The following is a 53,830-nucleotide window of genomic DNA, read 5'->3' as shown; positions in this document are numbered from 1 at the left end:
TGCCGGTAAGTGAGAGCGCGGCAGTGAGACTGTGGGGGATAAGCTCCATGGTCGAGAGGGAAACAGCCCAGAGCATCGACTAAGGCCCCTAAGCGTACGCTAAGTGGGAAAGGATGTGGAGTCGCAGAGACAACCAGGAGGTTGGCTTAGAAGCAGCCACCCTTGAAAGAGTGCGTAATAGCTCACTGGTCAAGTGATTCCGCGCCGACAATGTAGCGGGGCTCAAGCGTACCGCCGAAGTCGTGTCATTCCAGCATGAGGGCCAACGCCCGCTGGGATGGGTAGGGGAGCGTCGTGTGCCGGGTGAAGCCGCCGCGTAAGCGAGTGGTGGACGGTACACGAGTGAGAATGCAGGCATGAGTAGCGATACACACGTGAGAAACGTGTGCGCCGATTGACTAAGGGTTCCTGGGTCAAGCTGATCTGCCCAGGGTAAGTCGGGACCTAAGGCGAGGCCGACAGGCGTAGTCGATGGACAACCGGTTGATATTCCGGTACCCGCTTTGAAACGCCCAGTATCGAGCCCATTAATGCTAAGGCCGTGAAGCCGCCCTGGATCCTTCGGGTGAAGGGGAGTGGTGGAGCCGCCGGCCCAAGGTGGTAGTAGGTAAGCGATGGGGTGACGCAGGAAGGTAGTCCAGCCCGGGCGGTGGTTGTCCCGGGGTAAGGGTGTAGGCCGTGTGATAGGCAAATCCGTCACACATCAAGGCTGAGACCTGATGCCGAGCCGATTGTGGTGAAGTGGATGATCCTATGCTGTCGAGAAAAGCCTCTAGCGAGTTTCATGGCGGCCCGTACCCTAAACCGACTCAGGTGGTCAGGTAGAGGATACCGAGGCGTTCGGGTGAACTATGGTTAAGGAACTCGGCAAAATGCCCCCGTAACTTCGGGAGAAGGGGGGCCATCACCGGTGATGAGTCTTGCACTCTGAGCTGGGGGTGGCCGCAGAGACCAGCGAGAAGCGACTGTTTACTAAAAACACAGGTCCGTGCGAAGCCGTAAGGCGATGTATACGGACTGACGCCTGCCCGGTGCTGGAACGTTAAGGGGACCGGTTAGTCACATTTCGGTGTGGCGAAGCTGAGAACTTAAGCGCCAGTAAACGGCGGTGGTAACTATAACCATCCTAAGGTAGCGAAATTCCTTGTCGGGTAAGTTCCGACCTGCACGAATGGCGTAACGACTTCTCGACTGTCTCAACCATAGGCCCGGTGAAATTGCACTACGAGTAAAGATGCTCGTTTCGCGCAGCAGGACGGAAAGACCCCGGGACCTTTACTACAGTTTGATATTGGTGTTCGGTTCGGCTTGTGTAGGATAGGTGGGAGACTGTGAACTCTGGACGCCAGTTCAGGGGGAGTCGTCGTTGAAATACCACTCTGGTCGTGCTGGATGTCTAACCTGGGTCCGTGATCCGGATCAGGGACAGTGTCTGATGGGTAGTTTAACTGGGGCGGTTGCCTCCCAAAGGGTAACGGAGGCGCCCAAAGGTTCCCTCAGCCTGGTTGGCAATCAGGTGTTGAGTGTAAGTGCACAAGGGAGCTTGACTGTGAGACCGACGGGTCGAGCAGGGACGAAAGTCGGGACTAGTGATCCGGCGGTGGCTTGTGGAAGCGCCGTCGCTCAACGGATAAAAGGTACCCCGGGGATAACAGGCTGATCTTCCCCAAGAGTCCATATCGACGGGATGGTTTGGCACCTCGATGTCGGCTCGTCGCATCCTGGGGCTGGAGTCGGTCCCAAGGGTTGGGCTGTTCGCCCATTAAAGCGGTACGCGAGCTGGGTTTAGAACGTCGTGAGACAGTTCGGTCCCTATCCGCTGCGCGCGCAGGAGTCTTGAGAAGGGCTGTCCCTAGTACGAGAGGACCGGGACGGACGAACCTCTGGTGTGCCAGTTGTCCTGCCAAGGGCATGGCTGGTTGGCTACGTTCGGAAAGGATAACCGCTGAAAGCATCTAAGCGGGAAGCCTGCTTCGAGATGAGGACTCCCACCTCCTTGAGAGGGTAAGGCTCCCAGTAGACGACTGGGTTGATAGGCCAGATGTGGAAGCCGGGCAACCGGTGAAGCTGACTGGTACTAATAGGCCGAGGGCTTGTCCTCAGTTGCTCGCGTCCACTGTGTCAGTTCTGAAGTAACGAACTGTCGAGCCCCCATGGCCGGGGCTCCGGATCGATATCTTCATAGAGTTTCGGTGGTCATTGCGTTAGGGAAACGCCCGGTTACATTCCGAACCCGGAAGCTAAGCCTTTCAGCGCCGATGGTACTGCAGGGGGGACCCTGTGGGAGAGTAGGACGCCGCCGAACAATTTTTAGCCTCAGTCCCCGGACCTTGTCCGGGGACTGAGGCATTTTCGCGTTCAGGACGATTTCCTGGGATGCGCCTTGAAGAACTCCCAGATGAGGTCCGTGGCATTGACGCCGGTCACCGGATCGCCCATTCCTGGGTCGTTGCTGCCGGGCCAGTTGTGGCCCATGTCCGGGAGGCGGTACGTCAGGAACTCCGACTGGTCCCGGCACTTCGCGGGTGTGCGGGTGTTGTTGTCCTTGACCTTCACTGCTGGGCCGGCCTTGCAGGCAAGGCGTTCGTGCCAGGTGATGATGCCGATCTCCATGATGTTGTGGTTCTGGTCGAGGCCGCCGACGAAGGTGACCACGGAGACCGGGGACTTCGGCATGTAAGCGGCGTCGTTCGCGGATGGGCCGATGTAGCCGCCGCTCACCGGGGCTATCGCCGCCAGGGTTCCAGGAAGCTCGACCGCGAGCTTGAACGCCATGTCGGCGCCGTTGGAGATGCCCGTTGCATAGACGCGGTCCGGATCGGCCTGCCAGGTGGTGAGGAGGCGCTTCGTCATGGTGGAGATGAAGCCGACGTCGTCCTCGCTGCCGCAGCAGATCAGTGCGTTGTAGGCCTGATTGAGGCCGTCGGGGTAAGCGACGAGGAAGCCTTCTTGTCGGCCTTGGCATTGAAGCCGGTCAGCTTGGCGGCATAGACGCCGTCGCTCGGGTACGGATGCATCGCGATGACCAAGGGCAGCTTCTTGGCCGGGGTGTAAGCAGGCGGAGCGTGGACCGCGTACACACGCTTCTGGCCCTTCCAGGTGATTGTCACGCGCTGGTCGCCGGGGCGTGGGGACTCCTTGGCCGCAGGGGAGGCTTTGGGCTTCTTCTTCGTGTCATCGTCGTCGTCCGAGCCGCAGCCGGCCAGGAGGAAGGCCACGGCGACGGCGACGGCGACCTTGGGCGTTCTCGGGCCTGTCAGCATTGGCGCATGGTGGCAGGACGAGATCGGGCGGTCCAGAGGAATGGCTGGTTCGAAGCAGCCGTGTGTTCGGGGTATGATCTATCCCGTTGCCGCAGCGCAGCAGGCCCCAATAGCTCAGTCGGTAGAGCGTCTCCATGGTAAGGAGAAGGTCTACGGTTCGATTCCGTATTGGGGCTCAATAGCGAAGAAGGCCCCCGCCAACTGGCGGGGGCCTTCTTCGTGTTCAGGGCTTGCGGGGCTCCGGGACGCGCATCGCGAGAATCGCCATGTCGTCGGAGGCCGGTTCGGCGGCGAAGCGTTCGACAGCGCGCAGGACGCGGGAGGCGACCGCGCCGGCCGTGAGGCCCGTGCACGTGGTGAGAACGTCGACGAGTCCGTCGTCGCCCAGCATGCGTGTTCCCTCGCGGCGTTCGGTGACGCCGTCCGTGACGCAGAGCAGAACGTCGCCCGGGTCGAGAGTCACCATCTGCTCGTACAGCTCCAGGTCGTCCATGACGCCGAGGAGCGGCTGCGGTTCGGCCGCGGGTTCCACGCTGCCGTCCTGGCGCAGGCGGAGTGGGAGCGGGTGGCCGGCGCAGACGACCTTGAGGACCGCGCTGCCGTCCTCCTGTGGCCACAACTCGCCATAAAGGAGCGTCAGGAAGCGGCTGCGGGCGCCTTCGTCGAGGATCGCGGCGTTCAGGCGCTCCAGGACGGCGGGGCCGCCGAAGCCCTCGCGGGCGAGCAGGCGCAGGGCGTGGCGGGCCAGACCGGTGACGGCCGCGGCTTCCGGGCCCGTACCGCAGACGTCGCCGATGGCGAAGCCGTACGCGCCGTCGCGGATCGGGAAGAGGTCGTAGAAGTCGCCGCCGACTTCGTTGCCTTCGCCGGCCGCGCGGTAGATGACCTCGACCTCGACGCCCTGGATCTGGGGGAGTTCCGGCGGCAGCAGGCTGCGCTGGAGGGACTGGCTGATGGCCATGCGCTCGGAGTACAGGCGGGCGTTGTCGAGGGCGAGGGCCGCCCGGCGGGATAGGTCCTCCGCGAGTTCCAGGATCTCCTGGCGGAAGTGGTCGTCGGACGGCTTGCCGAGGGTCAGCATGCCGATGACGCGGTTGCGGGCGACGAGGGGCAGAACGACCGTCTCGCCGCCGACCGCGGCGGCCGTGGCGAGGGTGGTGCCGATACCGGAGGAGACCGGTGGTGTGGAGCCGAGACCGAGTTCGCGCTTGGAGGTGCGCAGTGCGGCTGCCTGGCCGGCCTCGGCGGGGGCGGTCCAGACGCGGGCGCCGGGCGTGGGCACCGGGTCGGGCGGGTCGATCTTGGACAGTAGGGCCTTGAGGCCGTCGATCCGCTCCTCGTCCTCGTGGAGTACGTAGCTGAGGTACGGCTCGGATGCCTGGTCGGCGATGGTGTAGACGGCGCACCAGGTGGCGAGGGTAGGGACCGTCATCTGGGCCATCAGCGCCAGGGTTTGGTCCCGGTCGAGGGTTCCGGCGAGCAGGTCGGAGGCCTCGACGAGGAAGGAGAGTGAGCCGCGGCGCAGTCGTTCCAGTTCGCCCAGGCGGGCCGATTCGACGGCCAGGGCGATGCGGTCGGCGGCGAACTGGAGGCGCAGGGCCTCCTCGTTGGAGTAGCGGCCCGAGGATTCGGCCGCGACTCCGAGGGAGCCGGTGAGGCGGCCCTCGACCTTGAGCGGGACGGTGACGACCGAGCGCATGCCGGTGGAGTTGAGGAGCGGGACAGCACCCGGGACGGCTGTGAGGTCCTCGTGGACGGCGGGCATCCGGGCGGAGCCGTAGCGGCCGGTGCCGGCCTCGACCGGGACGCGGGCGAAGCGCTGACGGGCCGAGGGAAGGCCGGTGGTGGCCCGTACTTCGAGTTCTGTCTCGTCGTCGGTGGCCAGCAGCAGGAAGGCCGCGTCCCCGTCGAGCATGTCGCGGGCGCGCTCGACGGTGCGCTGGAGAAGGCCGTCGAGGTCCTCGGGCGCCGGGGAGCCGATGAAGACCTCGAAGGGGTCGGTGGCGTGGCTCTCGGCGCCCGTCTCGGTCACGGGAGCGCGCTGCGGGGTCTGCAGCACGGCGCGTTCGTCGTCGCGTACGAGAAGGCAGACGGTGGATGGCTCGCCACCGGTGTCGCGGACCCGGAGGTGCGATGCGTAGACGGGGACGACGCGGCCGTCGGTGCCCCGGATGCCGTAACTGCCCTCCCAGCGGGAGAGTTGGAGCGCCTCCGCGATGCCGGTGCCGATGCCGGGAGTTTGCGGCCAGGCGGCGAAGTCCGTCAGGGGTTTGCCCATGACCTGTTCGGCGGCGTATCCGAAGAGGTGTTCCGCGTCTTCGTTCCAGACGGAGATCGAACCGCTGCGGTCGATCTGGGTGACGGCGACGCGTACGCGTTCGTCGGCGACCGGTAGGAGCGGGATCGGCAGGACCGGGCCGGCGGAGCGGGTGCCCACCGGGCGCTGGGGGAGGTCGAGTTGGAACCACACCTGTTTGAAGGTGGGGGAGTACTCGACGCCCCAGCGGGAGGCGAGGGCGGCGCACAGGAGCAGTCCGCGCCCGTTCTCGCGGTCGAGGCTGCCGAGCGACCGGCCGGTGCCCTGTATCGGGATCTCGCGCTCGGGGTAGCGGTCGGCGACTTCGACCCGTACACCTTCGTCTGTACGCAGACAGAGCACATCGGCGGCGGTGCCCGCGTGTACGACGGCGTTGGTGACGAGCTCGCTGGTCAGGACGACCGCGTCGTCCACTACGTCGGAGTACCCCCACCCCTGGAGGGTGTCGCGGACGAAGGCGCGGGCGGTCGCGACGGACCGCCCGACAGGGTCGAAGCTGGCAGCCGCCCGCGCGGTGATCACTGAACTCCTCGTACGCGTCTCGACGCCCGGCTCTGCCATGATCGGCCCTGCCCCTCCCGGTGCCCGGTGGTAGTACTTGCGCCACGCCGCCCCCGCCGGGCGGACCGGGGCGGTTGGACAGCCGGATGCCAGGTTACTTACCTTCGCTGTCCGAGCGGATGCCGGTCGCCGCTGTTTCCGCCCACTGGGGGCGGGGACGCTATGCGAAGCTGCCGAACTGTTATGGCCTGGTTCGGCCATGGTGAAACACTGGGCAGGCTGTCCTTGGACAGTCTGGGCAGAACGGTCAACCCCTGCGGGAGGGACACGGTGGAGTCTGGCGTGGCGGCGCGTGGCAAGAATACGCGCGCGAAAGGCGGACGGTCCCGGAGCAATGGGACAACCGAAGTGGATACGGCGGCTCTGAACAGGCTGCTTGCGGCTCTGGTGTCGATGCGGGACGGCAATTTCCGCCGGCGTCTGACCGTGTCGGGCGACGGCGTGATGGCGGAGATCGCGGCCGTCTTCAACGAGGTTGCGGACCGTAATCTCCACCTTACGGGTGAGCTCGCGCGCGTACGCAGGATGGTCGGGCGCGAGGGGAAGCTGACCGAGCGGCTGGAGACAGGGGCCTGCGAGGGCTCCTGGGCGGCCGCCATCGACGCTTCGAACGCTCTGGTGGACGATCTGGCGCGGCCGGTGTCCGAGGTGGGACGGGTGCTCTCTGCCGTCGCAGAGGGCGACCTGGAGCAGCGCATGGAGCTGCGCTCGCACTCCGTGGAGGGGGCGGATGCGGCGGTACGGCCGCTGCGCGGCGAATTCCTGAAGGTCGCGCGTACGGTCAACAGCCTGGTCGACCAGCTGTCGGCGTTCACCGACGAGGTGACCCGGGTGGCGCTGGAGGTCGGTACCGAGGGCAAACTCGGCGGCCAGGCGCAGGTGCGCGGTATGTCCGGTTCGTGGAAGGATCTCACGGATTCGGTCAACACGATGGCGTACCGATTGACCGCTCAGGTACGTGACATTGCTCTCGTCACCACGGCGGTCGCCAAGGGCGATCTGTCACGCAAGGTCACCGTCCATGTGGCCGGTGAGATGCTTCAGCTGAAGAACACCGTCAACACGATGGTGGACCAGCTGTCCTCCTTCTCCTCCGAGGTGACCCGGGTCGCCCGGGAGGTCGGCACGGAGGGCGAGCTGGGCGGGCAGGCGGCGGTGCCCGGTGTGGCCGGTGTGTGGAAGGACCTCACCGATTCGGTGAACACCATGGCCGGCAATCTGACCTCGCAGGTGCGCGGTATCGCCGAGGTGACGACCGCGGTCGCCAACGGTGATCTGTCGCAGAAGGTCACGGTGAGCGCGCGCGGTGAGGTGGCCCAACTCGCCGAGACCATCAATCAGATGACCGAGACGCTGCGTACGTTCGCGGACGAGGTCACCCGTGTGGCGAGCGAGGTCGGGGCCGAGGGTCTGCTCGGCGGCCAGGCGCAGGTGCCGGGAGCCGCCGGGACCTGGAAGGACCTCACCGATTCGGTGAACACCGTCTTCCGCAACCTGACCACCCAGGTGCGGGACATCGCGCAGGTGACGACGGCGGTCGCCAATGGCGATCTGTCGCAGAAGGTCACGGTCGATGTCGCGGGCGAGATGCTGGAGTTGAAGAACACCGTCAACACGATGGTGGACCAGCTGCAGTCTTTCGGTTCCGAGGTGACGCGGGTGGCCCGTGAGGTCGGCGTCGAGGGCCGGCTCGGCGGGCAGGCGGAGGTGCCGGGCGCGGCGGGGACCTGGAAGGACCTGACGGACTCGGTGAACACCGCGTTCCGTAACCTCACCGGCCAGGTGCGGGACATCGCGCAGGTGACGACGGCGGTCGCCAATGGCGATCTGTCGCAGAAGGTCACGGTCGATGTCGCGGGCGAGATGCTGGAGTTGAAGAACACCGTCAACACGATGGTGGCGCAGCTCTCCTCGTTCGCCGATCAGGTCACGCGGATGGCGCGGGACGTGGGCACGGAGGGCCGCCTGGGCGGCCAGGCGCGTGTCGACGGCGTCAGCGGTACGTGGAAGGAACTGACCGACTCCGTCAACTTCATGGCGGGGAACCTGACTTCGCAGGTGCGGCAGATCGCGCAGGTGACGACTGCGGTGGCCCGTGGTGACCTGTCGCAGAAGATCGACGTGGATGCGCGCGGCGAGATCCTGGAGCTGAAGAACACCATCAACACGATGGTCGACCAGCTTTCCGCCTTCGCCGAGCAGGTGACGCGGGTCGCGCGTGAGGTGGGTACGGACGGCCGGCTTGGCGGGCAGGCGCAGGTGCCCGGCGTCGCCGGTGTGTGGCGCGATCTGACCGATTCCGTGAACGGCATGGCGGAGAACCTCACCGGCCAGGTCCGTAACATCGCGCAGGTCGCCACCGCGGTGGCCCGTGGTGACCTGTCGCAGAAGATCGACGTGGATGCGCGCGGCGAGATCCTGGAGCTGAAGAACACCCTCAACACGATGGTGGACCAGCTCTCGAACTTCGCCGAGCAGGTGACCAGGGTGGCGCGCGAGGTGGGCACCGAGGGCATCCTGGGCGGCCAGGCCGAGGTCCAGGGCGTCTCCGGAACCTGGAAGGACCTCACACAGTCCGTCAACTTCATGGCCAACAACCTGACGTCGCAGGTCCGCAATATCGCCGAGGTGACGACGGCGGTCGCCAAGGGCGACCTGTCGAAGAAGATCACCGTTGACGCCAAGGGCGAGATCCTCGAACTGGTGACGACGGTCAACACGATGGTGGACCAGCTGCTGGACTTCGCCGACGAGGTGACCAGGGTCGCCCGTGAGGTGGGTACGGAAGGTGTACTGGGCGGTCAGGCACGGGTGCGTGGTGTCACCGGCATCTGGAAGGACCTCAGCGACAACGTCAACCTGATGGCCAACAACCTGACCAATCAGGTGCGCAACATCGCGCGGGTCTCCGCGGCGGTCGCCAACGGCGATCTGACGAAGAAGGTGACGGTCGAGGCGCGCGGCGAGGTCGCGGAGCTGGCCGAGACCGTCAACACGATGGTGACGACGCTGTCGTCGTTCGCCGACGAGGTGACCCGTGTGGCCCGCGAGGTGGGCACCGAGGGCGAGCTGGGCGGCCAGGCGCATGTGCCGGGGGTTTCCGGTACGTGGAAGGACCTCACCGAGTCCGTGAACTCGATGGCGTCCAATCTGACCGGCCAGGTGCGGCAGATTGCCACGGTCACCACCGCCATCGCCAAGGGCGATCTCACCAGGAAGATCGACATCGATGCGCGGGGCGAGATCCTCGAGCTGAAGACCACCATCAACACGATGGTGGACCAGCTGTCGTCGTTCGCCGAGGAGGTCACCCGGGTCGCCCGCGAGGTGGGCACGGACGGGCAGTTGGGCGGTCAGGCCCGGGTGCGGGACGTCGACGGAACCTGGCGCGACCTCACCGAGTCGGTGAACGAGATGGCCGGGAACCTCACCCGTCAGGTGCGCGCGATCGCGGCCGTCGCGACCGCGGTGACCCGCGGCGATCTGAACCTCAAGATCGATGTGGACGCGGCCGGCGAGATCCAGGTGCTGCAGGACAACATCAACACGATGATCGCGAACCTCCGCGACACCACCCTCGCCAACGAGGAGCAGGACTGGCTCAAGGGCAACCTGGCCCGTATCTCCGGTCTGATGCAGGGCCGGCGCGACCTGGACGACGTGGCCTCGCTGATCATGAGCGAGCTCACTCCGGTCGTCTCGGCGCAGCACGGCGCGTTCTTCCTGGCGATGCCGACGGGCGGCGGCTCGGACGTTTCGCCGGGCGGGGAGATGTCGTACGAGCTGTGCATGCGCGGCAGTTACGGCTACTCCGCCGGTCTGATGCCGACATCCTTCCGGCCCGGCGAGACGCTGATCGGCACCGCGGCCGAGGAGAAGCGGACCATCCAGGTCAATGTGCCGCCGGGCTATCTGCGGATCTCCTCCGGTCTCGGCGAGGCATCGCCCGCGTATGTGATCGTGCTGCCGGTGCTCTTCGAGGGGAAGGTCCTCGGTGTGATCGAGCTGGCGTCTTTCCAGCCGTTCACGCAGATCCAGCGGGACTTCCTCAACCAGATCGCCGAGATGATCGCGACGAGCGTCAACACCATCAGCGTCAACACGAAGACCGAGGTGCTGCTCAAGCAGTCGCAGGAGCTGACGGAGCAGCTGCGTGAGCGCTCGGCCGAGCTGGAGAACCGGCAGAAGGCGCTGCAGGCCTCCAACGCCGAACTGGAGGAGAAGGCGGAGCTGCTGGCGCAGCAGAACCGCGACATCGAGGTGAAGAACACTGAGATCGAAGAGGCGAGGCAGGTGCTCGAGGAGCGTGCCGAGCAGCTCGCGGTCTCGATGCGCTACAAGTCGGAGTTCCTGGCGAACATGTCGCACGAGCTGCGTACGCCGCTCAACTCCCTGCTGATCCTTGCCAAGCTGCTCGCGGACAACGCGGAGGGGAACCTCTCGCCGAAGCAGGTGGAGTTCGCCGAAACGATTCACGGGGCTGGCTCCGACCTGCTCCAGCTGATCAACGACATCCTCGACCTGTCGAAGGTCGAGGCGGGCAAGATGGACGTCAGTCCGACCCGTATCGCGCTGGTTCAGCTCGTCGACTATGTGGAGGCGACCTTCCGGCCGCTGACCGCGGAGAAGGGTCTCGACTTCTCCGTACGGGTGTCGCCGGAGCTGCCCGCGACGCTGCACACCGACGAGCAGCGGCTGCTGCAGGTGTTGCGCAACCTCCTGTCCAACGCGGTGAAGTTCACCGACAGCGGCGCGGTGGAGCTGGTGATCCGGCCCGCGAGCGCCGATGTGCCTCAGTCGATCCGCGAGCAGCTGCTGGAGGCGGGCTCGCTGCGGGACGCGGACGGAGATCTGATCGCCTTCTCGGTCACGGACACCGGGATCGGGATCGCGGCCGGCAAGATGCGCGTCATCTTCGAAGCGTTCAAGCAGGCCGATGGCACGACCAGCCGGAAGTACGGCGGTACGGGCCTCGGACTGTCCATCAGCCGCGAGATCGCCCGGCTGCTGGGCGGCGAGATCCATGCGGCGAGCGAACCGGGCCGCGGCTCGACGTTCACCCTTTACTTGCCCCTTCACCCCAGCGAACTGCCGCCGCAGGGTTACCCGCAGCTCGCCCCCGGCGCCTCCGGCCAGCAGGCCGACATCGCCGAGGACGCATCTCAGAACGGGCTCCCGCAGGCGCGGCACGATGCGCCCGCGCCTGCGGACGCCCACGCCGGCCCGGCCGCGCTGTTCCGGCGGCGGCGCAAGGCGCTGGGCTCGATGGACCAGCGGCGCGCGCTGCCCGGCCAGGTGGGCGGTGCGTCGGTGGGCGCGGAGCAGTGGGCCGGGGCGAACGCCGGCCAGGAGGCGCCGGAGGAGCGGCGCACCTTCGCATTCGACGGCGAGAAGGTACTGATCGTCGACGACGACATCCGCAATGTCTTCGCGCTCACCAGCGTGCTGGAGCAGCACGGGCTCTCGGTGCTGTACGCGGAGAATGGCCGTGAGGGCATCGAAGTCCTGGAGCAGCACGACGATGTGACGGTCGTGCTGATGGACATCATGATGCCGGAAATGGACGGGTACGCGACGACGACCGCGATCCGCAGGATGCCGCAGTTCGCCGGTCTGCCGATCATCGCGCTGACCGCCAAGGCGATGAAGGGCGACCGGGAGAAGGCCATTGAGTCGGGCGCTTCCGACTATGTCACCAAGCCGGTGGATCCCGACCATTTGCTCTCGGTGATGGAGCAATGGATGCGCGGGGAGTGAGCGACGCCTGCCCGGTTCTGTGCGAGTTGCTGACTGACTGTGGCCGAAGGCGTGTGAGACGGCGGTATTCGGGGAACCTTCTGGTCTCCCGCTACGTTTCTGCTACGTGCACAGTGACATCACGGTGACAGGGTGTGGCGACAGGCAGGGTGCGGCTACCATGACCGGCACAAGGACGGGCGACGCAAGAGAGTCGTCCCCTGGGGCGGCGCCCGGTGCACATCCGGGGCGAGGAGGGCGGGCCATGGTGCAGAAGGCCAAGATCCTCCTGGTCGATGACCGGCCGGAGAATCTGCTGGCGCTGGAGGCCATCCTCTCTGCGCTCGATCAGACACTGGTGCGGGCATCGTCCGGGGAGGAAGCGCTCAAAGCGCTGCTGACGGACGACTTCGCGGTCATTCTGCTGGATGTCCAGATGCCCGGTATGGACGGATTCGAGACGGCCGCGCACATCAAGCGACGGGAACGGACCCGGGACATCCCGATCATCTTCCTCACCGCGATCAACCACGGCCCGCACCACACCTTCCGGGGTTACGCCGCGGGCGCGGTCGACTACATCTCCAAGCCGTTCGACCCCTGGGTGCTGCGCGCCAAGGTCTCGGTCTTCGTCGAGCTGTACATGAAGAACTGTCAACTGCGTGAGCAGGCCGCGCTCCTGCGGCTCCAGCTGGAGGGCGGCGGCGGGCATGCGAGCGCGGGCGACAGCAAGGAGCCCGCGGGGCTGCTCGCCGAGCTTTCCGCGCGGCTCGCGGCAGTTGAGGAGCAGGCGGAAGCGCTGTCCAAACAGCTTGACGACGACTCGGCGGACGCCGCCGCAGTCGCCACCGCGGCCCATCTCGAGCGCAAACTCACCGGTTTGCGCCGGGCGCTCGACGCGCTGGAGCCGGGTACCGGCGGCGGTACGCCGTCGCTGCCTTCGCAGAGCTGAACGGCCGCCCGGGGCTTGATGGAGCGTCAGCTTCCCGCCACCAGGGCGTCAGCTTTCCGCACCTACTGGCACGACACGAACGAGTGAAGCAGTGGGCACACGTGTCCGCTGCCGTCGACACCGGTAACCTCACCACCATGGCCTCACGCACGTCCGGCAAGGGTTCCCAGGGCGCGGCGGGCACCGCGAAGCCGCGCGCCGGCCGTACGACCGGCGCCGCGAAGAAGGCGGCGCCCGCCAAGAAAGCTGCCGCCAAGAAGACCGCACCCGCGAAAAAAGCGCCCGCCAGGAAGGCGGCGGCGAAGAAGGCTGCGCCCAAGCCCGCGCCGTCCCCCACGGGGGGCGTGTACCGCCTCGCGCGCGCCCTCTGGCTCGGTCTGGCACACACTGTGGGCGCTCTGTTCCGTGGCATAGGACGGGGAGCGAAGGGGCTCGACCCGGCCCACCGCAAGGACGGCCTTGCGCTGCTGCTCCTCGGCGTGGCGCTGGTCGTCGCCGCCGGTACCTGGTCCAATCTGCGCGGCCCGGTCGGCGATCTCGTCGAGATGCTGGTGACCGGCGCGTTCGGCCGGCTCGATCTGCTCGCGCCGCTACTGCTGGGCGTGATCGCCGTACGTCTGATCCTCTATCCCGAGAAGCCAGAGGCCAACGGCCGGATCGTGATCGGTCTGTCCGCGCTCGTCGTCGGCGTGCTCGGGCAGGTCCACATCGCCTGCGGCTCTCCCGGCCGCGGGGAGGGCACCGAGGCGATGCAGGACGCGGGCGGGCTGATCGGCTGGGCCGCGTCCAAGCCGCTGATCTTCACCATGGGCGAGGTCCTCGCAGTACCGCTGCTCGTGCTGCTCACGCTCTTCGGCCTGCTCGTGGTCACCGCGACGCCCGTCAACGCCATTCCGCAGCGGCTGCGGCTGCTCGGCTCCAAGCTGGGCATCGTCGAGCCGGCGTACGAGCCGGGGGCGGACCGCGAGGCCGGCGAGGACGACGAGCGGTACGAGGACCAGTGGCGCGATGCCGTCCCCGGGCGGGCGCGCCGCTCGTCCGCGCGCCGGGGCGAAGCGCCCGCGGACTTCGACCCGGACCCTGCCGAGGAGGCAGCGCTCTCCAAGCGCAGGCGGCCGCGCAGGGCCTCCGTGCAGCCAGCCATGGACCGTCCGATGGACGCGGTGGATGTGGCAGCGGCGGCGGCCGCGGCGCTCGACGGAGCCGTACTGAACGGCATGCCGCCGTCGCCGCTCGTCGCCGACCTCACCCGGGACGTCACCGCCGAACGGCAGCGGGCCGCCAGCCCCGTGCCGAGCGCGCGAGAGCCCGAGGAGCCCGGGACGAAGGAGAGCGGATCGAAGGCGTCCGTACCGGATCTGACCAAGTCCGCGCCGGTACCCGACGAGTCCCAGCCCCTGCCGCCGCGCGCCGAGCAGCTCCAGCTCTCCGGCGACATCACCTACGCCCTGCCCTCGCTGGACCTGCTGGAGCGCGGCGGCCCCGGCAAGACGCGCAGCGCCGCCAATGACGCGGTCGTCGCCTCGCTCAGCAATGTCTTCATGGAGTTCAAGGTCGACGCGGCCGTCACCGGCTTCACCCGCGGCCCGACGGTCACCCGGTACGAGGTGGAGCTGGGCCCGGCCGTGAAGGTCGAGCGGATCACTGCCCTCACCAAGAACATCGCGTACGCCGTCGCCAGCCCCGACGTACGGATCATCTCCCCGATCCCCGGCAAGTCCGCGGTCGGCATCGAGATCCCGAACTCCGACCGCGAGATGGTCAACCTCGGCGATGTACTGCGCCTCGCTGACGCGGCGGGGGACGAGCACCCGATGCTGGTCGCGCTCGGCAAGGACGTCGAGGGCGGCTACGTGATGGCCAACCTGGCGAAGATGCCGCATGTCCTGGTCGCGGGCGCGACCGGCTCCGGCAAGTCCTCCTGTATCAACTGCCTGATCACCTCGGTGATGGTGCGGGCGACGCCGGAGGACGTACGGATGGTGCTCGTCGACCCCAAGCGGGTCGAGCTCACCGCTTACGAAGGCATTCCGCACCTGATCACCCCGATCATCACCAACCCCAAGCGGGCCGCCGAGGCGCTGCAGTGGGTCGTGCGGGAGATGGATCTGCGCTACGACGACCTCGCGGCGTACGGCTACCGGCACATCGACGACTTCAACCAGGCCATCCGGAACGGCAAGGTCAAGCCGCCGGAGGGGAGCGAGCGCGAGCTCACCCCCTACCCGTATCTGCTGGTCATCGTGGACGAGCTCGCCGACCTGATGATGGTGGCGCCGCGCGACGTCGAGGACGCCATCGTCCGGATCACCCAGCTGGCGCGCGCCGCCGGCATCCATCTGGTACTGGCGACCCAGCGGCCATCGGTCGACGTCGTCACCGGTCTGATCAAGGCGAATGTGCCCTCGCGGCTCGCCTTCGCGACCTCCTCGCTCGCCGACAGCCGGGTCATCCTCGACCAGCCGGGTGCGGAGAAGCTGATCGGCAAGGGCGACGGCCTGTTCCTCCCGATGGGTGCGAACAAGCCGACCCGTATGCAGGGCGCCTTCGTCACCGAGGACGAGGTCGCGGTAGTCGTCCAGCACTGCAAGGATCAGATGGCCCCGGTCTTCCGGGAGGACGTCGTGGTCGGCACGAAGCAGAAGAAGGAGATCGACGAGGACATCGGCGACGACCTCGATCTGCTCTGTCAGGCCGCTGAGCTGGTGGTATCCACCCAGTTCGGGTCGACGTCGATGCTCCAGCGCAAGCTGCGCGTGGGCTTCGCGAAGGCGGGTCGGCTGATGGATCTGATGGAGTCACGGAACATCGTCGGGCCGAGCGAGGGCTCCAAGGCGCGCGATGTCCTGGTGAAACCGGATGAACTCGATGGAGTGCTTGCCGTGATCCGCGGGGAGTCTCATTCGTAAGGGTTTGGAGAGCAACCGTTTCCCTCAGTCGTACGTCAAGTTGGAGGGAGGGACAGTCAGATGTCCCACCATCAGGATGACCGGCCATTCTGTTGGCGTACAAAGTCCCTCGCCCGGTTGCCCCACCCTTTCGTTCCACCCATAGACTGAACCTCCAGCAGGTGGCTACACGCTCGAAAGGCGCCCCCGTGTCCATCGGCAACTCCCCCGAAGACGACCGGCCTTCAATCGACGACGACCAGCCTTCGCTTGAAGACGACCGGTCTTCGAACGAAGATGACCGGCCTTCGATCGGTCATGCGCTCCAGCAAGCCCGCATCGCCGCAGGTCTGACCGTTGACGAAGTCAGTTCCTCCACCCGGGTGCGCATCCCGATCGTGCAAGCGATCGAGCAGGACGACTTCTCCCGCTGTGGCGGCGATGTCTACGCGCGCGGTCATATCCGCACGGTTGCGCGTGCCGTCGGCCTCGATCCCGATCCGCTCGTCGCGCAGTACGACGCGGAGCACGGCGGACGTCCTTCGCCGACACCTGCCGCGCCGCTCTTCGAGGCCGAGCGCATCCGTCCCGATGCGCGCCGCCCCAACTGGACGGCCGCCATGGTCGCCGCGATCGTCGCCGTGATCGGCTTCGTCGGCTTCACGCTCTTCAGCGGCGAGGACGGCGGCAAGGGCAGCAACGTGGCCGAGGGGTCGGCGTCCGAGCAGAAGCCGAGCCCGGCTGATCCGTCCACGAGCAAGCCCGCCCCACCGAAGCCCGACCCGTCGGACAGCGCCATCGCGGCGGTGCCGAAGGACAAGGTGACGGTGAAGCTCTCCGCCCTGGACGACAAGAGCTGGATCTCGGCCAAGTCGCACAACGGCAAGCTGCTCTTCGACGGGCTGCTGCTCAAGGGCGAGTCCAAGACCTTCCAGGACGACGAGCGGGTTGATCTGATCCTCGGGAACGCCGGGGCGATCGAGCTGTTCGTGAACGGCAAGAAGGTCGAGGACCAGTTCGAGGCGGGCCAGGTCGAGCGGCTGTCGTACACGAAGGGCGACCCCGAGGTCGGCTAGCCCAGATGGGCTGCGGGGCCCCGGGAACCCTCGGGGCCAGGGCGTGGGTCAGGACAAAGTAGTCTTGAGCCCATGCCCGAACGCCGTACCGTCGCCCTTGTCACTCTTGGCTGCGCCCGTAACGAGGTGGACTCGGAGGAGCTCGCAGGCCGCTTGGCAGCGGACGGCTGGGAGCTCGTCGAGGAAGCCGCCGATGCGGATGTCGCAGTCGTCAACACCTGCGGGTTCGTCGAGGCCGCCAAGAAGGACTCCGTCGACGCCCTGCTCGAAGCCAACGATCTCAAGGACCACGGCAAGACCCAGGCCGTGGTCGCGGTCGGCTGCATGGCCGAGCGGTACGGCAAGGAGCTGGCCGAAGCGCTGCCCGAGGCGGACGGCGTGCTCGGCTTCGACGACTACGCCGACATCTCCGACCGCCTTCAGACCATCCTGAACGGCGGCATCCACGCCTCGCACACTCCGCGCGACCGCCGCAAGCTGCTGCCGCTGAGCCCGGTCGAACGGCAGGAGGCGTCCGATGTGGCGCTGCCCGGCCACGGTGACATCGCGCCCGCCCCCGAGGATCTGCCGGAGGGGGTCGCACCGGTGTCCGGGCCGCGGGCGCCCCTGCGCCGCCGCCTCGGCACCAGCCCCGTCGCCTCCGTGAAGCTCGCATCCGGCTGCGACCGGCGCTGCTCCTTCTGCGCCATTCCGTCCTTCCGCGGCTCGTTCATCTCGCGGCGGCCCAGCGATGTGCTCGGCGAGACGCGCTGGCTGGCCGAGCAGGGCGTGAAGGAGGTCATGCTGGTCTCCGAGAACAACACCTCGTACGGCAAGGACCTCGGCGACATCCGTCTCCTGGAGACCCTGCTGCCGGAGCTGGCCGAGATCGACGGCATCGAGCGGGTGCGGGTCAGCTATCTGCAGCCCGCCGAGATGCGGCCCGGGCTGATCGACGTCCTCACCTCGACGCCGAAGATCGCTCCGTACTTCGACCTGTCCTTCCAGCACTCCGCGCCGGGTGTGCTGCGCGCGATGCGGCGCTTCGGCGACACCGAGCGGTTCTTGGAGCTGCTGGCGACCATCCGCGGCAAGGCCCCGCAGGCGGGTGTGCGGTCCAACTTCATCGTCGGCTTCCCCGGCGAGACCGAGGCGGACTTCGCCGAGCTGGAAAGCTTCCTCACCGATGCGCGCCTGGATGCCATCGGCGTCTTCGGCTACTCCGACGAGGACGGCACGGAGGCCGTCTCGTACGACAACAAGCTGGACGCCGACGTGATCGCCGAGCGTCTTGAGTATCTGTCGCGGCTCGCGGAGGAGCTGACCGCGCAGCGCGCCGAGGAGCGGCTCGGCGAGGCCCTTGAGGTGCTGGTCGAGTCCGTGGACGGCGAGGACGGTGCGGTGGGCCGTGCGGCGCACCAGGCGCCGGAGACGGACGGGCAGGTGGTCTTCACTTCGAGCGAGGGGCTCGTGCCCGGTCGTATCGTCGTGGCAAAGGCCGTGGGTACGGAAGGCGTCGACCTGGTGGCCGAATGTCTTGAGGAGGTTGGCACATGACCGGAGTGCCGGCATCCGCGGGGGGCGGCACCGGCAGGCCCGCGCCCGGCGGCAAGCTGGGCGCTGCGGCCGTCAATCAGGCCAGCCTCTGGAACATCGCCAACATCCTGACCATGATCCGCCTGGTGCTCGTGCCCGGCTTCGTCATGCTGATGCTGCAGGACGGCGGATACGACCCGGCCTGGCGGGCCTGGGCGTGGGCGGCGTTCGCAGTCGCCATGATCACCGACATCTTCGACGGCCATCTGGCGCGTACGTACAACCTGGTCACCGACTTCGGGAAGATCGCCGACCCGATCGCCGACAAGGCGATCATGGCTGCCGGGCTGATCTGTCTGTCGGCGCTCGGGGATCTGCCGTGGTGGGTGACCGGGGTCATTCTCTTCCGTGAGCTCGGGATCACGCTGATGCGGTTCTGGGTGATCCGGCACGGGGTCATTCCGGCCAGTCGCGGCGGCAAGATGAAGACCCTCGCGCAGGGCACGGCGGTCGGGATGTACGTCCTGGCGCTGACCGGTCCGCTGGCCACCCTGCGCTTCTGGGTGATGGCGCTGGCCGTCGTGCTGACGGTGGTCACCGGTCTGGACTATGTGCGACAGGCGATCGTGCTGAGGCGCAGGGGACTGGCCGCCCAGCGGGCGGCGGCGGCCGACGAGGCGGGGAGCAACGCCGGGAGTGCTGGAAACGCAGGAGAAAAGCGGTGAAGACCGCGGCTCGGGTGCTGGCGTTGCTTGCGGAACGTGGCGAGACGCTGGCCGTCGCCGAGTCGCTGACCGGCGGCCTGGTGGCCGCCGAGCTCACTTCCGTACCAGGTGCCTCGAAGTCCTTCCGCGGGTCCGTCACGGCGTACGCAACCACTCTCAAGAGGGATGTTCTCGGCGTCGACGGGACCCTCCTGGCGGAGCGCGGCGCGGTGGATCCCGAGGTCGCACGGCAGATGGCGGCCGGGGTACGGCAGGCGCTGGGCGCCGGCTGGGGCATCGCGACCACGGGTGTGGCCGGGCCGGAACCACAGGACGGGCAGCCCGTCGGGACGGTCTATCTGGCCGTCGCGGGGCCGGGCGGCGCCGGGAAAGTGGCCGAGTTGCGGTTGAACGGTGGCCGGGCGGAAATCCGTAGAGAGAGTGTACGGAGCGTGCTCGAGTTGCTCTCCGGCGAACTGCACGAAAATGCGCGGACACAGGATACGGAACAGAACGGGGGGACTTGATGTTTGCAGCCCTGAGTGAACACGACATCGCTCCCCGCACGGCCGCGGCACGAGGCGGTACGGTGGGGCGTGAAGGATGCGGCTACGCGGACCGAGGAGGGAGCCACCGATGATTCTGCTCCGTCGCCTGCTTGGTGACGTGCTGCGTCGGCAGCGCCAGCGCCAGGGCCGTACTCTGCGCGAAGTCTCCTCGTCCGCCCGAGTATCGCTCGGCTATCTCTCCGAGGTGGAGCGGGGGCAGAAGGAGGCTTCCTCCGAGCTGCTCTCCGCGATCTGCGACGCGCTTGACGTACGGATGTCCGAGCTCATGCGTGAAGTCAGCGACGAGCTGTCGTTGGCCGAGCTGGCCGAGTCGGCAGCGGCGAGTGAGCCAGTGCCTGCGCCAGTACGCCCGATGCTCAATTCCGTCTCCGTGACGTCGGTGGCGGGTGTGCCGACGGAGCGGGTGACGATCAAGGCGCCTGCGGAGGCGGTGGACGTCGTCGCCGCCTGATCCGTACGGCTCTGCACGGCTTGTTTGCAGCTGAGCCCCGGTCTACTGCCCCTGCGGGGCGGAGGGCCGGGGCTTTTGCTTTATCGACGAATGCCCGGTTTGCGGTACTTGTGCCATGGTGGACGGGTATCTGCGAACCGAGTGGAGGACATCGATGTCTGTCGTGAAGAGCCCTCTGAACGAGTCGGACCTCAAGACGGTCGGCGATGCGCTGAGGGGCGCTCTCGTCGATCTGGTGGATCTCTCACTGGTGGCGAAGCAGGTCCACTGGAATGTCGTCGGGCCCCGCTTCCGGTCCGTGCATCTCCAGCTCGACGAGGTCGTGGACTCGGCGCGGATGCACTCCGACACGGTGGCCGAGCGTGCGTCGGCGCTCGGGGTGACGCCGGACGGCCGGGCTGCGACGGTGGCGGCGCAGAGCGTGATCGGCGCGGTGCCGGAGGGCTTGATCAAGGACGTGGACGCCGTGCAGACCCTCGTGGACGCGCTCGGCGCGGTGATCGGGCGCATGCGGGAGCGGATCGCCGCGACCGGGGATCCGGATCCGGTGACTCAGGATGTGCTGATAGGGCTCACGGCGGACCTCGAGAAGCACGCGTGGATGTTCCAGGCGGAGAGCCCCTAGGCGTTTGCGCTGCGGCCCCGGCACGTGGTCGGGGGTCGCGGGCTGTTTGGAGTGAGGTGACCGGTGCCCCGCGCGCCGGGGTGTGCATCCGGTGCGCCCTCCCGGTGAGTGATCGCGCCGGTCTAGCGTGGGCCGGAGGAGGCAGCCATGGCAGTACGCGGAGTCGTCCTCGTGCCGGTGGTCGCCCTCGGGTTCGTGGCCGGCGGGCTGTGGTGGTGGGCCGTGCTGCGGCTGGTGCTCGTGCCGCAGCAGGCGGGGCTGGTCGAAGGAGCGGTGGCGGCAGGCGGGTGGGGGCTCAGCCTGCTGCCGGTGCATGTCACGGCGTCCCGTGGGGGCACGCGCGGTGGGATCACCAGGGCATCGCGACGCCGCCGTTCGGGCGGAGGATCTGGCCCGTCGTGAAGGCGGACGCGTCGGACGCCAGGTGAAGGACCGTATGGGCGATGTCCTCGGGCTCGCCGACGCGGCGGAGCGGGGAGAGCCGGACCATCGCCGCCTCGGCCTTGTGCTGGAGCGTGGCGTCGTGGCGGTCGGTCATGGGGGTGCGGATCCAGCCGGGGGCGACGGCGTTGACGCGGATGGAGTGCGGGCCGAGTTCGGTCGCGAGGGTCTTGGTGAGCTGGACGACTGCAGCTTTGGCCGCGCTGTAGCAGAGCAGACCGGCGTTCGCGGCGTCCACGGCGCCGGAGGCCATGGTGACGATGGAGCCGGGGGTGCCCGTGGCGATCATGGCGCGGGCCGACTCCTGGCAGGCGTACAAGATCCCTTTGAAGTTGACCGCGAGGACGCGGTCGAGGTCCTCGTCCCTTGTCTCAAGGACGGGGCTGCTGTGCATGATTCCGGCGATGGCGGCCAGGATGTCGAGCCGGCCGGTGCTCTCGATGTGCTCGATCGCGGCCTTGAGCTGGGCGCGGTCGGTGACGTCGAGGGGGTGGGTGTGCGCCGTGCCGCCCGCGTCGGCGATCTGGGTGCGTGTCTCCTGGAGGCCCTTCTCGTCGATGTCGGCGCAGTGGACGGTGGCTCCCGCCTCGGCGAGGAGGGCGGCCGAGGCGCGGCCTATGCCGCCGGCCGCGCCGGTGACGAATGCGGTGCGGCCGGTGAGGTCGTACGCCTTGAGGGGCATGCGGGGACGGTACGACGGGATCTGACGGGTCGTCAACTAGTGGGCCCGGATTGGCAGTGCGGGCACCAGTAGGTGGGGCGTTCGCGGCTGCCGTCGCCCTGGTCGGCCTTACGGATCGGGGTCCCGCAGCGCAGACATGGCCGGCCTTCGCGACCGTAGACATGAAGCCGGGGACCGGGGCGGCGGCCAGCCGTGGCGCTTCGGCGGTCCCCGGCCGTGGTGGTGCGGTCGAAGCTGTGCTTGTTCGCTTCGAGGAGTCGGTGGGCGGTGACGACGAGCCGCTGAGGGGTGTCGGCGGGCAGCTCGCCGACGGGCAGCCAGGGCGTCACACGGGCCAGGAAGGCCAGCTCCGACTTGTAGACATTGCCGATGCCGGCGAGGTTGCGCTGGTCGAGCAGGGCCTCGCCCAGGGGGCGGGCCGGATCGGCGAGGAGGTTCGCGACGGCGGTGTCCGCGTCCCAGTCGGGGCCCAGCAGATCTGGGCCGAGATGGCCCACTGCCTTGGCCTCGTCGGCGGTGCGCAGCAGCTCCAGGACGGGGAGGCGGTAGCCGACGGCGGTGTGGCCGGCGTTGCCGAGGATCGCGCGGATCTGGTGCGCGGGGCCGCGCCAGCGCTCGCCGGAGCCGTACACCTGCCAGGAACCGTCCATACGGAGGTGGGAGTGGAGGGTGAGGCCGCCCTCGATGCGGGTGAGCAGGTGCTTGCCGCGCGGCGTGACGTCCAGGACGCTCCGGCCGGTGAGATCGGCGGTCGCGAAGCGTGGGACGCGGAGGTCGGACCGGGTGAGGACCTGCCCGGCGAGGGCAGTGTGCAGGCGCTTGGCGGTCAGCCAGACGGTGTCTCCTTCGGGCATGGCATCCATGATGGGGGTGGCGGGGGCCGCTGCGCCTTCAGCCCGTGGGGACCCCCCGGACGAAGTCTGGGGAGATTGAGGACATGCGGCCGAAGGTCGCATACCGGGGTCTGGGCGGAGCCCCCACGCGGCGGAGCCGCAAATCGATACGGCGGGAAGGGGCGGGGAGGGGCAAAGGCCCGCCGCAGGCGCCCGTCAGGGGCGCAGCCGTAGGCCTCTGGGGGTGGCGTGGAAGCCCGCCGTCTCCAGGGCGGGGGCCAGCGGCGAGGTGAGCGCCGGTATGCCGTTGGCGCGCTCGACGGTGACCGTGCCGAGTGCGCCCGCCCGGGCCGCGTGTGCCAGCGCCTCGGCCGCCGCGTGGAGCGCGGCGGAGTCCGGGTCGGTCGCCCAGGCCAGCAGAGTCTTGCCGCCGCGCTCCATGTACATCGTGAGCTCGCCGTCGACCAAGACGACCAGGGAGCCCGCCTTCCGGCCGGGCTTGTGGCCGGCGCCGGTCGGCGGCTCGGGCCAGGGCAGCGCCGCGCCGTACGCATTGGCGGGGTCGGCGGCGGCCAGCACCACGGCGTGCGGCGCCGTCTGCCCGTCGGCCCGGTCTCTCGCCGTGGCCGCCGCACGGAGACGGTCGACCGCGCCGTCCATCGCGAACTGGGCCGCGCCTAGCCCCTCCACCACATAGCCGCGCCGCGCCTGTCCGCTGTCCTCGAAGGCGGAGAGGATGCGGTACGTGGCCGAGAAGCCGCCCTCCACGCCCTCGGCCGCCACCGCGCCCCGGGTCACCACGCCATGGCGGTCCAGCAGGGTGCGGGCGAGGGCGTGCGCGCGGTGGGTCGGGTCGGGCTCGGCGGTCGGCAGCAGTGACCAGCGCCCGCTCACCGTCGGCGGGCCGGTACGGGAAGCGGGACGGGCGGCCGCCGTGAGGCTGCCGTACCGCCCGCGCGGCACCGTCCGTTTGGCTCGATGGGCCGTCGACCCTGCGGTCCGGCCCGAGCCCAGCAGCGAACGCAGCGGCGCCAGGGTGTCGTTGGTGAGCCGGCCGGACCAGGCCAGGTCCCAGACGGCGTCGGCCAGTTGGGGATCGGTGGCGTCGGGATGGGTGGTGGCCCTGACCTGGTCGGCGATCTGACGGAAGAACAGGCCGTAGCCGGGGGACAGGGCGCTGAGCACGGACTCATGGAGCGCGGTGAGCTCCAGCGGATGGGGCTGCGGCAGGAGCAGGGGTGCGGCGTCGGCGAGGTAGAGGGAGATCCAGCCGTCCTTGCCGGGCAGCGAGCCCGCTCCTGCCCAGACGACCTCGCCGGTCGTGGTCAGTTCGTCCAGGAGACCGGGGGCGTACCCAAGGACGCGGGACGGGAGGATCAGCTTCTCGAGGGCGGAGGCCGGGACCGCGGCCCCCTGGAGCTGCTCGACCGCGCGGGCAAGGCCGTCGATGCCGCGCAGGCTGTTGCTGCCCATGTGCTGCCACTTCGGGAGGAACGTCGCGAGCGCGGCGGGCGGGACCGGCTCCAGCTCATGGCGCAGCGCGGCCAGCGAGCGGCGGCGCAGCCGGCGCAGCACGGTCGCGTCGCACCACTCCTGGCCGATGCCGGAGGGGTGGAACTCGCCCTGGACGACCCGTCCGCTCGCCGCGAGCCGTTGCAGCGCGCCCTCTGTGACGGCCACGCCGAGGCCGAAGCGTGCCGCCGCCTGGGTCGAGGTGAACGGCCCGTTCGTACGCGCGAACCGGGCTAGGAGGTCGCCGAGCGGGTCCTTGACCGGCTCGGTGAACGCTTCCGGCACGCCCACCGGGAGCGCGGTGCCCAGCGCGTCGCGAAGCCGGCCCGCGTCCTCGACCGCAGCCCAGTGGTCGGCGCCCGCGATCCTGACCCGGATGGCGCGGCGCGATGCGGCGAGGTCCCGCGGCCACTCCGGGTCGCCGCCGCGCTCGGCCAACTCGGCGTCGGTCAGCGGGCCGAGGATCCGCAGCAGGTCGGCAACGCCCTCCTCGTCCTTGATCCGGCGGTCCTCGGTGAGCCATTGCAGCTCCCGCTCCAGCTCGGTCAGCACCTCGGGGTCGAGCAGTTCGCGCAGCTCTGCCTGGCCGAGCAGCTCGGCGAGCAGCCGGGAGTCGAGGGAGAGGGCCGCGGCGCGCCGCTCGGCAAGGGGCGAGTCCCCCTCGTACAGGAACTGCGCGACATAGCCGAAGAGCAGCGAGCGGGCGAAGGGCGAGGGCTCGGGCGTGGTGACCTCGACCAGCCTGACCCGGCGGGACTCGATGTCACCCATCAGCTCCGTGAGCCCCGGGACGTCGAACACGTCCTGGAGGCACTCGCGGACCGCTTCGAGGACGATCGGGAAGGACCCGAACTCGCTCGCCACCTGGAGCAGTTGGGCCGCGCGCTGGCGCTGCTGCCACAGCGGGGTGCGCTTGCCGGGATTGCGCCGGGGCAGCAGCAGCGCACGCGCGGCGCACTCCCGGAACCGGGAGGCGAACAGCGCGGAGCCGCCCACCTGGTCGGTGACGATCTGATTGATCTCGCCCTTGTCGAAGACGGCGTCCGCCGCGCCGACCGGGGCCTGCTCGCTGTCGAACGTCGTGTCGAGGTGGACCGGGTCCTGGTCGAGCAGGTCCAGGCCCATCAGATCGGCGTCGGGCAGCCGCAGCACGATGCCGTCGTCGGCGTGCATGACCTGCGCGTCCATGCCGTACCGCTCGCCGAGCCGGGCGCCGAGCGCCAGCGCCCACGGGGCGTGCACCTGGGCGCCGAACGGGGAGTGGATGACGACCCGCCAGTCACCCAGCTCGTCCCGGAAGCGCTCGACGAGGATCGTCCGGTCGTCGGGGACATGGCCGCACGCACGGCGCTGCTCGTCCAGATAGCCGAGGACATTGTCGGCAGCCCAGGCGTCGAGGCCGGCAGCCAGCAGGCGCAGCCGGGCGTCCTCGGTGCTCAGGCCGCCGACCTCCCGCAGGAACGCGCCCACCGCGCGGCCCAGTTCGAGCGGGCGGCCCAGCTGGTCGCCCTTCCAGAACGGGAGCCTGCCCGGCACCCCGGGGGCGGGCGAGACCAGCACCCGGTCGCGGGTGATGTCCTCGATACGCCAGGAGGTGGTGCCGAGGGTGAAGACATCGCCCACCCGGGACTCGTACACCATCTCCTCGTCCAGCTCGCCGACCCGGCCGCCGCCCTTCTTGGGATCCGCCCCCGCGAGGAACACCCCGAACAGCCCGCGGTCGGGGATGGTGCCGCCGGAGGTGACCGCGAGGCGCTGCGCCCCCGGCCGGCCCGTGACCGTACCGGCGACACGGTCCCACACCACGCGCGGGCGCAACTCGGCGAAGGCATCGGAGGGATAGCGCCCGGCGAGCATGTCGAGGACGGCGGTGAAGGCCGACTCGGGGAGCGAGGCGAAGGGCGCGGCCCGGCGCGCCAGCGCCAGCAGATCGTCGACCTGCCAGGTGTCCAGGGCGACCATGGCGACCAGCTGCTGGGCCAGCACGTCCAGGGGGTTGGACGGGACGCGCAGCGCTTCGATCGAGCCGCTGCGCATCCGCTCGGTGACCACTGCCGCCTGCACGAGATCGCCGCGGTACTTGGGGAAGACTACGCCCGTGGAGACCGCGCCCACCTGGTGTCCCGCGCGGCCGACCCGCTGCAGGCCGGAGGCGACCGACGGCGGTGACTCGACCTGGACGACCAGATCCACCGCGCCCATGTCGATGCCCAGCTCCAGGCTGGAGGTGGCGACGACGGCGGGCAGCCGGCCCGCCTTGAGGTCTTCTTCGACCAGGGCGCGCTGTTCCTTGGAGACCGAGCCGTGGTGCGCGCGGGCGAGGAGGGCCGGTGCGCCCTGCGCGGCCCCCGACTGCGCCATGATCTCGGCCGGTGGCGCCCCTTCGGGCATAGCCTGGCCCGTGGCACGCTCGTACGCGATCTCGTTGAGGCGGTTGCACAGCCGCTCGGCGAGCCGGCGGGAGTTGGCGAAGACGATCGTCGAGCGGTGCGCCTGAACGAGGTCGGCGATCTTCTCCTCGACATGCGGCCAGATCGACGGCTTCTCTCCGCCGTCCGATTCGGAGGCGGGGGAGCCGCCCAATTCGCCCAGATCCTCGACCGGTACGACCACTGACAGGTCGAACTCCTTGCCCGAGGGCGGCTGGACGATCTCCACCTTGCGCTGCGGCGAGAGATAGCGAGCCACCTCGTCCACCGGCCGCACCGTCGCCGACAGGCCGATCCGCCGGGCAGGCCGCGGCAGCAGCTCGTCGAGGCGCTCGAGCGATACGGCGAGATGCGCGCCCCGCTTCGTCCCCGCGACGGCGTGCACCTCGTCCAGGATCACCGTCTCGATGCCCGCCAGCGCGTCGCGGGTCGAGGAGGTGAGCATCAGGAACAGCGACTCGGGTGTCGTGATCAGGATGTCCGGCGGCTTGGTGGCCAGGGAGCGCCGCTCGGCGGCCGGGGTGTCGCCCGAGCGGATGCCGACCCGCACCTCCGGCTCAGGCAGCCCGAGCCGCACCGACTCCTGCCGGATTCCGGTGAGCGGACTGCGGAGGTTGCGCTCCACATCGACCGCGAGGGCCTTGAGCGGAGACACATACAGCACGCGGCAGCGCATCTTCGGGTCCGCGGGCGGTGGGGCGGATGCCAGCCGGTCCAGCGCGGCGAGGAACGCGGCCAGGGTCTTGCCGGAGCCCGTCGGAGCCACGACCAGCACGTCCGAGCCCTCCCCGATGGCCTGCCAGGCCCCCTCCTGCGCGGCGGTGGGCGCGCTGAAGGCTCCCGTGAACCAGCTCCGGGTCGCGGGAGAGAAGGAGTCGAGCGCAGTCCTGGCCATGCCCCCCATCGTGCACCGCACCACTGACAATCAGCTGTCCAGGTCATGGACGCGCAGGTCAGCGGCGAGGCCACCGGGGGACAATGGCCGGATGGGACGGCTGACGGAGCGCGAGTGGGCGAGGCACTGGCAGTACGAGGAGCTGCCGGGCCTCGATCTGCTGCGCGCCCGCTATGTCCGGCACACCTTCCCCCGCCACAGCCACGAGGGCTTCACCTTCGGCGCGGTCACCGGCGGGATCGAGGACGTGAGCCTGCCGGAGGGCCTTGTCCGGGCGGGCCCCGGCACGGTTGTCATGATCAACCCGGAGGTGCCGCACTCCGCCCGGGCCGGCGTTCCTGAAGGCTGGACGTACTCGACGCTCTACCCCTCCGTGGAGCTCGTCTCGGAGATCGGGGGAGCGGTCACCAGCCTGCGCGGCACCCCGGGATTCGCCGAGACGATCGTCGAGGACCCGCAGACCGCCCTGCTGATACGCGGCGTGCACCGGGCCGCGGAGGAAGGCAACGCGCTCGCCGCCGACAGCCTGCTGCGGATCGCCGTCGCCCGGATGCTGGGCCGTTACGGCAGCGCCCTCCCCTCGCGTACGCCCCAGGCCTCAGGCGCCCGCACGGCCGCCCTCGCCAAGCAGCTCCTCGAGGAGCGGATGGCCGAGCCGCCCTCCCTGGAGGGGCTTGCGCAGGAGCTCGGCACGAGCCCCTTCGCGCTGCTGCGCGCCTTCAAAGCGGTGTACGGGATGCCGCCGCACACCTGGCTCACCGATGCGCGCGTGCGGCGGGCGCGCCACCTTCTGGACGCCGGGACCGCGCCCGCCGATGCGGCCGTCGCCGTCGGTTTCACGGACCAGCCGCATCTGAACCGGCACTTCACGCGGATCGTCGGCGTCCCGCCCGGCGCGTACCGCAGGGAGCGCGCAAGAACGTACAAGACCGCCGGTGAGCGCCCCGCGTAGCGTCGAAGGCGTGGCAGAACAGACAGCTCATCCAGAGTCTCGCCCGAAGACTCCCGCAGGGACGTCCGCAGGGACAGGCACAGCCGCCGCTGAGCGGGTGCCCAAGCCGGATTCAGCGGTCGTGCGCGACGCTCTCGGCGTCGGCATCGCCGTCGGCCTGTCCGGATTCGCCTTCGGCGTGACGTCCGCCGGCGCAGGCCTCAGCCTCCTGCAGACCTGCGCGCTCAGCCTGCTGGTCTTCACCGGTGCCTCGCAGTTCGCGCTGGTCGGCGCGCTCGCGGCCGGCGGCAACCCGCTCGCCGCCGCGGCCGGCGCCTTCTTCCTCGGCGTACGCAACGCCTTCTACGGTCTGCGGCTGTCGCAGCTTCTCGCCCTGCCGCGCTTCGTACGCCCCCTCGCCGCGCACTGGGTCATCGACGAGACCACGGCCGTCGCCCTCGCCCAGCCCACGCGGCGCGCCGCGCGCCTCGGCTTCACCGTCACCGGGCTGACGCTCTACGTCCTGTGGAACCTGACCACGCTCGGCGGGGTGCTGGGCGCCGAGGCCCTCGGCGACACCGACGCGTGGGGTCTGGACGCCGCGGGCCCGGCCGTCTTCCTCGCGCTCCTCGCGCCGATGCTGCGTACGACGACCGAGCGAGCAGTCGCCGGGCTCGCCGTGGTGCTGGGTCTCGCGTTCCTGCCGGTGCTGCCCGCCGGGGTGCCGGTGCTGGTGGCCGCGCTCGCCGCGCCCGCCGTCCTGTGGTTCAAGGGACGCTCGATAGCCCGCTGCAGCAATGCAGACCGTACGAAGGCAGACCGTACGAAGGCCAACCGTACGAAGGGTGAGGACCGTTGAGCATCTGGATCGCGATCGCAGCGACCGCCGTCGGCTGCTACCTCGTCAAGCTGGCCGGCCTGCTGGTACCGGCCGACGCCCTTGAACGCCCCCTCGTCCAGCGGCTCGCCGCGCTCCTTCCCGTCGCCCTGCTGGCCGCGCTCACCGCGCAACAGACGTTCAGCACCGACAGCTCCCTCGTCCTCGACGCACGGGCGGCAGGACTTGCGGCCGCGGCGCTCGCGCTGGTGCTGCGCGCCCCCTTCCTGGTGGTCGTCGGGGCCGCGGTGGCAGTCACCGCGGGCGTGCGCGCGCTCGGCGGCTGAGCCGGGGGACAGACCGGGCGGGTCAGGCGATCGCGCGGCCGTGTGCTCGTAGCGTCCGCAGCGCCTCGATGGTCACGATCGGCCGCGCCTCCAGGGCCGTGCCGGGTGCCCACTGCCGCCAGTTGACCGGCCAGCCGCCGTCCTCGCGCTGCTCGCTCGCGAGATGCTCCAGCGAGCGCGCCATCTCCTCGTCGGTGAACCAGCGGCGGGCGAGCGACTGGGGCGTACGGGCGTAGTCGTACGGGAAGTGGCGCTCGCCCGCCGCATAGCCGGGGGCGAGCGGGTACTCCTCGAGCCGGTCCGGGTCGAGGACCGCCATGCCCTGCTCGCGCACCAGCCGGCCGAGCCGGTCCGCAGCGGCCTCGGCGCGCGAGCGGTCCGGAGCCCCGTCCAGGAAGGCGACCGCGGCCTCGATCTCGTACGGATGGGACTTCTCAAGCCCTGCGACGGCAGCCCAGCAGAAGTCCGTGGCCCTGAACAGCCAGGCGTGCCACACCTGATTACGGTGCAGCAGCCCGACCACCGGGCCCGTCGCGAGCAGCTCGCTGGGAGGGTCGTCGACGATCGGGATGAACGGCGCGGCCGGATAGCCGCGCTGGGAGGGGTGGATCGCGGGCAGCGCTCCGTCGTGCGTCGACACCTCGGTGAGGTAGCGGCACATCCGCTCCACGCGCAGGCCGCCGCAGCGGCCGATGGAGTCGAGGATGCGCAGGGCGTGCGCGGTGTGCAGCGGCTGGCTGACCGGGCCTCGCAGATCGGGTTCGAGGGCGTGGCCGTAGCCGCCGTCCTCATTGAGGTACGCGGCCAGGGCGGTCTCGACGGTTTCCGAGCCGCCGCCCAGGAAGTGGTACTCGAACCGCCGCTGCTCCAGAACCCGGGCAGTCAGCCAGATGAACTGCTCGGCGCGGGCGAGGGGTGACGCGAGCGAGGGCGAGGGGGTTGCTCCAGTTCCAGCCATGTTCCGACCGTAGGGCGGAAAGGGCTTTCGGCAAGCCGGAGGGACAGGCTGCACCCCCAGGGGCGGGATACTGACGTCATGCGGTTGACGATTTTCTGGGAGCGGATGGCGGACCACTTCGGTCAGGCCTACGCCGATTCCTTCGCGCGCGACCATGTGATGGCCGAGCTCGGGGGCCGTACGGTGCATGAGGCGCTGGCCGCCGGCTGGGAGGCGAAGGACGTATGGCGCGGGGTCTGCGCCGCGGTGGGCGTCCCGGCCGACAAGCAGTGAGACCGGTGGGTGACACTGGATCTCGTGGCCGAGACTGACAAGACCGAGCGGGACACGCCCGCTCAGGACGTGACCCCGCCGAACGCGCCGCCTCCCGCACCGGCGGGCGGATCCCACAGTCCGGCCCGCATGCCTCGCTGGTTGCCGCGCGCCATGGTGCTCGGGCTGGCCCTGTACGCCTGCTTCCAGCTCGGCAGCTGGGCCTTCCACCAGCTCATCGGCCTGCTGATCAATATCCTGATCGCCTTCTTCCTGGCGCTGGCGATCGAGCCTGCGGTGGGCAGGATGGCGGCCCGTGGCATGCGCCGCGGCCTTGCCACCTTCATCGTCTTCTTCGCCGTGATCGCCGTTGGCGTCGGCTTCGTCGTCCTACTCGGCTCGATGCTGGCGGGCCAGATCGTCGACATGGTCGAGGACTTCCCCAAGTACCTCGACTCGGTGATCCGCTGGATCAACAGCACCTTCCACACCGACCTCTCACGGGTCGAGGTCCAGGACAGCGTGCTGCGCTCGGACTGGCTGCGGAAGTACGTCCAGAACAGCGCGAGCGGCGTCCTGGACATCTCCGCAACCGTGCTCGGCGGACTGTTCAAGCTGCTGACGATCTTCCTGTTCTCGTTCTACTTCGCCGCCGACGGGCCCCGGCTGCGCCGCGCGCTCTGCTCCGTACTGCCGCCGGCCAAGCAGGCCGAGGTGCTGCGTGCCTGGGAGATCGCCGTCGACAAGACGGGCGGCTATCTCTACTCGCGCGGCCTGATGGCGCTGATCTCCGGCGGCGCGCACTACATCCTGCTGGAGATCCTGGGCGTGCCGTACGCTCCGGCGCTCGCTGTCTGGGTCGGTCTGGTCTCGCAGTTCATCCCGACCATCGGCACGTATCTGGCGGGCGCGCTGCCGATGTTGATCGCCTTCACCGTCAATCCCTGGTACGCGCTGTGGGTGCTCGGATTCGTCGTGGTCTACCAGCAGTTCGAGAACTATGTGCTGCAGCCCAAGCTCACGTCCAAGACGGTCCACATTCACCCCGCGGTGGCCTTCGGCTCGGTCGTCGCGGGCACGGCGCTGCTGGGGCCGGTCGGTGCGCTGATCGCGATCCCGGCGATCGCCACGCTCCAGGCGTTCCTCGGCGCGTATGTGAAGCGGTACGCCGTGACCGACGACCCGCGCGTCCACGGCCACCGGCTGCGCCACGGGGGCAAGGCCCTCGCGCGGCTGCGCGGTGTGCTCCGTGCGAAGCGGGACCAGGCGCCGCCCCCGGGGGACGGCGCCTGAGCTGGCGGGGTGGAGTTCCGGCACCCGGTTGTGACGGAGCGCTGTAGTTGACGGGCTTCGCCAACTACAGCGCTCAGAACTCGGCTTGCTCGTCGGTCGTCGAGGGAGCGGTTCCCGTCGGCCGACGCACGAGCGTCAGTGGGCCGGAACCAGCTTGGGGTTCGGGCCGTGGCTGTTCTCGTGCGGCTTGCCGTCACTGGCCAGGAACACCAGCAGGATGATCGCGCCCACGAGCGGGACCAGCGCGATGAGCAGCCACCAGCCCGACCGGTCGGTGTCGTGCAGCCGACGAACGGCGACACCGAGGCTGGGCAGGAGCACGACGAGGCTGTAGATCGCCCCAAGGATGGGGCTCGTGCCGGCAACATTGTCGATGATCGACAGCACGATGCTGATGATCACGCTGAACAGGACGAACATCCAGTACTCCTGGCGGCGTGCCCGCCCGCTGAATACCGCATATTTCTTGAGTACGTCCACATACCAGTGCACTGCGTCCCCCCAAAGGATCGCGATTTGGGCCCGTCCTCATGGACCAGGCCGAGCAGAACCTATGTGGCTTGAAGTGTGCGGGTCAAACCGTGACCTAGGGACGGCCGGGGCCGGGCTGCGCGGTGCGCTTGACACTAAAATCGAACATCCATTCTCATGGGATTCCGGCCTCGGTTTCCGGGAGTTATCCACAGGCTGGATGGACGTCGGGGCCCATTGTCAGTGGCAGGGGTTAGCGTCTTTGACGTGAAGCGATCGACACAAGCAAATCGGGTGGAACCCATGGCAGGAACCGACCGCGAGAAGGCGCTCGACGCCGCGCTCGCACAGATTGAACGGCAATTTGGCAAGGGCGCGGTGATGCGCCTGGGCGAGCGGCCGAACGAGCCCATCGAGGTCATCCCCACCGGGTCGACCGCGCTCGACGTCGCGCTCGGCGTCGGCGGCCTTCCGCGCCGGCCGTGTGGTGGAGGTGTACGGCCCGGAGTCCTCCGGTAAGACGACCCTCACACTGCACGCCGTGGCCAACGCCCAGAAGCTCGGCGGCTCGGTGGCCTTCATCGACGCCGAACACGCCCTTGACCCCGAGTACGCGAAGAAGCTCGGCGTCGACATCGACAACCTGATCCTTTCCCAGCCGGACAACGGCGAGCAGGCACTCGAGATCGTCGACATGCTCGTCCGCTCCGGCGCGCTCGACCTGATCGTCATCGACTCCGTCGCGGCCCTCGTGCCGCGCGCGGAGATCGAGGGCGAGATGGGCGACTCGCACGTCGGTCTGCAGGCGCGGCTGATGAGCCAGGCGCTCCGGAAGATCACCAGTGCGCTGAACCAGTCGAAGACCACCGCGATCTTCATCAACCAGCTCCGAGAGAAGATCGGCGTGATGTTCGGCTCGCCGGAGACGACGACCGGTGGCCGCGCGCTGAAGTTCTACGCCTCTGTGCGGCTCGACATCCGCCGCATCGAGACCCTCAAGGACGGCACCGACGCGGTCGGCAACCGCACCCGTGTCAAGGTCGTGAAGAACAAGGTCGCGCCGCCCTTCAAGCAGGCCGAGTTCGACATCCTCTACGGCCAGGGCATCAGCCGCGAGGGCGGTCTGATCGATATGGGCGTGGAGCACGGCTTCGTCCGCAAGGCGGGCGCCTGGTACACGTACGAGGGCGACCAGCTGGGCCAGGGCAAGGAGAACGCCCGCAACTTCCTGAAGGACAACCCCGATCTCGCCAATGAGATCGAGAAGAAGATCCTGGAGAAGCTGGGCGTCGGCGTGAGGCCGGAGGCCCTGGCGGCCGAGCCGGGCGCGGATGCCGCCGGCGCCGGTGCGGCGGCTCCGGCCGAGGACGCGGCGAAGTCAGCGCCCCCGTCCAAGGCCAAGGCGGCCAAGACGGCGGCGGCCAAGGGCTAGCAAATGGCCCGGCGAACCGAATGGCCGGGCGACAGCGCCGACTCGTCGAGGGCCGAGAAGGAGCTGTCGCCCCAGGATCCGGCCGAGCGGGCGCGGGCGATCTGCCTGCGGCTGCTCACCGGGACCCCGCGCACCCGCAAGCAGCTCGCGGACGCGCTGCATAAGCGTGAGATCCCCTCGGAGGTGGCCGAGGAGGTCCTCTCCCGCTTCGAGGACGTGGGGCTGATCAACGACGCGGCCTTCGCGGACGCTTGGGTGGAGTCCCGGCACCACGGCCGGGGCCTCGCCCGGCGGGCGCTCGCGCGGGAACTGCGTACGAAGGGCGTGGACTCCGCGCTGATCGACGAGGCGGTCGGACAGCTCGACTCCGAGCAGGAGGAGGAGACCGCCCGCGAGCTGGTCGCACGCAAACTCCGCTCGACCCGCGGCCTGGACCGCGACCGGCGTCTGCGTCGTCTGGCGGGCATGCTCGCCAGGAAGGGCTACCCCGAGGGCCTGGCCCTCAGGGTGGTCAAGCGCGCGCTCGAGGAAGAGGGCGAGGACACGGAGGACTTGGACGAGGGCGGTGGCTTCTAGCCCGGGCCAGGGCCTGCGGTTAGCCCGCGCCCGAGCCCGTGGTGCGGGGTCGCCCGGCTGCTGGACACAGCCGCCGCCCGGCCCAGGCCGCCCGCGCCGCGCACCGCTCAAGGACCGCGCCGCGGACTACCGTTCCACCGGCAGTCCCGCCGCCTTCCAGGCCTGGAAGCCCCCCACGAGGTCCGTCGCGCGGTGCAGGCCCAACTGCCGTAGGGACACTGCCGCCAGCGACGACGCGTAGCCCTCGTTGCAGATCACCACGACCCGCAGATCGTGGCTGACCGCCTCCGGTGCGCGGTGGCTTCCCCGGGGGTCCAGCCGCCACTCCAGCTCGTTGCGTTCCACGACCAGCGCACCCGGAATCAGACCGTCCCGCTCGCGCAGCGCCGCGTACCGGATGTCCACCAGCAGCGCGCCGGCCCCGGCCGCCTCGAAGGCCTCCTTCGGCTCGACCCGGTCCAGGTCCTCCCGTACCCGCTCCAGGAGCTCGTCGATCCCCACCTGTCCCCCGCTCACTGCCAGTCCTCCGGACGCTCGACCTGCTCAAGACGGAGCACCGCGCCCGACCGGCTGAAGCGCCGGATCAGCGGCAGCGGCGGGTAGTACGCATGGACCGAGACGGCATGCCCGGTGGCCGACTCGTTCAACACCTCGTGCACATGGTGCTTCCCGAAGGCCCGGCCCTGGCCGGCCCCCAACTCCCGCTCGCGGTCGACCCCTTCGCTCAGCTCCAGGGTCTTCCAGCCGCTCGCGGGGAGCCGCACGGCGAGGGAGTACTCCTTCAACTCGCCCGCGGCCGTGGCGAACGCGCCGAACGACTCGGCGTGGTCGTGCCAGCCGGTGCCCGTGCCCGGCGGCCAGGCGATCAGCCAAGCCTCACTGCCGCCGGGCCCTTCGAGCCGTACCCACGTACGGCCCTCGGGATCGAGCGGGATCGAGCCGATGAGGTCCTTGTCGGCGGCGGAGCGCCGCACGAAGTCGAGCAGCTCGGCGGCGGTCGGCGCCGACGCTTCCGTACGCGCCGACACTTCAGTACGCGCAGAGGCAGCAGTGACCGAGGTGGAGACAGGCTGGGACACGGAAACCGTCCTGGAAGTTCGCTGGGGGCGCGCGGGCCCATCAGGCCACAGCGCGAGGAGAAGGCGAATTCAGCAGGACGGGCGACACACGCAGCCCGCGTAGCGGACGAGGTCCATATGGACCCTCCGCCACAGGCGCACATCGGTGTCGGTCACGCTCCGGAGTACACCATGTGGGCCCTCGAGGGTCAATTGATGTCCGCAGTACGGTCACTGCGCGCCGCTGACGGGGCACCGCCGCGCGCCGCGTCCGCCGCCGAGTACAGCTCCGCAGGTCGCACCCCTGCGAACGAGGCGACCAGGTGCCCGTCCGGCCGCACCAGCAGCACTGTGTGCGCCGAAGCGCCCGGGTAGCTCTCCGTCACCAGCAGCTCCGCCCGCACCGGCAGCGCGGAGACCGCCGCGGCCAGCCGCGGCATCACGCCCGCGCTCACCCAGTGCCGCCGGTCCCACACCCCCGTACCCGGCGCGACCAGCATCACCAGCAGCCGCCCCCGCCCCAGCCGGTCCCGAAGCCGCGCGCTGGTGCCGTCCGGCGCGGTCACCCGTACATCCGCGACCGGAGCGCCCGCCTCCGTGCCCACGAAGGTCTGCGAAGGGGCGTATTCGGGTGCGAGGGGGGAGTGCGTATAAACGGGGGGCGCGCCCAGTGGGCCGTGCCCCAGATGGCCGTCGGTCAGCAGAGTGTCGTGCCCGCGCGCGGCACCCGGAAGATACGTACGCAGCCCGCTGCCGCCACGCAGTATCGGCAGCGACTGGTCGGCGGCGCGCAGCCGCGAGGCGACGGCCGCCCGCCGCTCCGCCTGATAGCTGTCGAGCAGCGGCTCGGACACGCCGTGGTGCCAGCTGTGCGCCAGCTTCCACGCGAGGTTGTCGGCGTCCCGCAGCCCTTCGTCGAGCCCCTGCGTGCCGAGCGCCCCGAGCAGATGCGCGGCGTCGCCCGCGAGGAAGGCCCGGTCCACACGCCAGCGCCGCGCGAGCCGGTGGTGCAGTGTGTAAACGCCGGTGTCGAGGAGCTCATACGGAGGCGTCTGGCCGCACCAGCCGGCCAGGGTGTCCCGTACGCGCGCCACCAGGGCGTCGGGGGTGACCAGTTCGCCGCGGGAGGGCAGCAGCCAGTCGAGCCGCCAGACGTCGTCCGGCAGCGGCCGGGCGGTGACCTCGTCGCCGCCTGTGCGCCAGGGCGGCTGGCGGTGCAGCAACGCCTCGTCGGGCCAGGGGAGTTCGGTGCGCAGGGCCGCGACGGCATGCTGCTCCACCGCCGTACGGCCCGGGAAGCGAATGCCGAGGAGCTTGCGGACCGTCGACCTGGCCCCGTCGCAGCCGACCAGATGACTGCCGCGCCACCAGGTCGCTCCGGGCCCCCGGGCGTGCACGCTGATCCCGGTCGCGTCCTGCTCCAGCGAGTCGACGCGACTCTCGGTGACGATCCGGACCAGCTGCTGCGCGGCGACGGCGTCCCGCAGTCCGCGCGCGAGGGCGTGCTGGGGGATGTGCAGCGGCGCGGGTGCGCGGTCGTCGCCGAGGACGAGCTGCCGGACGTCCTGCCGGCGCCGCATCGAGCGCCAGCCGGTCCAGCGGGAACCTTCGTCACGGCCAGTTGCGCAGCCGAGCCGTTCCACCATGGCTGCGGTGTCGGGCCGCAGCACGACCGTACGGGCGGGCCGCTGCTCGTCGTTGCCCGCGCCTTCGTCGAGCACGACCGAGGGGACGCCTTGTTGCGCAAGGGCCAGCGAGAGCGCGAGCCCGACAGGCCCCGCGCCCACGATGATCACCGGGTCCACGGCGTGACTCCTGGGGCCCGAAGGGTCATGCGGAAACGTGTGGTTGGAGCCCGGTGCGCGATCACAGAACGTATGCAACCCACTGCGGGTGCTGGCGTCAAGTGACGGAGGAATGCGGCGAGGGGCGGCCGCATTGCTGCGGCCGCCCCTCCAGTACTACCTGCCGGTGTTACACGCCTCCGCCGTCAAGTCTGGCTTCGACGTCTTCCCCGTGCAGCACGGCTCCGGTGCCCTTCTTCGTCCGGCGCGCCCGGCCCTCCAGCCAGCTCGCGGCGCTGGTGAGCAGGAAGTTGAGCGCGATGTAGATCAGCGCGATCACAGTGAGGGTGGCGATGGTGTTCGCGCCGTAGTTCGCCGGGATCGTGCGGCTCTGCGACATCAGGTCGACGAGGCCGAGCAGGGCGCCGCCGAGCGCGGTGTCCTTGACGATCACCACGATCTGGCTGACGAGAGCCGGCAGCATCGCCGTGACCGCCTGCGGCAGCAGCACGTACGACATGGTCTGGCCCTTGCGCATGCCGATCGCCTTGGCGGCGTCCGTCTGGCCGGACGGCAGCGAGAGGATGCCGGCCCGCACGATCTCGGCGATGACCGAGGCGTTGTAGAGCACCAGGCCGGTCACCACCGCGTACATCGGCCGGATCTCCGACTCGATGTCCGCGAACTGCACGAACATCGCGTTGGCGAAGAACATCAGGATCAGCACCGGGATGGCGCGGAAGAACTCGACCACGGCACCCACCGGAACACGGATCCACCGGTGGTCCGAAAGCCGGCCGATGCCGAGGATCGCACCGAGCGGCAGCGCGATCACGATGGCGAACGCCGCCGCCTTCACGGTCACCCAGAGACCGGGCAGCAGATAAGTCGACCACATCTCGGAGTTCGTGACGAAAGGATCCCACTTGTCCGCCGCCAGTTGGCCCTTGTCGGCCATGACCGACAGCGCCCACCAGATGGCGAGCCCGAGAACGGCCAGGAACACGATCGTGAAGAGGACGTTCCGCCGCTTGGCGTGGGGGCCGGGTGCGTCGTAGAGAACGGAGGTCATCGTTTCACCGCCACACGCTTGGCCACCCAGCCCAGGATCAGGCCGGTCGGGAGGGTAAGAACGATGAATCCGAAGGCGATGACCGCGAAGACGGCGAAGAGCGCGTCGGCCTCGTTCTCGAGCATTTCCTTCATCAGCAGCGCAGCCTCGGCGACACCGATCGATGCGGCCACCGTGGTGTTCTTCGTGAGCGCGATCAGTACGTTCGCCAGCGGTGCGACGACCGAGCGGAACGCCTGCGGGAGCACGATGAGGGTCAGCACCTGGAAGAAGCTCAGCCCCAGTGCGCGGGCCGCCTCCGCCTGGCCGACGGGCACGGTGTTGATCCCGGACCGGATGGCCTCGCAGACGAACGTGCCGGTGTAGGCGATGAAACCGAGGACGGCCAGCCGGAAGCCGATGTCCTTGAAGTTGTCGCCGCCGAGTGCGAAGCCCAGTGTCTGGTTCAGGACCAGCGAGCAGGAGACGATGATCACGGTCAGCGGTGTGTTACGGACGCAGTTGATGTATACGGTGCCGAAGGCCCGCATCAGCGGAACCGGGCTGACCCGCATACCGGCCAGGATCGTGCCCCAGATCAGGGAACCCACGGCCGAGTAGAGGGTGAGCTGAACTGTCACCCAGAAGGCGCCGAGCAGGTCGTACTGCCCGGACTCAAGAAAATCGAACACGTTGCCCCGCGCTCTCCCCAGGTTGGCTGGTGGGGCGCGCCGCCGGCGTCGGCCGACAGCGCGCCACCGCTGACTCAGCTGCCTTCAGTGATCTTCGGGGCAGGCTCGTTCTTGTAGTTCGCCGGGCCGAAGTTCGCCTTCACGAACTTGTCCCAGGACCCGTCGTCGACCATCTTCTTGAGCGCCGCGTTGATCTTCGTCTGAAGATCCTTGTCGCCCTTCTTCAGGCCGATGCCGTAGTTCTCGTCGCTCAGGCTGAGGCCCACCAGCTTGAACTTGCCCTGGTGCTCCTTCTGCGCCGCGTAGCCGGCCAGGATGGAGTTATCAGTGGTGAGCGCGTCGACGGACTTGTTCTCCAGGCCGGTCAGGCACTCCGAGTAGCCGCCCTGCTGCAGCAGGTCGGCCTTGGGCGCAAGCTTCTCCTTGACGTTCTGTGCCGAGGTGGAGCCGGTGACCGAGCACAGCTTCTTGGAGTTGAGGTCGGTGGCCTTGGTGATGGAGTTGTCGTCCGCGCGGACCAGCAGGTCCTGGTGGGCCAGGAAGTACGGTCCGGCGAAGTCGACCTCCGCCTTGCGCTTGTCGTTGATCGAGTAGCTGGCGACGACGAACTTGACGTCACCGTTCTTGATCAGGTTCTCGCGCTCGGCGCTGGGCGCCTGCTTGAAGGTGATGTCCTTGGCGTCGTAGCCGAGCTCCTTCGCCACGTACGTGGCGACGTCGACGTCGAAGCCCGTGAACTTGCCGTCCGGGGTCTTCAGGCCGAGGCCGGGCTGGTCGTACTTGATGCCGACGGTGATCTTCTTGCCGCCGTCGCCGTCGCCGCCGCCCGAGTCGCTGTCGCCACCACAAGCGGTCGCGGTCAGGGAGAGGACGAGGGCCGCGGCGGCCGCGGCGCTTGCCTTGTGCAGCTTCATGATGAACATCCCTTGTGTCGTAACTCGCCGGTCGTCAGTGGTGGGGATCGCCGGTCGTCAGTGGTGCAGGATCTTCGAAAGGAAGTCCTTAGCACGATCGCTGCGCGGATTGCTGAAGAACTCGTCCGGCGTGGCCTCCTCGACGATCTTGCCGTCCGCCATGAAGACGACGCGGTTCGCGGCGGAGCGGGCAAAGCCCATCTCGTGGGTGACTACAACCATCGTCATCCCGTCGCGCGCCAACTGCTGCATGACCTCGAGAACCTCGTTGATCATCTCGGGGTCGAGCGCCGATGTGGGCTCGTCGAAGAGCATGACCTTGGGGTCCATCGCCAACGCTCGCGCGATCGCGACGCGCTGCTGCTGGCCGCCGGAGAGCTGCGCCGGGTACTTCTCGGCCTGCGAGCCGACGCCGACCCGGTCGAGCAGCGTGCGCGCCTTCTGCTCGGCGGCCTTCTTGTCGGCCTTGCGGACCTTGACCTGGCCCAGCATCACGTTCTCCAGCACAGTCTTATGTGCGAAGAGGTTGAAGGACTGGAAGACCATGCCCACGTCGGCGCGCAGCCGGGCCAGCTCCCTGCCCTCCTGGGGCAGCGCCTTCCCGTCGATCGAGATCGCGCCGGAGTCGATCGTCTCCAGGCGGTTGATGGTGCGGCACAGCGTGGACTTTCCGGACCCGGAGGGCCCGATGACGACCACGACCTCGCCACGGGCGATGGTCAGGTCGATGTCCTGGAGCACATGCAGCGCGCCGAAGTGCTTGTTGACGTTGCTCAGCACGACCAGGTCGCCCCCGGTGGGCACAGCGTCCTCGGCGCCCTTGGTCACTGAAACTCCGCTCATCGGCTTCTTGCTCCGTCCTCCTCGGTTGGGAGGACCTTAGTCACGCGCTGCGACCAGCGTCATTACATCTGAGGGGAAATTGAGCATAACGATCCGGCCGCAACCGGACACTATGCGTGAACAGGGTGGTGATCGGCGTACCGGGTGGGTAACGGAAACAGGCATGTAACGGGTAGGCACTTGACTGTCGGGGCGGGGATCCGCCTTGATGCCCTGGTACATCGCACGAGGTATGCCATACGACCGCACGACCGAAGGGGGGCTATGAGACTGCTGCTCGTCGAGGACGACAACCATGTCGCCGCCGCCCTGTCCGCGGTGCTCGCCAAGCACGGCTTCGAGGTGGTGCACGCCCGCAACGGCGAAGAGGCGCTGAAGGCAGTGCTGCCCGCCACGCATCCCGAGAAGCCGCCCTTCGGGGTCGTACTTCTCGATCTGGGGCTGCCCGACCAGGACGGCTACCAGGTGTGCGGCAAGATCCGGAAGCTCACAACGACACCCGTGATCATGGTGACCGCGCGGGCCGACGTACGCTCCCGGATACACGGGCTCAACCTCGGGGCCGACGACTATGTCGTCAAGCCGTACGACACCGGGGAGTTGCTGGCCCGCATCCACGCCGTGAGCCGGCGCAACGCCGGTGCTGACGACGCCGCCGGGCCCGCGTCCGAGCACGCGCTGCGGCTCGGCAAGGTCATCATCGAGCTGCCCACCCGGCGCGTCAGCGTCGACGGTGCCGCGGTCCAGCTGACCCGCAAGGAATTCGACCTGCTGGCGCTGCTCGCGCAGCGGCCGGGAGTCGTCTTCCGCCGGGAGCAGATCATCAGCGAGGTGTGGCGCACCAGTTGGGAAGGGACCGGCCGCACCCTCGAGGTGCATGTGGCGTCGCTGCGCTCCAAGCTGCGGATGCCCGCCCTGATCGAGACCGTGCGCGGCGTCGGCTACCGGCTCGTCGCTCCCGCCGACGCGTAAGGCCCGTAGACCCCGGTGCGTACCCGACTTCTCCCGCTGCTCATCGTCCTCATGGCGGGCGTGCTGCTCGCGCTCGGCTTCCCCCTGGCCGTGAGCGTCGCCGCCGCGCAGCAGCAGCAGGTCGTCGTCGACCGGATCGACGACACGGTGCGCTTCGCGGCGCTCGCGCAGTTCGTCACCGAGCGCTCGGGCTTGAGCCTCGACAAGCGGCGCTCCATGCTTCAGGAGCAGCTCGACCGCTACCACGACACTTACGGCATCAGGGCCGGCGTCTTCTACCGCGACGGTGACGCCATGGCGCGCGCCCCCGAGAGCTGGACGGTGCCGCAGAGCGGCGAGGGCCGCGAGGCGTTCAAGGAGGCGCTGACCGGGCGGCGCAGCCAGGACCCGCCGCAGGTCTGGCCGTGGCAGCACGGCGGCCGGCTGGTCGTCGCCTCACCCGTCGTACGGGACGGGGACGTCGTCGCCGTCGTGTTCACCGACTCGCCCACCAGCCAGCTGCGCTCACGCGTACTGCGGAACTGGCTGCTGATAGCGGCAGGCGAGTGCGCGGCGATGCTGGTGGCCGTCGGCGCCGCCTTCCGCCTCACGGGCTGGGTGCTGCGGCCCGTACGGATTCTGGACGCGGCCACCCATGACATCGCCACCGGGCAGATGAACTCGCGCGTCGCGGCGGCCGGCGGCCCGCCGGAACTCAGACGCCTGGCTCGCTCGTTCAACGAGATGGCGGACAACGTCGAAGAAGTACTGGAACAGCAGCGGGCGTTCGTCGCCGACGCCTCCCACCAGCTGCGCAACCCGCTCGCGGCACTGCTGCTGCGTATCGAGCTCCTCGCACTCGAACTCCCCGAGGGGAACGAGGAGATCGCCTCGGTCCGCACCGAGGGCAAGCGCCTCGCCCAGGTCCTCGACGACCTGCTGGACCTGGCTCTGGCCGAGCATGCCGCCGCCGACCTCCAGCTCACCGACATCGGCGCACTGGCGGCCGAGCGCGTCGCCGCCTGGCGTCCACTCGCGGATGACAAGGGCGTCCGGCTGACCGAGCACAGGGCCGCGGTCACCGCGTGGGCCGACCCGGTCGCGCTCTCCAGCGCCCTCGACGCGGTGATCGACAACGCCCTGAAGTTCACACCCCGGGGCGAGGAGGTCACCGTCTCGGTCGCCTCGAACGGCGAGAGCTCCACCATCGTGATCACCGACGGCGGCCCGGGCCTGACCGATGAGGAACTGGCTCGTATCGGCGACCGCTTCTGGCGCAGCGGCCGCCACCAGAACGTCAAGGGCTCGGGCCTCGGCCTGTCCATCTCGCGCGCCCTGCTGGCGGCGGGCGGTGGCTCGATCGCATACGCCCACCAAAAACCGAAGGGTCTGCGGGTGACCGTCACCGTCCCGCGTACGTCCCCTACGGCTTGACCGAGCGGTAGTAGCGCCTTGCCCCTTCGTGCAGCGGCAGCGGGTCCGTGTAGACAGCGGTGCGCAGATCCACCAGCTGCGCCGGGTGCACCGTGTTGCCGATCCGGTCCCTGCTCTTGATCACCGTGCGGGTGAAGCCCTCGGTCATCGCCGGGTCCATCCGGTCGGTCGTGACCAGCAGATTCGCCACCGCCACCGTCGGCACGGGCTCCCCGTTCTGCGCCTCCCGGTAGGCGTCGGCGGGCATCACGGCGGAGCGGTAGTAGCTGGTCGCCTCGCCGGGGGCGTGCAGCTTGTCGATGAGGTCGGCCTCCAGCGGCACCAGCCGGATCTGGAAGCGCTCGGACAGCTCCTCGACGGCCGAAGTGGGCAGGCCGCCCGACCAGAAGAACGCGTCCAGCTCGCGTGCCTCCAGCCGCCCCGGCACAGTGTCGATCCCGGCGGCGAGCGGTTTGATGTCCCGCTTCGGGTCGAGCCCCGCGGCCTTCAGCAGCCGGTCGGCAGTCAGCCGTACACCGGAACCCTCCTGCCCGATGCCCACCCGCTTGCCTCGCAGATCACGCACCGACAGCACCGGGGAACCCCTGGGGACGACCAGCTGGACATAGTCGTCATACAGCCGTGCGCAACCGCGCAGCCGGTCGGCTCCGGGCTTTTTTTCCCGTATGTACTTGGCGACCGCGTCGGCCGTGGCGATGGTGAAGTCTGCCTCGCCGGCCGCCACCCGCGCGAGATTCTGCTGCGAGCCCTCGCTGGTCTTCAGGTCGATCGTCACATCCGGCAGATCGCGGGCGAGCGCCCCCTTCAGCAGCACGCCGTACCGCTGATAGACGCCGTTCTGTGATCCCGTGCTGAAGGTCAGGGCGCCGCTCGGCGAGGAATTCCCGATCGGCAGCAGCCACCACATCAGCAGCCCGAACAGCGCCAGTGCGACCGCCGAGCCCTGGAGGGCGCGGCGGCGGCTGATGCGGGACAGGGCCGAGGGCATGGCGCGATCCTGCCAGCTCACCGGCCGTAATGGCCAGGCCCTGCCGCGTGGAAGGGGCGCAGACGCTTCTGGGTGGCGTCGTTGGTTCCCGGCCGCGTGGTGCGGCCGGGAACCACGGTCGACGGTGAGGCGTTACCACATGTTTTGGGTGTTCTATCCTCGTTGGCCCGGGATCGTCCCCCGGAAGCCGCTTGAGCCCAGCTGCTCGAACCGCTCCTGGACATTGGCCGCGAATACCCGCTGCTCATTGCCGGGATAAAACTGCTGACTGGCGTTCATGGCCACCGTCAGAACTCCGCTGACCGGTGCGTTGGGTGACGTCCGCACCGGAGTGCAGAGGAAGCTGAAGTCCTGGGGTGAGGGGGAGTCGTACGTGCTGATCGACGCCCGGGGAAGCGTGGTGGTCTGACCGGTGTGGAAGGCCTCGTCCATCGCGTTGAAGACACCGATGGCTTCGAGCCCGGTCAGGACCTGCCGCCCGGGGCTGAACTGCGGGACCATGCCGAAGGCCGCGCCCTGCTTGCCGTTGGCGTAGCGCAGCAGGTGGTTCGGTCCCTCGGTGAGCATGATGGGGAAGGGGGCGCCGTCGAAGACGGCGAACAGCTCCTGCTGCTGGGCGAGCAGGCTGTCACGCAACTTGAAGTCCGACAGCAGGGTCTCGGTGAGTTCTTGCATGCCCTCCTTGAGCTTGCGATCCCAGGTACGGGCCACCATGTCGGCCACGCACACGGTGCCGAGGATCATGCCGGTGTTGTCCCGGAGCGGGGTACCGAGGTAGGAGCGCACGCCCATGTCGTTGACCAATGGGTTGCCTCTGAACCGCGGGTAGTCGAAGACATCGTCCAGGGCCAGCTGGGACCCCTGGGCCACCACATGGGGGCAGAAGCCGTAGTCACTTGGCGCCTCGCGGGCGATGTCGCTGAGGTCGAAGACGATGCCGCGGCCATCGGTGTTCGCCTTGTCGTCGGGCGAGGTGGGCGGGACGTACATGCCGCGGAACATCTGTCGCTCGTCGTTGATGAAGTTGACCATGGCCAGGGGTGCCTGAGTGAAGCTGGCCGCAAGCCGCGCGACACGGTCGAACGTGGCTTCGGCCTCAACGCTGTTGAGGCCGAGAACCTGCAGTCGAAGCCTCCGCTGCTCGCCCGCGAGCCGGGTCTGATCAGATGTCAGGGGATCCATGTTTCCAGATGAAAGCAGATCCGGGAGCCGAGGATTGCCGCACTGGGATCATTTCTGTATCACTTGTCACACCGACATCGCCTCGGCGCCCGCGTGGCCGCCCCCGGTCCTGGCGGGTGCCTGCAGATGCCCAACCCTGAATCCTGTCCAGACTGGGCAAGGTTTCAACCTCAGGCGATCACTTCCCGCCAATCCTTGATGCCGGCACGAGCAGAAACGGTTGTGCATATGACAATCGTGCGGTGGGCAGGCTTGTTTGCGGCGATGGAGTGTGCGCTCTTACGCGGTACCGGACTGCGAACCCAGGTTCGGGGGTCCGGCGCAGGAGTGCAGGTGGTGGGCGCTCTCCCGTCGAGGCCCGTGGATGGAATGGAGTTGTGCCGAGTGACTTCGGGGAGGGGTACAGCGCCGTGGGTCAAGTGCAGTTCGGGCTGTGGGCATACTGCCGCAGGCGTCGACAGCAGAGCCCTGTCGGCCATGGTGCTCTGCACGATGTCACGCCAAGATCCGCCATTGCGGGGTTGAGGCCGCGATCCGGAGCCGGCGCCCTCGCGGTCGCGCCGCATGCCATTTGCACCTCGGCGCTGCCCGCAGGAGCACGGTGCCGCATCCGCCGCCACCACCCATCGACTGAGTTATGGACGGCGCCTCAAGTTCCGTGCTGCTGGGCGCGGACTTCGCCGCCCGCGGGCGGCGCCTGTGCCAGTCGGTGAGGCACCACGACAGGCGACGTGCCCACTCAAGTAACGAGCCCTGCACGACGACGTCAGGGTTCGTATCACCCAGCGACCCGTTCTCATCCGCCCCGATCCCCGGAGCTTTCAGCGGTATGGCGTGTGGCAGACAGCTCAGAGAGGCCCGCGGCCGACGCTCTCGGGAGAGCCATGGAGCATGGAGCAACGTGAACTGCACCATCGCACACGGACATCGGGAAAGCATCGAAGGAGTGTTCTGATGAACAGGTCGGACGTGGACGCACGGTCGGTGGCAGTGATCGGCATGGCCTGCCGGCTCCCCGGCGCATCAGGGACCGATGAGCTGTGGGAATTGCTCCGAGACGGTGTGGACGTCACAAGCGAGACACCGCCTGAACGCTACGACGTGGACGCCCTGTACTCCCCACAGCCGGGACCAGGGACGATCGGCAGCCGTCGCGCGGGTTACGTGGACGGAGTGGCGGAGTTCGACGCGGAGTTCTTCGATATGTCCTCCACGGAGGCGGTGGAACTCGATCCGCAGCAACGGCTGCTGCTGATGACGGCCTGGGAAGCCCTGGAAGACGCGGGCCAGCGACCCGACGAGCTGGCCGGCAGCCGGACCGGGGTCTTCGTCGGCAACGCCCGCTCGGACTACCTGGAGATCCAGTTCCGCGAGGGCCTGGAAGCAGTGACGCCCTCGCAGTTCAACAACTTCCGCTCGCTGCTGCCGGCCCGCCTGTCCTACGTCTTCGACTTCCGCGGCCCCAGCGTTGTGGTTGACACGGCCTGCTCGTCCTCGCTGGTGGCCGTCCACAGTGCCGTGCAGAGCCTGCGCGCACGCGAGAGCCCCCTCGCGCTGGCCGCGGGTGTGAACCTCAAGCTCCGGCCGGATGAGGGCGTCATGATGACGCAGGCCGGGGCCCTGGCTGCCGACGGCCGGAGCAAGTTCGGCGACGCGAGCGCTGACGGCCACGCGCCGAGCGACGGAGTGGGCGTCGTCGTCCTCAAGCGTCTCGCCGACGCCCTGGCCGACGGCGACCGAATACGAGCCGTCATCCAAGGCAGCGCCGTCAGCAACGACGGCCGCACGAGCGACTCGCTGCTGAACCCGTCGATGACCGGGCAGGTCGAGGCGCTCCGGTGGGCGTACGAGGATGCCGGGGTGGCCCCGGCCGATGTGGACTACGTAGAGGCGCACGGGGTCGGCTCACCCACACTCGACTACCTGGAGATCAGCGCACTGGGCGAGGTCCTGGGTGAGGGCCGGCCATCGGACAGACCGCTGCTCGTCGGCTCGATAAAGACGAACATCGGCCACGCGGAGGCCGCCGGCGGCATGGCCGGACTGATCAAAACCGTGCTGTGCCTGGAACACGGCCAGATTCCGCCCAGCCTCCATCTCAACACCCCGCATCCCCGGATTGCCTGGGACGAGCTGCCGCTGGTGGTACCGGGGAAGCTCTTTGACCTGCCCGACCGCGACCGGCCGGCCATCGCCGGCATCTCCGGGCAGGGCTCCTCGTCCCTCAACGCGCATGTGGTGATCCGACAGGGCGACACCCGCCCGGCCGACGCCACGGCAGCGGCGAGCGGCACGCCGTACGTACTGGTGCTCTCCGCCCGCACCTCCGCAGCCCTGGACGCCCTGGCCCGTTCCTACACCGCCTACCTCGGTCCCGACGGGCAAGGCGCCACGCTTTCCCTTCGCGACATCTGCTACAGCGCGGCCACCCGCCGTCAGCATCACGAACAGCGCCTGGCGGTCATCGGGTCCTCCCACCAGGAGATGGCAGCCGCGCTCAGCGGGACCGGAGGAACACCGGCATCAGGCGCGACTCCCGCGGTACTGGCCGCGGCCGCGGACCGCTACAGCAAGGGTGAGACGGTGGCCTGGGACGAGGTGTTCGGGGAGCATGGCCGCTTCGTGCCGTTGCCCGGCTATCCCTGGCAGACGAAGCGCTACTGGCCCGGCGAGGACCGGGACGAGGACAGCGGCGACCTGGCTGCCTGGGTGCTGCGCGAGCACGCGCGCACCCCCTTCGACGACGGCTCCACGCTCGACGCGATCGGGATCGACTCGCTGGCGAAGCTGCGGCTCATCGTGCAGCTGTCCAAGAAGTCCGGCCGTGACGTCGACCCCGAGGACTTCGGCCGGCTGCGCACGGTGGGCGCGCTGCGTGAGTGGGTCCACGCACTGGAGGCACACGCGTCATGAGCAATCCGCAGACCGCGTACGCGTGGTTCGCCCGCTCCGCCGACACCTTCGGCCAGGACTGCACCGCCCTGGAAGTGGGCGAGGAGCGACTGACCTACGGCGAACTGCGCGACCTGGCGGAGCGGCTCGCGGCCCGGCTGGTCGCAGCCAACGGCGGCGAGACGCCCCGGCGTGTGGGGCTGCTGGCAAGCCGCTCGGTGACCGCGTACGCCGGCTACCTCGCCATCCTGCGGACTGGCGCGGCCATCGTGCCCCTCAACCCGGAGCACCCGCCCGCCCGCACCGCCCACATTGCCAAGGAGGCAGGTCTGGAGCTGGCCCTGGCAGACACCCCCGAAGCCGGCGCCGACCTCGGGATCCCGCTGCTCGTGGCGGGCCCCAAGGAGCTCGAGGCCCTGACAACCGAGCCGCCCCCCGAACTGCCCCACCCGGAAGCGAACCCGGACGATGTCGCGTACATCATCTTCACGTCCGGGTCGACCGGCACCCCCAAGGGAGTGCCGATCTTGCACCGCAACCTCTCCGCCTACCTCGGCCATGTGGCGTCCCGGTACGACGTCGGGCCGGGCAGCCGACTCTCACAGACCTTCGACCTCACCTTCGACGGCTCGGTGCACGACCTGTTCGTCGCCTGGGCATCCGGAGGCACGCTCGTGGTGCCGAGGCGCAGCCAACTCCTGTCACCGGTGAAAACGATCAATGACCAGCGGCTCACCCACTGGTTCTCGGTGCCGTCACTGATCACCTTCGCCTCACGCCTGGGCACGCTGGCGCCCAACAGCATGCCCACCCTGCGCTGGAGCGTGTTCGGCGGCGAGCCGCTGCCCCTGGCGGCGGCACAGGAATGGCAGGCGGCCGCGCCGAGAAGCACTCTGGAAGTCCTCTACGGCCCGACCGAGCTCACCATCTCCTGCACCGCCTACCGGCTGCCTCGCAGCCGGGCGGACTGGCCGAGAACAGCCAACGGGACGCTGCCGATCGGGACTTGCTACCCGACATTGGATCTCCTCCTGCTGGACGAGAACGGCCGGTCGGCCGAGACCGGCGAGCTCTGCATCCGCGGTCCGCAGCGGTTCCCCGGCTACCTGGAACCGGCCAACAACGATGGCCGGTTCCTGCCCTTCGAGGACAGCGTCGCCGTCCTTCCCCAAGCTCTCGGCTCCGCTCGAGCAGCGGAGACCCCAATCCACACCGAAGCCACGCCGCTGACCGATCAGCACTGGTACCGCACCGGAGACCGGGCCACCATGCACGACGGCCACCTGGTCCACCTGGGACGGACCGACCACCAGGTCAAGATCCGCGGGCACCGGATCGAACTCGGGGAGATCGAGTCCATGCTCAGGGAGCAGCCCGGCGTACGCGACGCGATCGTCCTCGCTGTGCACGCTTCTGACGGCGAGCCGGAACTGGAGGCCGCGGTCAGCGGCGCCGAGTGTGCCACCCAGCAGCTGTATTCCGCACTGGGCGACCGCCTGCCGCCGTACATGCTCCCGCGCCGGATCGTCATCCTCGACGAACTGCCGCTCAACCCGAATGGCAAGATCGACCGGCACGCCCTGCTCGCCGAACTCGGGCGCCGTCACTGAATCCAATGCCGGAATGTCCACACACCATAGGCGCACGTCCCGTCCCTCGTCCGGAGCTGACGCCCGAGGCTGCCCCTCCCACGCGGCATCGCGGCTCCCACCCAGTCCCGATGTCTGTGAGGCACGCACATGTTCGACGCCATCGTGGTAGGGGCGCGTTGCGCCGGAGCTCCCACAGCCATGCTGCTCGCCCGCGCGGGATACCGGGTACTCATGCTCGACCGGGCGGCATTCCCTTCCGACACCCTCTCCACCCACCTCATCCACCAGCCCGGCGTCGCGGCACTCGCCCGCTGGGGCCTGCTCGAGACCGTACGCGCCTCAGGCTGCCCACCCCTTGACCGCGCGGTCTACGAAGTGGCCGACATCCGTCTCGAAGGCTGCGCCCGAGGCGTTGAGGGACAGCGCGCCGGATACGCCCCCCGCCGCCACGTCCTGGACGCCATCCTGGTGGACGCAGCCGTCGCGGCCGGCGTCGACTTCCGCGACCGGACCTCGGTGACCCGCCTCCTGCGCGACGACACCGGACGCGTCATTGGCGTGGAGGGCAAGCACCGCGGCCGCTCCTTCAGCGAACGAGCCCATCTGGTGATCGGCGCGGACGGAATGCGCTCCACGGTCGCCAGGCTCAGCCGGGCGCGCTACACCGTTCAGGGCCCGAAGCTGACCTGCGCCTACTACGGATACTGGGAAGACGTGCCGGCCGCCCTCGAACTCTATGAGAAACCCTCGAGTTGGGTGGCTGCCGTACCGACCAACGACAACGCGACCCTCGTCCTGGCCTACTTCCCGCAATCCCGATTCGAGGAAGTCCGCACCGACACACGCCACGCCTACCTGGGACAGATACGCACCACCGCGCCGGCCCTGTACGAGCGGCTCCACGGAAAACGCCGCATCGAACGTCTGCGCGGCACAGGTGACCAGCAGAACTTCTTCCGACAGGCGACCGGCCCCGGCTGGGCCCTGGTGGGCGACGCCGGACACCACAAGGACTCCATCACCGCACGCGGGATTAGCGACGCGTTCCTCCAGGCAGAAACCCTCGCGCGGCGTGTGGGCGACCGGCTCGGTGGCGACCCGCAGCAACTCGACCAAGCGCTCCTGGACTACGCCGAGGACCGAGACACCTCGCTCGCTCCGGCCTACGAGTCGACGCTGGCGGTGGCGCAACTGGCACAGCACGAGCAGCGGCTCTCACTGCTGCGCGCAGTAGAGACGGACCCGGACCTCACAGCGATCTATTTCGACATGGTCGCCGGAATTGAGACCGTCAGCGCCCTTTACACCCCGAAGCTGCTGGCCCTCCTCTGACCAGATCCCTCAGGTGTGTTCGGGGGCTCCGACCACGCACGATGCCCTAGAAGATTCACCCGACCGGAGCATTTTTATGAAGGGTGCGGCATGATCCTGGTACGGTTCCACCGACCGCCGACCTCTGGTGACTGTGTGTCAGGGCGTCGCGTGCGGGGGGAAGTTGGGCATTTCGAACCATCCCTTACTGCCATCATTGTTTCGCTGCCGTACGAGGAATCAGATGCCAGGCACCCGCGACCGGCGGACAAGTCATAGGTCCGCCCCTCGCAGATCTCTCCGATTGTCGTTTGCCCTACCTCTTGTCGTTCCAGCGCTCTTCCTCACCGGACTGTGGAGCTACACGGCGACCGGGCTTGTCGACGAGCAAATCCAGCTGCGTGCCGATGTGGACCGGGTCGTGTCCGCGGGCCGGCCCGCCTACGGCGTGCTGGCCCGTCTTCAGGACGAGCGCCGGCTCACCGCCGCCTGGCAGGCCACACGCACCAGCTCCTCCCGCGCCGCCCTGGACGACGCCCGGAGCAGTACCGACGCTGCCGTCGAGGAGTTCCGCCGGTTGTCCCCCTCCGGGCTGGACACCACGGCGTTGAAGAGCCGGGCCAAGGAGCTGAGCGACTCGCTGGACACGTTGTCCAAGCGTCGCGATGCGATCGACGAACGCACCCTCACCAGCACCGACGCCTTCCAGTACTTCACGGACTCCATCGCTGACGGCGCCAGCCTGCTCACCGCGGCCACACGGACCGACGACGGGCGCATCGCGCACGCCGTCGCCGCGACGTCCCTGGTGCAGGTCACGGAGATGCTCTCGCGCGAGGACGCGCTGATCTCCGCCGCACTGCCGTCCGGCCGCATCGCCTCCACGCCCCACGCTCAGTTCAGCCAGTACCTGGCGATCCAGCGAGAGACCCGCAAAGGCCTGGACGCCCGTGACCTCCTCACAGACGATGCCACCGCCTATGCAAGCATCACCGACAGCCCCCGGTGGACCTCACTGGCATCGATCGAAGACGCTGTGGCGATCAGCGGCGGCACGAAGCTGCCCAACCAGGCCACAGCGTGGCCAGACGCCGCCGACACCGTCGTCAACGATCTGCAGAAGCTGAACTCGGACTCCCTCGAGAACCTGGCCGACACCGGCACGGATCGAGCCGACGGTCTCTTGCTGTGCCTGATCCTGGGCACCATCGCCACGCTGGCCGCCCTGGCGGTCGTAGGGGCGCTGGCCCTGCGCTTCTGGCGCTCGGTGATCAGCCGGCTCTCCCAGCTCCAGCAGAAGACCGAGGACTTGGCCGGCACCCGGTTGCCCCAGCTCGTCGCCCAACTCGAGCGCGGAGAACAGGTCGACCCGACCGTACTTCCTCCTCGCAGGCACCACGCCACCGATGAGTTGGAACGGCTCGACGCGGCAATCGACCACCTGGCACGCGTCGCCGCGGACACTGTCGTCCATCAGTCCCTCGGCCGCGAGGGAACGGAAAAGGTCTTCTCCAAGCTCATCCGCCGCACCCAAACCCTGATCCACCGGCTCATCTCCCTCCTGGACGACCTCGAGCGCAAGCACGAAGACTCGGACCTGCTGAAGGACATCTTCAAGGTCGACCACCTCGCCACCCGCGTGCGGCGCCATTCGGAAAACCTCGTGATCCTCGGCGGATCCCCGCCCACCCGCCGCATGACCGCTCCTGTTTCCATCACTGACGTGATGCGCAGCGCGGTGGCGGAGACTGAGCACTACACCCGGGTCAAGGTGAAGAACCTCCCCCCAGGCCGGCGGGTATCTCTCGCCGGCCGGGCCGTCGCCGACGTCACCCACCTGCTCGCTGAGCTCATCGAGAACGGCACGAGCTTCTCCCCGCCGGACACCCAGGTGTTCGTCAGCGCAACGAAGGTCGCCAGGGGCCTGGCGCTCCATGTCGAGGACCACGGGCTCGGAATGCCGGAGGACCACCGCGTCGGCGCCAACCAGCTTCTCGCGCACCCGCCCGAGCTCGACATGATGACGCTGGGCGCGGACCCGCGCCTCGGGCACTTCGTGGTGGCCCGGCTCGCGGAGCGACACAAGATCAAGGTGGAACTGCGCGAGTCCGTCTACGGCGGGACCCTCGCCATCGTGCTTCTTCCCGCAGCCCTGCTTGAGGAGCACGATTCCCCGCTGCTGGAGCAGCTCAAATCAGCAGCCTCAGCATCCTCAGCAGCCTCGGCGGCGGGCGCACTGGGCGGGAGTGCAGACGCCACTGTGCAGCCTCAACTCCAAGACCACCACGGGTATCCCGAGTATGGAGGTGCAGGTCTGTTGCCGGCCGCATCAGCTCACCCGGGAGCGCAGGCTCCAGCGCCGCCGGAGTGGACGCCTCCCCAAGAGCATCCCGATCCCGAAGTCGGGCATCCCGAACCCGCCACGTATGAGGGCGCACAGGATGCATCCCCACCACTGGTGACCCCTCGTGTCCTTCCACAAAGGACACGAGGAGCGAGCCTCGCGCAGCAGTTGCGCAAGGAGGCGGCGCATGCACAATCCCAGCAGGATGACGAGGGCGAGGCCGGCGCTATCTCCCCCGGCGAGTCAGCCCGCACCATGATGGCCATCC

The 53,830-nt window shown here is 68.9% G+C and carries 40 protein-coding genes, 1 tRNA gene, 2 rRNA genes and 1 pseudogene (2 of these 44 cut by a window edge); 26 read left to right on the top strand and 18 right to left on the bottom strand.

Annotated elements, in window-relative coordinates; genetic code table 11:
* Both QFZ67_RS10020 and rrf read left to right on the top strand, forming a co-directional pair.
* Positions 1-2,101: ribosomal RNA gene (locus QFZ67_RS10020) — 23S ribosomal RNA — on the top strand; it begins 1,022 nt to the left of the window's first position.
* A gap of 87 nt (positions 2,102-2,188) precedes the next feature.
* Positions 2,189-2,305 (top strand): 5S ribosomal RNA (rrf, locus tag QFZ67_RS10015).
* A gap of 53 nt (positions 2,306-2,358) precedes the next feature.
* Here the strand turns inward: rrf and QFZ67_RS10010 are convergent.
* The gene (locus tag QFZ67_RS10010) at positions 2,359-2,853 is read right to left on the bottom strand and encodes a PHB depolymerase family esterase (RefSeq protein ID WP_307660749.1); all 495 of its coding nucleotides are present in this window, start codon (positions 2,851-2,853) and stop codon (positions 2,359-2,361) included.
* A 41-nt stretch (positions 2,854-2,894) separates the two neighbouring features.
* On the bottom strand, positions 2,895-3,263 hold the full coding sequence (locus QFZ67_RS10005; protein ID WP_307660748.1) for a hypothetical protein: 369 nt from the start codon (positions 3,261-3,263) through the stop codon (positions 2,895-2,897).
* A gap of 103 nt (positions 3,264-3,366) precedes the next feature.
* Between QFZ67_RS10005 and QFZ67_RS10000 the strand changes: the two genes are divergently transcribed.
* A tRNA-Thr gene (locus tag QFZ67_RS10000) sits at positions 3,367-3,439 on the top strand.
* A 47-nt stretch (positions 3,440-3,486) separates the two neighbouring features.
* Here the strand turns inward: QFZ67_RS10000 and QFZ67_RS09995 are convergent.
* Positions 3,487-6,141, bottom strand: a complete 2,655-nt coding sequence (locus QFZ67_RS09995) for a SpoIIE family protein phosphatase (protein WP_307660747.1) — start codon at positions 6,139-6,141, stop codon at positions 3,487-3,489.
* A gap of 270 nt (positions 6,142-6,411) precedes the next feature.
* Between QFZ67_RS09995 and QFZ67_RS09990 the strand changes: the two genes are divergently transcribed.
* The 10 genes from QFZ67_RS09990 to QFZ67_RS09945 all read left to right on the top strand — a co-directional run bounded on the left by QFZ67_RS09990 (position 6,412) and on the right by QFZ67_RS09945 (position 21,059).
* Entirely contained in the window at positions 6,412-11,898 is a 5,487-nt protein-coding gene (locus tag QFZ67_RS09990) for a HAMP domain-containing protein (protein ID WP_307660746.1), read from the top strand.
* 244 nt (positions 11,899-12,142) lie between these two features.
* Positions 12,143-12,829: a two-component system response regulator gene (locus QFZ67_RS09985; RefSeq protein WP_307660745.1), complete on the top strand. Its 687-nt coding sequence runs from the start codon at positions 12,143-12,145 to the stop codon at positions 12,827-12,829.
* A 137-nt stretch (positions 12,830-12,966) separates the two neighbouring features.
* Complete coding sequence (locus tag QFZ67_RS09980; RefSeq protein ID WP_307660744.1) at positions 12,967-15,738, top strand: DNA translocase FtsK; 2,772 nt, start codon at positions 12,967-12,969, stop codon at positions 15,736-15,738.
* A gap of 188 nt (positions 15,739-15,926) precedes the next feature.
* The gene (locus tag QFZ67_RS09975; RefSeq protein ID WP_307660743.1) at positions 15,927-16,793 is read left to right on the top strand and encodes a helix-turn-helix domain-containing protein; all 867 of its coding nucleotides are present in this window, start codon (positions 15,927-15,929) and stop codon (positions 16,791-16,793) included.
* A gap of 72 nt (positions 16,794-16,865) precedes the next feature.
* Positions 16,866-18,329: a 30S ribosomal protein S12 methylthiotransferase RimO gene (gene rimO / locus QFZ67_RS09970; protein ID WP_307660742.1), complete on the top strand. Its 1,464-nt coding sequence runs from the start codon at positions 16,866-16,868 to the stop codon at positions 18,327-18,329.
* Positions 18,326-19,033: a CDP-diacylglycerol--glycerol-3-phosphate 3-phosphatidyltransferase gene (pgsA, locus tag QFZ67_RS09965; protein WP_307660741.1), complete on the top strand. Its 708-nt coding sequence runs from the start codon at positions 18,326-18,328 to the stop codon at positions 19,031-19,033. The genes rimO and pgsA overlap by 4 nt, the downstream gene beginning before the upstream one ends.
* The gene (locus QFZ67_RS09960) at positions 19,030-19,539 is read left to right on the top strand and encodes a CinA family protein (protein WP_307660740.1); all 510 of its coding nucleotides are present in this window, start codon (positions 19,030-19,032) and stop codon (positions 19,537-19,539) included. The genes pgsA and QFZ67_RS09960 overlap by 4 nt, the downstream gene beginning before the upstream one ends.
* Before the next feature lie 109 nt (positions 19,540-19,648).
* On the top strand, positions 19,649-20,032 hold the full coding sequence (locus QFZ67_RS09955) for a helix-turn-helix domain-containing protein (protein WP_019889909.1): 384 nt from the start codon (positions 19,649-19,651) through the stop codon (positions 20,030-20,032).
* A gap of 154 nt (positions 20,033-20,186) precedes the next feature.
* Positions 20,187-20,657, top strand: coding sequence for a Dps family protein (locus tag QFZ67_RS09950; protein ID WP_307660739.1), 471 nt, complete (start codon positions 20,187-20,189; stop codon positions 20,655-20,657).
* Positions 20,658-20,804: 147 nt separating this feature from the next.
* A complete protein-coding gene (locus QFZ67_RS09945) occupies positions 20,805-21,059 on the top strand; it encodes a hypothetical protein (RefSeq protein ID WP_307660738.1) in 255 nt (84 codons plus the stop codon).
* On the opposite strand, the gene QFZ67_RS09940 is transcribed toward QFZ67_RS09945, so the two are convergent.
* The 3 genes from QFZ67_RS09940 to QFZ67_RS09930 all read right to left on the bottom strand — a co-directional run bounded on the left by QFZ67_RS09940 (position 21,007) and on the right by QFZ67_RS09930 (position 27,449).
* On the bottom strand, positions 21,007-21,780 hold the full coding sequence (locus tag QFZ67_RS09940; protein ID WP_307660737.1) for an SDR family NAD(P)-dependent oxidoreductase: 774 nt from the start codon (positions 21,778-21,780) through the stop codon (positions 21,007-21,009). The genes QFZ67_RS09945 and QFZ67_RS09940 overlap by 53 nt on opposite strands.
* Positions 21,781-21,812: 32 nt before the next feature.
* Positions 21,813-22,634: an Fpg/Nei family DNA glycosylase gene (locus QFZ67_RS09935; RefSeq protein WP_307660736.1), complete on the bottom strand. Its 822-nt coding sequence runs from the start codon at positions 22,632-22,634 to the stop codon at positions 21,813-21,815.
* A gap of 195 nt (positions 22,635-22,829) precedes the next feature.
* Positions 22,830-27,449: an ATP-dependent helicase gene (locus QFZ67_RS09930; RefSeq protein ID WP_307660735.1), complete on the bottom strand. Its 4,620-nt coding sequence runs from the start codon at positions 27,447-27,449 to the stop codon at positions 22,830-22,832.
* Positions 27,450-27,540: 91 nt separating this feature from the next.
* Here QFZ67_RS09930 and QFZ67_RS09925 point away from each other — a divergent pair, with 91 nt between their 5' ends.
* Genes QFZ67_RS09925 through QFZ67_RS09915 form a run of 3 tightly spaced genes read left to right on the top strand, consistent with a single transcriptional unit; the run spans position 27,541 to position 29,544 of the window.
* Positions 27,541-28,401, top strand: coding sequence for an AraC family transcriptional regulator (locus tag QFZ67_RS09925; protein WP_307660734.1), 861 nt, complete (start codon positions 27,541-27,543; stop codon positions 28,399-28,401).
* A 10-nt stretch (positions 28,402-28,411) separates the two neighbouring features.
* Positions 28,412-29,239 carry an AzlC family ABC transporter permease gene (locus tag QFZ67_RS09920; protein ID WP_307660733.1) on the top strand — a complete coding sequence of 276 codons (828 nt, stop codon included), beginning with the start codon at positions 28,412-28,414 and terminating at the stop codon, positions 29,237-29,239.
* Complete coding sequence (locus QFZ67_RS09915; protein ID WP_307660732.1) at positions 29,236-29,544, top strand: AzlD domain-containing protein; 309 nt, start codon at positions 29,236-29,238, stop codon at positions 29,542-29,544. Before QFZ67_RS09920 ends, QFZ67_RS09915 begins: the two co-directional genes overlap by 4 nt.
* Before the next feature lie 22 nt (positions 29,545-29,566).
* Here QFZ67_RS09915 and QFZ67_RS09910 read toward each other — a convergent pair whose 3' ends face one another.
* Positions 29,567-30,502 carry a hypothetical protein gene (locus QFZ67_RS09910; protein ID WP_307660731.1) on the bottom strand — a complete coding sequence of 312 codons (936 nt, stop codon included), beginning with the start codon at positions 30,500-30,502 and terminating at the stop codon, positions 29,567-29,569.
* 78 nt (positions 30,503-30,580) lie between these two features.
* Between QFZ67_RS09910 and QFZ67_RS09905 the strand changes: the two genes are divergently transcribed.
* Positions 30,581-30,775 carry a DUF3046 domain-containing protein gene (locus QFZ67_RS09905; protein ID WP_307660730.1) on the top strand — a complete coding sequence of 65 codons (195 nt, stop codon included), beginning with the start codon at positions 30,581-30,583 and terminating at the stop codon, positions 30,773-30,775.
* A 24-nt stretch (positions 30,776-30,799) separates the two neighbouring features.
* Positions 30,800-32,047 carry an AI-2E family transporter gene (locus QFZ67_RS09900; protein ID WP_373429976.1) on the top strand — a complete coding sequence of 416 codons (1,248 nt, stop codon included), beginning with the start codon at positions 30,800-30,802 and terminating at the stop codon, positions 32,045-32,047.
* 135 nt (positions 32,048-32,182) lie between these two features.
* Here the strand turns inward: QFZ67_RS09900 and QFZ67_RS09895 are convergent, their stop codons facing one another.
* On the bottom strand, positions 32,183-32,539 hold the full coding sequence (locus QFZ67_RS09895) for a DUF805 domain-containing protein (RefSeq protein ID WP_307660729.1): 357 nt from the start codon (positions 32,537-32,539) through the stop codon (positions 32,183-32,185).
* 282 nt (positions 32,540-32,821) lie between these two features.
* Here QFZ67_RS09895 and recA point away from each other — a divergent pair.
* Together recA and recX are read left to right on the top strand one after the other, a co-directional pair.
* A pseudogene (gene recA, locus QFZ67_RS09890) lies at positions 32,822-33,950 on the top strand (recombinase RecA).
* 3 nt (positions 33,951-33,953) lie between these two features.
* Positions 33,954-34,526 (top strand): recombination regulator RecX, encoded by a 573-nt coding sequence (gene recX, locus QFZ67_RS09885; protein WP_307660727.1) that lies wholly within the window; start codon positions 33,954-33,956, stop codon positions 34,524-34,526.
* 126 nt (positions 34,527-34,652) lie between these two features.
* Here recX and QFZ67_RS09880 read toward each other — a convergent pair whose 3' ends face one another.
* From QFZ67_RS09880 to QFZ67_RS09850, 8 genes are all read right to left on the bottom strand, one after another.
* Positions 34,653-35,042: a rhodanese-like domain-containing protein gene (locus QFZ67_RS09880; protein ID WP_307660726.1), complete on the bottom strand. Its 390-nt coding sequence runs from the start codon at positions 35,040-35,042 to the stop codon at positions 34,653-34,655.
* Entirely contained in the window at positions 35,039-35,554 is a 516-nt protein-coding gene (locus QFZ67_RS09875) for a cysteine dioxygenase (RefSeq protein WP_307665785.1), read from the bottom strand. Before QFZ67_RS09875 ends, QFZ67_RS09880 begins: the two co-directional genes overlap by 4 nt.
* A gap of 120 nt (positions 35,555-35,674) precedes the next feature.
* Positions 35,675-35,746 (bottom strand): putative leader peptide, encoded by a 72-nt coding sequence (locus tag QFZ67_RS39085; protein ID WP_309544753.1) that lies wholly within the window; start codon positions 35,744-35,746, stop codon positions 35,675-35,677.
* Between the two features lie 47 nt (positions 35,747-35,793).
* On the bottom strand, positions 35,794-37,389 hold the full coding sequence (locus tag QFZ67_RS09870; RefSeq protein WP_307660725.1) for an FAD-dependent monooxygenase: 1,596 nt from the start codon (positions 37,387-37,389) through the stop codon (positions 35,794-35,796).
* 169 nt (positions 37,390-37,558) lie between these two features.
* Positions 37,559-38,440 carry an amino acid ABC transporter permease gene (locus QFZ67_RS09865; protein ID WP_307660724.1) on the bottom strand — a complete coding sequence of 294 codons (882 nt, stop codon included), beginning with the start codon at positions 38,438-38,440 and terminating at the stop codon, positions 37,559-37,561.
* Positions 38,437-39,111, bottom strand: a complete 675-nt coding sequence (locus tag QFZ67_RS09860) for an amino acid ABC transporter permease (protein ID WP_307660723.1) — start codon at positions 39,109-39,111, stop codon at positions 38,437-38,439. Before QFZ67_RS09860 ends, QFZ67_RS09865 begins: the two co-directional genes overlap by 4 nt.
* 74 nt (positions 39,112-39,185) lie before the next feature.
* The gene (locus QFZ67_RS09855) at positions 39,186-40,025 is read right to left on the bottom strand and encodes a glutamate ABC transporter substrate-binding protein (RefSeq protein ID WP_307660722.1); all 840 of its coding nucleotides are present in this window, start codon (positions 40,023-40,025) and stop codon (positions 39,186-39,188) included.
* A gap of 57 nt (positions 40,026-40,082) precedes the next feature.
* On the bottom strand, positions 40,083-40,868 hold the full coding sequence (locus QFZ67_RS09850; protein ID WP_307660721.1) for an amino acid ABC transporter ATP-binding protein: 786 nt from the start codon (positions 40,866-40,868) through the stop codon (positions 40,083-40,085).
* Positions 40,869-41,132: 264 nt separating this feature from the next.
* Between QFZ67_RS09850 and QFZ67_RS09845 the strand changes: the two genes are divergently transcribed.
* Together QFZ67_RS09845 and QFZ67_RS09840 are read left to right on the top strand one after the other, a co-directional pair.
* Positions 41,133-41,840 carry a response regulator transcription factor gene (locus QFZ67_RS09845; protein ID WP_307660720.1) on the top strand — a complete coding sequence of 236 codons (708 nt, stop codon included), beginning with the start codon at positions 41,133-41,135 and terminating at the stop codon, positions 41,838-41,840.
* 15 nt (positions 41,841-41,855) lie between these two features.
* On the top strand, positions 41,856-43,253 hold the full coding sequence (locus QFZ67_RS09840; protein WP_307660719.1) for a HAMP domain-containing sensor histidine kinase: 1,398 nt from the start codon (positions 41,856-41,858) through the stop codon (positions 43,251-43,253).
* Here the strand turns inward: QFZ67_RS09840 and QFZ67_RS09835 are convergent.
* Positions 43,243-44,241 (bottom strand): TAXI family TRAP transporter solute-binding subunit, encoded by a 999-nt coding sequence (locus QFZ67_RS09835; RefSeq protein WP_307660718.1) that lies wholly within the window; start codon positions 44,239-44,241, stop codon positions 43,243-43,245. The genes QFZ67_RS09840 and QFZ67_RS09835 overlap by 11 nt on opposite strands.
* A 153-nt stretch (positions 44,242-44,394) precedes the next feature.
* A complete protein-coding gene (locus tag QFZ67_RS09830) occupies positions 44,395-45,423 on the bottom strand; it encodes a GAF domain-containing protein (RefSeq protein WP_307660717.1) in 1,029 nt (342 codons plus the stop codon).
* A 954-nt stretch (positions 45,424-46,377) separates the two neighbouring features.
* Here QFZ67_RS09830 and QFZ67_RS09825 point away from each other — a divergent pair.
* The 4 genes from QFZ67_RS09825 to QFZ67_RS09810 all read left to right on the top strand — a co-directional run.
* Positions 46,378-48,336, top strand: a complete 1,959-nt coding sequence (locus QFZ67_RS09825; protein WP_307660716.1) for a beta-ketoacyl synthase N-terminal-like domain-containing protein — start codon at positions 46,378-46,380, stop codon at positions 48,334-48,336.
* Complete coding sequence (locus tag QFZ67_RS09820; RefSeq protein ID WP_307660715.1) at positions 48,333-49,925, top strand: amino acid adenylation domain-containing protein; 1,593 nt, start codon at positions 48,333-48,335, stop codon at positions 49,923-49,925. Before QFZ67_RS09825 ends, QFZ67_RS09820 begins: the two co-directional genes overlap by 4 nt.
* 129 nt (positions 49,926-50,054) lie before the next feature.
* Positions 50,055-51,239, top strand: coding sequence for an NAD(P)/FAD-dependent oxidoreductase (locus tag QFZ67_RS09815; RefSeq protein ID WP_307660714.1), 1,185 nt, complete (start codon positions 50,055-50,057; stop codon positions 51,237-51,239).
* Between the two features lie 283 nt (positions 51,240-51,522).
* On the top strand, positions 51,523-53,830 hold the 5' portion of the coding sequence (locus tag QFZ67_RS09810; protein WP_307660713.1) for a nitrate- and nitrite sensing domain-containing protein. Its footprint extends 92 nt past the window's final position; 2,308 of the gene's 2,400 nt are visible here — the first part of the coding sequence; it begins with the start codon at positions 51,523-51,525; its stop codon lies beyond the right edge, outside the window.

The sequence above is a fragment of the Streptomyces sp. V1I1 genome, assembly GCF_030817355.1.
GTDB lineage: Bacteria > Actinomycetota > Actinomycetes > Streptomycetales > Streptomycetaceae > Streptomyces.
The sequence above is the reverse complement of the archived record's forward strand: the minus strand, read 5'-3'. Positions and strand labels throughout refer to the sequence as shown.

What these genes read in the sequence shown, in the direction of transcription:
- QFZ67_RS09815 (WP_307660714.1), top strand. Translation starts at nt 50,055, where the DNA reads ATGTTCGACGCCATCGTGGTAGGGGCGCGTTGCGCCGGAGCTCCCACA.
- QFZ67_RS09940 (WP_307660737.1), bottom strand. Translation starts at nt 21,780, where the DNA reads ATGCCCCTCAAGGCGTACGACCTCACCGGCCGCACCGCATTCGTCACC.
- QFZ67_RS09980 (WP_307660744.1), top strand. Translation starts at nt 12,967, where the DNA reads ATGGCCTCACGCACGTCCGGCAAGGGTTCCCAGGGCGCGGCGGGCACC.
- QFZ67_RS09865 (WP_307660724.1), bottom strand. Translation starts at nt 38,440, where the DNA reads ATGACCTCCGTTCTCTACGACGCACCCGGCCCCCACGCCAAGCGGCGG.
- QFZ67_RS10010 (WP_307660749.1), bottom strand. Translation starts at nt 2,853, where the DNA reads ATGACGAAGCGCCTCCTCACCACCTGGCAGGCCGATCCGGACCGCGTC.
- QFZ67_RS09925 (WP_307660734.1), top strand. Translation starts at nt 27,541, where the DNA reads ATGGGACGGCTGACGGAGCGCGAGTGGGCGAGGCACTGGCAGTACGAG.
- QFZ67_RS09945 (WP_307660738.1), top strand. Translation starts at nt 20,805, where the DNA reads ATGGCAGTACGCGGAGTCGTCCTCGTGCCGGTGGTCGCCCTCGGGTTC.
- recX (WP_307660727.1), top strand. Translation starts at nt 33,954, where the DNA reads ATGGCCCGGCGAACCGAATGGCCGGGCGACAGCGCCGACTCGTCGAGG.
- QFZ67_RS09935 (WP_307660736.1), bottom strand. Translation starts at nt 22,634, where the DNA reads ATGCCCGAAGGAGACACCGTCTGGCTGACCGCCAAGCGCCTGCACACT.
- QFZ67_RS09845 (WP_307660720.1), top strand. Translation starts at nt 41,133, where the DNA reads ATGAGACTGCTGCTCGTCGAGGACGACAACCATGTCGCCGCCGCCCTG.
- QFZ67_RS09910 (WP_307660731.1), bottom strand. Translation starts at nt 30,502, where the DNA reads ATGGCTGGAACTGGAGCAACCCCCTCGCCCTCGCTCGCGTCACCCCTC.
- QFZ67_RS09830 (WP_307660717.1), bottom strand. Translation starts at nt 45,423, where the DNA reads ATGGATCCCCTGACATCTGATCAGACCCGGCTCGCGGGCGAGCAGCGG.
- QFZ67_RS09930 (WP_307660735.1), bottom strand. Translation starts at nt 27,449, where the DNA reads ATGGCCAGGACTGCGCTCGACTCCTTCTCTCCCGCGACCCGGAGCTGG.
- rimO (WP_307660742.1), top strand. Translation starts at nt 16,866, where the DNA reads ATGCCCGAACGCCGTACCGTCGCCCTTGTCACTCTTGGCTGCGCCCGT.
- QFZ67_RS09950 (WP_307660739.1), top strand. Translation starts at nt 20,187, where the DNA reads ATGTCTGTCGTGAAGAGCCCTCTGAACGAGTCGGACCTCAAGACGGTC.
- QFZ67_RS09995 (WP_307660747.1), bottom strand. Translation starts at nt 6,141, where the DNA reads ATGGCAGAGCCGGGCGTCGAGACGCGTACGAGGAGTTCAGTGATCACC.
- QFZ67_RS09855 (WP_307660722.1), bottom strand. Translation starts at nt 40,025, where the DNA reads ATGAAGCTGCACAAGGCAAGCGCCGCGGCCGCCGCGGCCCTCGTCCTC.
- QFZ67_RS09955 (WP_019889909.1), top strand. Translation starts at nt 19,649, where the DNA reads ATGATTCTGCTCCGTCGCCTGCTTGGTGACGTGCTGCGTCGGCAGCGC.
- QFZ67_RS10005 (WP_307660748.1), bottom strand. Translation starts at nt 3,263, where the DNA reads ATGCTGACAGGCCCGAGAACGCCCAAGGTCGCCGTCGCCGTCGCCGTG.
- QFZ67_RS09820 (WP_307660715.1), top strand. Translation starts at nt 48,333, where the DNA reads ATGAGCAATCCGCAGACCGCGTACGCGTGGTTCGCCCGCTCCGCCGAC.
- QFZ67_RS09850 (WP_307660721.1), bottom strand. Translation starts at nt 40,868, where the DNA reads ATGAGCGGAGTTTCAGTGACCAAGGGCGCCGAGGACGCTGTGCCCACC.
- QFZ67_RS09825 (WP_307660716.1), top strand. Translation starts at nt 46,378, where the DNA reads ATGAACAGGTCGGACGTGGACGCACGGTCGGTGGCAGTGATCGGCATG.
- pgsA (WP_307660741.1), top strand. Translation starts at nt 18,326, where the DNA reads ATGACCGGAGTGCCGGCATCCGCGGGGGGCGGCACCGGCAGGCCCGCG.
- QFZ67_RS09835 (WP_307660718.1), bottom strand. Translation starts at nt 44,241, where the DNA reads ATGCCCTCGGCCCTGTCCCGCATCAGCCGCCGCCGCGCCCTCCAGGGC.
- QFZ67_RS09905 (WP_307660730.1), top strand. Translation starts at nt 30,581, where the DNA reads ATGCGGTTGACGATTTTCTGGGAGCGGATGGCGGACCACTTCGGTCAG.
- QFZ67_RS09985 (WP_307660745.1), top strand. Translation starts at nt 12,143, where the DNA reads ATGGTGCAGAAGGCCAAGATCCTCCTGGTCGATGACCGGCCGGAGAAT.